This window comes from Streptomyces sp. NPDC055099, assembly GCF_053607685.1.
The window spans coordinates 1-42,666 of sequence record NZ_JBSGUA010000031.1 but is presented as its reverse complement, the minus strand read 5'-3'; the positions used below and the strand labels follow the sequence as shown (position 1 = coordinate 42,666).

35 protein-coding genes and 5 pseudogenes are annotated in these 42,666 nt (G+C 69.0%); 18 read left to right on the top strand and 22 right to left on the bottom strand.

The annotated features are described in order from the left end of the window. Positions 1 to 51: 51 nt before the first annotated feature. Entirely contained in the window at positions 52 to 1,356 is a 1,305-nt protein-coding gene (locus tag ACWFRU_RS39715; protein ID WP_453693288.1) for an N-6 DNA methylase, read from the bottom strand. A gap of 905 nt (positions 1,357 to 2,261) precedes the next feature. Here ACWFRU_RS39715 and ACWFRU_RS39710 point away from each other — a divergent pair. Beyond that, positions 2,262 to 3,331 (top strand): IS630 family transposase gene (locus ACWFRU_RS39710; protein ID WP_453693286.1). Its coding sequence is split into 2 segments (ribosomal slippage): positions 2,262 to 2,745 and positions 2,745 to 3,331, totalling 1,071 coding nucleotides; the frame shifts between segments, so codons are not numbered across the junction. 22 nt (positions 3,332 to 3,353) lie between these two features. Here ACWFRU_RS39710 and ACWFRU_RS39705 read toward each other — a convergent pair. From ACWFRU_RS39705 to ACWFRU_RS39670, 8 genes and pseudogenes are all read right to left on the bottom strand, one after another. Next, positions 3,354 to 3,566 (bottom strand): annotated as a pseudogene (locus tag ACWFRU_RS39705) (transposase family protein); the annotation flags it as partial. A 130-nt stretch (positions 3,567 to 3,696) separates the two neighbouring features. After that, complete coding sequence (locus ACWFRU_RS39700; protein WP_453693284.1) at positions 3,697 to 4,839, bottom strand: Gfo/Idh/MocA family protein; 1,143 nt, start codon at positions 4,837 to 4,839, stop codon at positions 3,697 to 3,699. Positions 4,840 to 4,994: 155 nt separating this feature from the next. After that, the gene (locus ACWFRU_RS39695; protein WP_453693282.1) at positions 4,995 to 5,717 is read right to left on the bottom strand and encodes an alpha/beta fold hydrolase; all 723 of its coding nucleotides are present in this window, start codon (positions 5,715 to 5,717) and stop codon (positions 4,995 to 4,997) included. A gap of 51 nt (positions 5,718 to 5,768) precedes the next feature. Then, complete coding sequence (locus tag ACWFRU_RS39690; RefSeq protein ID WP_453693280.1) at positions 5,769 to 6,674, bottom strand: NADP-dependent oxidoreductase; 906 nt, start codon at positions 6,672 to 6,674, stop codon at positions 5,769 to 5,771. Between the two features lie 52 nt (positions 6,675 to 6,726). Further along, positions 6,727 to 7,809 carry an MBL fold metallo-hydrolase gene (locus ACWFRU_RS39685; RefSeq protein WP_453693278.1) on the bottom strand — a complete coding sequence of 361 codons (1,083 nt, stop codon included), beginning with the start codon at positions 7,807 to 7,809 and terminating at the stop codon, positions 6,727 to 6,729. Positions 7,810 to 7,856: 47 nt separating this feature from the next. After that, positions 7,857 to 8,972, bottom strand: a complete 1,116-nt coding sequence (locus ACWFRU_RS39680) for an NAD(P)-dependent alcohol dehydrogenase (RefSeq protein ID WP_453693276.1) — start codon at positions 8,970 to 8,972, stop codon at positions 7,857 to 7,859. 194 nt (positions 8,973 to 9,166) lie between these two features. Beyond that, the gene (locus ACWFRU_RS39675; RefSeq protein WP_453693274.1) at positions 9,167 to 10,258 is read right to left on the bottom strand and encodes a Gfo/Idh/MocA family protein; all 1,092 of its coding nucleotides are present in this window, start codon (positions 10,256 to 10,258) and stop codon (positions 9,167 to 9,169) included. A gap of 74 nt (positions 10,259 to 10,332) precedes the next feature. After that, positions 10,333 to 11,304 (bottom strand): aldo/keto reductase, encoded by a 972-nt coding sequence (locus ACWFRU_RS39670; RefSeq protein ID WP_453693272.1) that lies wholly within the window; start codon positions 11,302 to 11,304, stop codon positions 10,333 to 10,335. A 110-nt stretch (positions 11,305 to 11,414) separates the two neighbouring features. Here ACWFRU_RS39670 and ACWFRU_RS39665 point away from each other — a divergent pair, with 110 nt between their 5' ends. Beyond that, positions 11,415 to 12,071, top strand: a complete 657-nt coding sequence (locus ACWFRU_RS39665) for a MarR family winged helix-turn-helix transcriptional regulator (protein ID WP_453693270.1) — start codon at positions 11,415 to 11,417, stop codon at positions 12,069 to 12,071. 466 nt (positions 12,072 to 12,537) lie between these two features. Next, positions 12,538 to 13,227, top strand: coding sequence for a hypothetical protein (locus tag ACWFRU_RS39660; protein ID WP_453693268.1), 690 nt, complete (start codon positions 12,538 to 12,540; stop codon positions 13,225 to 13,227). Positions 13,228 to 13,315: 88 nt separating this feature from the next. On the opposite strand, the gene ACWFRU_RS39655 is transcribed toward ACWFRU_RS39660, so the two are convergent. Further along, the gene (locus ACWFRU_RS39655) at positions 13,316 to 16,039 is read right to left on the bottom strand and encodes a BREX system ATP-binding domain-containing protein (protein ID WP_453693266.1); all 2,724 of its coding nucleotides are present in this window, start codon (positions 16,037 to 16,039) and stop codon (positions 13,316 to 13,318) included. Between the two features lie 255 nt (positions 16,040 to 16,294). Next, on the bottom strand, positions 16,295 to 16,456 hold the full coding sequence (locus ACWFRU_RS39650; protein ID WP_453693264.1) for a hypothetical protein: 162 nt from the start codon (positions 16,454 to 16,456) through the stop codon (positions 16,295 to 16,297). Positions 16,457 to 16,748: 292 nt separating this feature from the next. Between ACWFRU_RS39650 and ACWFRU_RS39645 the strand changes: the two genes are divergently transcribed. The 3 genes from ACWFRU_RS39645 (at position 16,749) to ACWFRU_RS39635 (ending at position 20,796) form a co-directional block, all read left to right on the top strand. Then, complete coding sequence (locus ACWFRU_RS39645; protein WP_453693262.1) at positions 16,749 to 17,633, top strand: alpha/beta fold hydrolase; 885 nt, start codon at positions 16,749 to 16,751, stop codon at positions 17,631 to 17,633. 233 nt (positions 17,634 to 17,866) lie between these two features. Further along, complete coding sequence (locus ACWFRU_RS39640) at positions 17,867 to 18,100, top strand: hypothetical protein (RefSeq protein ID WP_453693260.1); 234 nt, start codon at positions 17,867 to 17,869, stop codon at positions 18,098 to 18,100. Then, complete coding sequence (locus ACWFRU_RS39635) at positions 18,097 to 20,796, top strand: AAA family ATPase (protein ID WP_453693258.1); 2,700 nt, start codon at positions 18,097 to 18,099, stop codon at positions 20,794 to 20,796. The genes ACWFRU_RS39640 and ACWFRU_RS39635 overlap by 4 nt, the downstream gene beginning before the upstream one ends. A 289-nt stretch (positions 20,797 to 21,085) precedes the next feature. Here ACWFRU_RS39635 and ACWFRU_RS39630 read toward each other — a convergent pair whose 3' ends face one another. Together ACWFRU_RS39630 and ACWFRU_RS39625 are read right to left on the bottom strand one after the other, a co-directional pair. Beyond that, positions 21,086 to 21,208 carry a hypothetical protein gene (locus tag ACWFRU_RS39630; protein WP_453693256.1) on the bottom strand — a complete coding sequence of 41 codons (123 nt, stop codon included), beginning with the start codon at positions 21,206 to 21,208 and terminating at the stop codon, positions 21,086 to 21,088. After that, entirely contained in the window at positions 21,205 to 21,966 is a 762-nt protein-coding gene (locus ACWFRU_RS39625) for a MerR family transcriptional regulator (RefSeq protein WP_453693254.1), read from the bottom strand. Before ACWFRU_RS39625 ends, ACWFRU_RS39630 begins: the two co-directional genes overlap by 4 nt. A gap of 664 nt (positions 21,967 to 22,630) precedes the next feature. On the opposite strand from ACWFRU_RS39625, the gene ACWFRU_RS39620 reads away from it, so the two are divergent. Beyond that, entirely contained in the window at positions 22,631 to 23,677 is a 1,047-nt protein-coding gene (locus ACWFRU_RS39620) for an alpha/beta fold hydrolase (protein WP_453693252.1), read from the top strand. After that, positions 23,623 to 23,745, top strand: a complete 123-nt coding sequence (locus ACWFRU_RS39615; protein WP_453693250.1) for an alpha/beta hydrolase — start codon at positions 23,623 to 23,625, stop codon at positions 23,743 to 23,745. The genes ACWFRU_RS39620 and ACWFRU_RS39615 overlap by 55 nt, the downstream gene beginning before the upstream one ends. Before the next feature lie 707 nt (positions 23,746 to 24,452). On the opposite strand, the gene ACWFRU_RS39610 is transcribed toward ACWFRU_RS39615, so the two are convergent. Together ACWFRU_RS39610 and ACWFRU_RS39605 are read right to left on the bottom strand one after the other, a co-directional pair. Further along, complete coding sequence (locus ACWFRU_RS39610) at positions 24,453 to 25,115, bottom strand: response regulator transcription factor (protein WP_453693248.1); 663 nt, start codon at positions 25,113 to 25,115, stop codon at positions 24,453 to 24,455. A 91-nt stretch (positions 25,116 to 25,206) separates the two neighbouring features. After that, complete coding sequence (locus ACWFRU_RS39605; protein WP_453693246.1) at positions 25,207 to 26,925, bottom strand: histidine kinase; 1,719 nt, start codon at positions 26,923 to 26,925, stop codon at positions 25,207 to 25,209. Positions 26,926 to 27,152: 227 nt separating this feature from the next. Between ACWFRU_RS39605 and ACWFRU_RS39600 the strand changes: the two genes are divergently transcribed. Further along, positions 27,153 to 27,749: a hypothetical protein gene (locus ACWFRU_RS39600; protein ID WP_453693292.1), complete on the top strand. Its 597-nt coding sequence runs from the start codon at positions 27,153 to 27,155 to the stop codon at positions 27,747 to 27,749. Positions 27,750 to 27,944: 195 nt separating this feature from the next. On the opposite strand, the gene ACWFRU_RS39595 is transcribed toward ACWFRU_RS39600, so the two are convergent. Then, entirely contained in the window at positions 27,945 to 28,577 is a 633-nt protein-coding gene (locus ACWFRU_RS39595) for a TetR/AcrR family transcriptional regulator (RefSeq protein ID WP_453693244.1), read from the bottom strand. Positions 28,578 to 28,746: 169 nt separating this feature from the next. On the opposite strand from ACWFRU_RS39595, the gene ACWFRU_RS39590 reads away from it, so the two are divergent. The 4 genes and pseudogenes from ACWFRU_RS39590 to ACWFRU_RS39575 form a co-directional block, all read left to right on the top strand. Next, the gene (locus tag ACWFRU_RS39590) at positions 28,747 to 29,412 is read left to right on the top strand and encodes a hemerythrin domain-containing protein (RefSeq protein ID WP_453693243.1); all 666 of its coding nucleotides are present in this window, start codon (positions 28,747 to 28,749) and stop codon (positions 29,410 to 29,412) included. Then, positions 29,409 to 30,413 carry a hypothetical protein gene (locus ACWFRU_RS39585; RefSeq protein WP_453693241.1) on the top strand — a complete coding sequence of 335 codons (1,005 nt, stop codon included), beginning with the start codon at positions 29,409 to 29,411 and terminating at the stop codon, positions 30,411 to 30,413. Before ACWFRU_RS39590 ends, ACWFRU_RS39585 begins: the two co-directional genes overlap by 4 nt. A 67-nt stretch (positions 30,414 to 30,480) precedes the next feature. Then, positions 30,481 to 31,027 (top strand): annotated as a pseudogene (locus tag ACWFRU_RS39580) (integrase core domain-containing protein); the annotation flags it as partial. Between the two features lie 766 nt (positions 31,028 to 31,793). Further along, positions 31,794 to 32,073 (top strand): annotated as a pseudogene (locus ACWFRU_RS39575) (helix-turn-helix domain-containing protein); the annotation flags it as partial. A gap of 55 nt (positions 32,074 to 32,128) precedes the next feature. On the opposite strand, the gene ACWFRU_RS39570 reads toward ACWFRU_RS39575, so the two are convergent. Next, positions 32,129 to 32,491, bottom strand: a complete 363-nt coding sequence (locus ACWFRU_RS39570; protein WP_453693239.1) for a hypothetical protein — start codon at positions 32,489 to 32,491, stop codon at positions 32,129 to 32,131. A gap of 765 nt (positions 32,492 to 33,256) precedes the next feature. Between ACWFRU_RS39570 and ACWFRU_RS39565 the strand changes: the two genes are divergently transcribed. After that, positions 33,257 to 35,593 (top strand): ATP-binding protein, encoded by a 2,337-nt coding sequence (locus ACWFRU_RS39565; RefSeq protein ID WP_453693237.1) that lies wholly within the window; start codon positions 33,257 to 33,259, stop codon positions 35,591 to 35,593. Between the two features lie 176 nt (positions 35,594 to 35,769). Here ACWFRU_RS39565 and ACWFRU_RS39560 read toward each other — a convergent pair whose 3' ends face one another. After that, positions 35,770 to 36,120, bottom strand: coding sequence for a MerR family transcriptional regulator (locus tag ACWFRU_RS39560; protein WP_453693235.1), 351 nt, complete (start codon positions 36,118 to 36,120; stop codon positions 35,770 to 35,772). A 1,016-nt stretch (positions 36,121 to 37,136) separates the two neighbouring features. Beyond that, a pseudogene (locus ACWFRU_RS39555) lies at positions 37,137 to 37,238 on the bottom strand (PAQR family membrane homeostasis protein TrhA); the annotation flags it as partial. A gap of 220 nt (positions 37,239 to 37,458) precedes the next feature. On the opposite strand from ACWFRU_RS39555, the gene ACWFRU_RS39550 reads away from it, so the two are divergent. The 4 genes from ACWFRU_RS39550 to ACWFRU_RS39535 all read left to right on the top strand — a co-directional run bounded on the left by ACWFRU_RS39550 (position 37,459) and on the right by ACWFRU_RS39535 (position 41,252). Then, positions 37,459 to 38,640 (top strand): sensor histidine kinase, encoded by a 1,182-nt coding sequence (locus ACWFRU_RS39550; protein WP_453693233.1) that lies wholly within the window; start codon positions 37,459 to 37,461, stop codon positions 38,638 to 38,640. Further along, a complete protein-coding gene (locus ACWFRU_RS39545; RefSeq protein WP_453693290.1) occupies positions 38,627 to 39,298 on the top strand; it encodes a response regulator in 672 nt (223 codons plus the stop codon). The genes ACWFRU_RS39550 and ACWFRU_RS39545 overlap by 14 nt, the downstream gene beginning before the upstream one ends. Before the next feature lie 221 nt (positions 39,299 to 39,519). Then, a complete protein-coding gene (locus ACWFRU_RS39540; protein WP_453693231.1) occupies positions 39,520 to 40,806 on the top strand; it encodes a serine hydrolase domain-containing protein in 1,287 nt (428 codons plus the stop codon). Next, positions 40,803 to 41,252 carry a DUF2399 domain-containing protein gene (locus ACWFRU_RS39535; protein WP_453693229.1) on the top strand — a complete coding sequence of 150 codons (450 nt, stop codon included), beginning with the start codon at positions 40,803 to 40,805 and terminating at the stop codon, positions 41,250 to 41,252. Before ACWFRU_RS39540 ends, ACWFRU_RS39535 begins: the two co-directional genes overlap by 4 nt. A 716-nt stretch (positions 41,253 to 41,968) precedes the next feature. Here the strand turns inward: ACWFRU_RS39535 and ACWFRU_RS39530 are convergent. The 3 genes and pseudogenes from ACWFRU_RS39530 to ACWFRU_RS39520 form a co-directional block, all read right to left on the bottom strand. Beyond that, positions 41,969 to 42,133, bottom strand: coding sequence for a hypothetical protein (locus ACWFRU_RS39530; RefSeq protein ID WP_453693227.1), 165 nt, complete (start codon positions 42,131 to 42,133; stop codon positions 41,969 to 41,971). A 161-nt stretch (positions 42,134 to 42,294) separates the two neighbouring features. Beyond that, positions 42,295 to 42,492, bottom strand: a complete 198-nt coding sequence (locus ACWFRU_RS39525) for a hypothetical protein (protein WP_453693225.1) — start codon at positions 42,490 to 42,492, stop codon at positions 42,295 to 42,297. A 54-nt stretch (positions 42,493 to 42,546) separates the two neighbouring features. Then, positions 42,547 to 42,666 (bottom strand): annotated as a pseudogene (locus ACWFRU_RS39520) (IS5 family transposase); the annotation flags it as partial.

Here is a 42,666-nt window from a genome sequence, read left to right as displayed (position 1 = left end):
GCTATGAGAAACGTGCCTACATCTACCTCGGCACCATCACCCTCGCGGCCCTCACCATCTGGCTCCGAACATGATCCGAGAAACAGTGCCTAGCCGACTCGCGAGTTCTTGCACGGATTCGGCGCGGAATCCTTCGTTGCCACCTTCGGATTGCTTGCGGGCCACGAGGTCGATGATGCCGGTGAGGAAAGTGCCGGTTCCCATCGACGGGTCGATGATGGACACACCGGGGTCAGCGAAGCCATCCGGGCAGTCCAGAGTGGTCGCGAGTACCTCGTCGACCAGGCGGATCATCTCCGTGACCAACGGGGCCGGGGTGTAGTAGGTTCCGGAATCCTTGCGCAGGTCGGCGTCGTACTCCTGCAGGAAGTGCTCATAGAGATGGATGTGGAATCCGGGTTCGCCGGCGAGGGCACTCCTCCAGTCGATGGCGTCAATGACGCGCACGAGCATGTCCAGACTGTCGCGGAATTCCCCCTCGACCTGGTCGGTCAGGATCTGCAAGGCCCGGCCCATGACAGAGTGCTCAGCCCCAAGGCGTCGGCCTACCTCGTGCAGGCTCATGCCGATCAATGCCTTGTCCTCGTCACCGGCGGTATCCGAGCTGGCGAGCAGGAGGGCGAAGGTGACCGACTGTGCGTAGCGGTCAGCGAAGGCGGCTCGCTTGTCCCGGTTATCCGTGGTCGGGAAGAGGTCAACCTCAAGCGTGGCGGCCAGGTCGGTGAACGGGCGTTGATGGCGTGGAAGGCTTGCTTCGGCATCGAGACGATCGTGAACAGCATCACGCAGCAGCGCGCACAACGGGGCGACTTGGGCGACCACCTCCCGCATCAATGTCAGTCGGTGGGGCTGCCAGCCGAAGAATGCGACAAGCATCGCCTCGAAGGCGGCCTCACTGGCGACCGGCAGCCGCAGGCCGGGGCCAACGGTGCGTAGATCACCCTCGAAGTGGATGGTGTCGCCGTACTGCCTACCGGAGCGGTACATGATCCAGGTCTGACCGTTCGTGTAGATCAGGTTGGGCAGGTTCGCCATGCCTTCCCATTGGCGGCGGTCGCGCTTGTTCAAGCCGCCGGGGTGGATCACGCTCTTGTCAGGGCTTTTCAGCTCGACGTAGCCGACGATGTTGCGCGGTGACGTTCCAATTCGCACCGCCAGGTCAGGGCGTATCCGGTGCGCGGCGATGGCAACCTCGGCATGCAGGACCGCTTGCAGCCCCAGCACCCCTGCTGCATCTACGAGAAGGGTTTCGACTGCTCGACGGATCGCGGCTTCTTTCTGCCCGTGCAGCAACGCCTGTTTGCATGTCGCACCGAATTCGCTCACGATGCGCCGAAACCGCTCCTTGCGCTGCATCCCGCCCCCCGAGGTCAGCACACCCCCACGCTTGTTCTACTCACGGTAATCGCAGCATCACGCCTCGTCGAGAGTGTGGTCCGAACCTGCCTAGTCTGGACGGAGGCCTGTCCAGTGTCAGCTTCTCCTGGTCGCTCCCTCTAAAGTGGGCAAAGAGCCTGGTAGAAGCCAATCTGAACAGGGGGGTAGTAGTTGCTAGGGGCTGCGCCGAGGGTGCCCCGGAGCCACTCCAGGGATCCGGTTTCGAGAACGGCGTCCGAGAGATCGCTGGCGGTTTTCATGGTGAGGCGTCTGCAGCCGTTGTTGATCCGTCTTTGCGCGTTCTCGTAACCCAGCTCTGTACTCGGTGCCCTGGATCATGCATCCCGGTTTGTTGACATCCGGGGCGCAAATTGCCTCTGGTAACCCCTTGGCTTCGTACTCGGTGACGAACTCTTGGAGGGCGTCGGCCAGTGCCTCGTGCATGCCCGAGACTTGGTCCGCTGTAATGGCCTCGGGGTCGGCGCTCACTGCGTACCTTTGCGAGTCGTGCCCGACCGTGCGCCAGGAGTGCTCCGCGACCGACTCCGGGTCGCGTGCACGCCAGCCTTCCATCAGCCGTTGCGCTTGGTCTACGTGAGTGTCCCGCCTCGTACAGGAACCGCACCACTCCGGCAGGTCGACTGGCACCGTCGGACTTCTCTTATGTCTCGGCGAGGCGGAGTGCGTACTGAATGTTCACCGACTCCTACCCGTTGAGAGCTCTTGACTGCCCAACGTCACAAGGAGCCGGTCGCGTAAGGAACGGCCCGCGGCTCCGGGTCGGGGAAGGGCGGGGCGCATCCGGAGAAATCGCTAGAGATCTTTAACCGTGCGGGTTACGGAGGGGCGTGACGGCCTGATGTGGGCCGCGCTATGCCGGAGGGATGAGGTATCCCGATGGTGGTGGGCTGACGGCCGAGGAACGGGCCCGGCGCGAGCAAGTCCGGCTCGCAGCGGCTGACTTGATCGAGGCCGGGGCCAGTGACGGAGAGGTGGCCCGGCGGTTCAGGGTGACTCGGATGTCGGCGAACCGCTGGCGTCGAGCCCTGGCTTCGGGCGGTCGGCAGGCCCTGGTCTCCAAAGGTCCCGGCGGTGCCCGCCGCAAGCTTGATGTGGGTCAACTGCGTGCTCTGGAGGCCGCGTTGGAAGCCGGTCCGGCTGCGTACGGCTGGAGCGACCAATGCTGGACGCTGGCGAGGATCGCCGAGATCGTGCGCCGCCGGTTCGGCGCCGAGTACACCCTGGCCGGGCTCGACCTGCTGCTGCACCGCATCGGCTGGAGCGTGCAGATCCCGGCCCGCAAAGCCACCGAGCGGAACGAGCCGAAGGTCGCCGCATGGAAGGTAGAGCAGTGGCCCGTCATAAAAAGAGGGCGGCGGACTTGGGCGCCTGGGTCCGCTTCGAAGACGAGGCAGGTCAGGGCCTGAGGCCGCCCAAGGGCCGCACTTGGGGCCGCCGCGGCCAGACCCCCGTCGTGCGGGTCACCGCCGCAGGCACCAAACGTGTCTCGATGGCCGCGCTGATCTGCACCAAGGCCGGCCGCAGGCCACGGCTGATCTACCGTATCCATCTCGACCGCGGTCCTGCGAAGGGCCGGCGTAAGGGCTTCACCGAGACCGACTACGCCCGCCTGCTGGACGCCGCACACCAGCAGCTCGGCGGCCCCGTCGCTCTGGTCTGGGACAACTTGAACACGCACGTCAGCCGCACCATGCACGAGCTGATCGCCGCCCGGTTATGGCTGACCGTGTACCAGCTGCCGCCGTACGCACCCGAGCTCAACCCGGTCGAGGGCGTGTGGTCGCAGCTGAAGAGGTCACTGGCCAACCTCACCAAACACAACCTCGACCAGCTCACCGGGCTGGTGAAGACCCGGCTCAAACGGATGCAGTACCGCCCCAATCTCATCGAGGGCCTCATGGCCAAGACCGGACTCGACCTCCAACCGCCGTAACCCCAGCCGTTAAAGATCTCTAGCGGTACACGGTCGCGATCCCGATGCCGAACCCGGCGGCGTGCCGGGCGTAGGTGTCACCGCACCGCAGGTGGGCAAGGGCGAGCAGGGCCTGCGGTGCTGCGGGAAGTCGCCTCCAGCGGGTCCCGATCTCCCGTCGCCTCACTGCCAGTTGCCCGGTCAGGAACCGCAGGATGCGGTTGGACAGATCAATCGAGGACGGGTAGACAAGCACGCGAAGCTCCTGGCAGACACGGGTGATCTTGGTCGAGAACCCGTCTACCAGGAGCTTCGTCATTGTGCAGGCTTGTCCAACCCTCGGTCAGCGCCGCCAGCTTGGAAGAGGCCCAGTGCCTCTCCCGGTTTCAAAGAGGGGAGTTCGTTCGGGCAGGGCGAGACAGACGCTGCCGATGACCTGTTTCAGCGGCGCGTGTGATCGCCTCGAGTGCCCGGTGGCGATCGAGTGCGACCGCGAAATCCGGCGCATCGGCGGTTCCGTCGCGGAGGTCGGCGGCGAACTGGGCGTAGAGGCGGGCGACCCCCGCTGCGGGTGCGTCGAGTTGCAGGTCAGGAGCCGCATAAGCGGGGGGGACCTGTAGTACTTGGACAGGCTCGCTGCCGCGGCGCAGCGTGATGGTGAAATCGGTGAAGTGAAGGTAGCCCGACGCCGACTCCACACGCACACTGCCTTCGGTGCCCTGGATCTCCCATACCGTCGCCGAGCCGGCCGACTGCCCGGCACTGTAGTGCAGCGAAGTGACGATCCCGCCTTCGAGAACGCCGGCGACTACGATCTCGTCCGGAGCGTCCTTCGGCAGCGACGCGCCATCGGATAGGCGGACGCCGTCACCGCGCTGATTGGCGACGACGGCGGACAGACTCTCGAACGTGCCGAGCACGCGCGCCAGCGGTTCGAGCCCGTGGCCGAGCATGATGCTCAGAAGCGTGGCGCCATGCTTTGCGTGGGCCATGTACTCGACCGGCGGGTCGTATCGGCCGCCCCACATGTCGTCGGCCAGATGCGCTCGGATGCTCGTGCTGAGCGGCTTGCCGATCACGCCTTGCGCGATGAGGTCGCGAAGGAAGAGGATCGGCGGGTGCAGGCCGCCCTGCAACCCGACAACCGTGCGCAGCCGCCGCTCGCGGGCAAACCCCTCCAGCGCTTCGGCCTCGGACAGGTTTCTCGCGAGCGGCCATTCGCAATAAACCATCTTGCCCGCGGCCAGCGCGTCGGACACAATCTGCTCGTGCTCCGGCACCTTGACCGCGACCACCACCAGGTCGACCTCCGGTCGCCCGACCAGAGCCTTATGTGTGTCGAAGGCGAGATCGGCGCCCAGCCGGCGAGCGGTCGCGTTCGCGCTCTCCATACGAGTCGTGCTGACGGCGCGGATCTGGAACGCGTCGAGCGCCTGCAGCGCCGGGACATGAGCGATTCCGCCCCAACCCCGATCGGAACTAGCCCCGACAATACCGACGCCGATCTGGGTATGTGCTGAATTCGTCATAAGGATGCTCCTGCCATGTGCAGCCCGGAAACGCTCTCAGGGCTGTGTCACGATGATTCGTTTCCGGACACATGCGTGGGCACTCGGGTTCACCATGGCGAGCGAGCAACTATTGGCGTTCGCCATGGTGAGCCCGAGTGACCCAAGCGCAGGTTTTACACGTGAGCCCAGTGGGCCTCGAGTTCGCGCGCGACATCGGCCGCACGCTCGATCATCGGCCAGTGCGAGCTGCGCAGCTTGAAGACGGCACGTGCGCGTGTGGCATTACCGAGCTCGTCGGCGAAGCGGTGAGGGAGAAACGGATCGTCCAGGCCCCAGATCACTAGCGCTGGTGCGGTCACCTTGCTCAGACCTGGCTTCCACTCCGCCCCGACCTCGATCGCCGAACGGTAAAGGGCGAGAATGCTTGCCCTCATAGTGGCATCGATATGCCGGACCGCTTCGTCTGCCGCGTCGCGCGGCATCTGCGCCTCGTTGAGGCTTGCCGCGAACGCCTCGAGGTCGAGGTCCGCCATCCATTTCTCACCCTCGCCCGGAGTTTGCCAGATCTTGGCAAGATAGTGCCACGGATACTCCGGATCGATTGGTCCGCTGATGCCTGTCCATGTCCGCACCAGATCTGGCCGGACAGACGCGAGACGGCCCGTGAGCAGAGACCCCCAATCATGACCGACCAGGTCGACGGGTTCGCCGATTTCTTCGATCTTCTCAATAAGCCAATCGAGATACTCTTCCTTCGTCGACGTGAATCCCGCTGGTAGGGGGACGCCAAACCCGGGTAGGTCGATCGTCACAATATCTTCGCGTTGAAGATAGGGACGGACGGTGTCCCAAAGCCGGTGGGTATCAGGTACACCATGGACGAGGACTGCAGGCATTTCGGATTCTCCAATTGATTGTTGTCGTGGTTGAACGGCCGGTCGGCCGAGTCAGGGAAGGAGGATGACTTTGCCGTGGGTGTGGCCCGTGGCGACGAGGCGATGAGCGTCCGCGGCCTCGTCGAGTGGGAAGCTCCGGCCGATGCGTGCGGTCCATGCGCCGGCGGCGATCAGATTCAGGGCTTCCTGGACAGGGCCGCGGTCGCGGTTCCCGCTGCCCCCGGGGCTGAATGCGACGCCGTGTTGTGCGGCATCGCGGTCGGCGAGCGTCACGATCCGGCCGGGGCCGCCGAGAAGATCGATGAGGGCGGGAAGGAGCCCCTTGCCGGCGGTGTCGAGCGCGGCGTCGACCCCGCCCGGAGCGGCGGCACGGATGCGATCGACCAGGCCCGGGCCGTGTGCGACAGGGGTCGCTCCGAGACTCCTGACGAAGTCGGCGTTGGCAGTCCCGGCGACGCCGATCACCGTCACACCGCGCTGTCGCGCGAACTGCACGGCGGCGCCGCCCAGAGCACCGCTCGCGCCGGTGACCACGAGCGTTTCACCCGGGCGAATGTTCAGAAGCCCGAGAGCCCTCGCCGCGTTGTCGGCGCCGATGACAGTAGCCGCGGCCTCCTCGAAGGAAACGCCGTCGGGGATCGTCGCGAAGTTGCTGCTGACCGTGTACTCGGCGTAGGAGCCCTGGGTGGCGGAGTCCGGCCACCCGGCGACGCGGTCGCCGGCCACGCCCTCGTCGACGCCCGGGCCGACCGCCTCGACGACGCCGGCGAACTCGAATCCGATGATGGCGGGAGCACGCAGGCCGAACGCTCCGGCGCGGGCCTGGATCTCCGCCGGGTTCACCCCCGCGGCGTGAACCCGAACCAGTACTTGACCCGGACCCGGCACCGGTCGCGGAGCCTCCGCAACCCGCAACACGGAGGGTTCGCCGAACGAGGTGATGACGACGGCTTTCATGATGATCCTTCTCGTATACAAGGGTCGTTTGCTCGCACCGTTCAGAGCGGTCTCAGGTCTGGAAGACCGGAGGATTCTCGCCCCGCAGGCGGTAGTCGGGCCGGGGCCGTTCGAGTCGGATCGATTCCAGCACGGTGTACGCGTGGTACTTGGTCTGGGTGGTGGCTCCTGCCAGCCGTTCCCACCAGAGCCGGCCGTCGCTCGTCTCCTTCTCGAGGACGTGGCGGGTGGTGTAGTTCGCCATGGAGCTGATCCAGTTCTCGGTACCGACGAAGATCCTTTCCCAGCCGGTGCCGGTCACGATGTCGGCGAGCGCGTCCGAGCGACTGAACCGCTCGACCGCCGCAGTCGCCCCCTCGAGCACGTCGGTGAAGTACTCCACGCACAGCTTCACCTGCTCGTAGGTGCCGTAATGCATGTGGTGCCCGCCGACGAAGTAGTCGAAGTCGTATTCGAGGATCTGGGACTGGGCTTCGTACCAGCCGGAGATGTTCTGCGAGGCGTCGCAGTGCATGAACGTGACGCTTCCCGGACTGACGATGTCGACGGCTGTGAGTACCTTCTGCTGGGGTGCGTAGATGAAGATGTTGCCGGGGCAGTGGTTCTCTCCCTTGTAGGAGAGGTGCAGGCTCACGCCGCCCACTTCGAGGACGAGTTCGTCGTCGAACGTCCTCGTCGGCAGGGGGCGCTTCGGGTCGGGGAAGCGCTCCAGGAGTTCCTTGGTGATGCGGTGGGCGACGATCTCGACGTCGGGACCGAACACGGAGGCCGCGCCGATGTGATCGGCGTGCCAGTGGCTGTAGATGACGTGGGTCACCGGTCGGTCGGTGACGTCCTCGATCGCTGCCAGCATGTTCTCGCCCAGCGTCGGGGGTGCGTCGATCGCGACCACGCCCTCCTCGGTCACCACGAATGCGGCGTCGTAGCCGGCACTGGTGACCCAGTAGAAGCCGCCGCGCAGTTCTTCCACGTGGTAGCCGTACTTCTGGAAGTGCTCGCTCTGGAAATACGGGGGGTAATAGCCCTCGGGGTCCAACGGGTCGTCCGCCCCCGCGCGGGCGAATCCATAGTGGTCGATCCCGTAGAAGCTCGGGGTTTCTTCGACGTTGATGGGTATCTGACTGCTCTGGCACACCGGCGGGACGCCTTTCTGTGTTCTTGGGAAGCTGTCGAACGGGTGGTCTATCCCGGTGACGTGAACCGAAGGACTGCCTTGGTGACGCGGCCTGAGCCCGCATCCTCGAACGCGGTGTTGATATCGGCGAAGTCGTAGAAGGACAGCAGTCGGTCGATGGGGAACCGGCCCGCTCGATAGAGCTGGGCAAGGTCGTTGATCAGGAGCGACGAGACGGCGTCGCCCTGGATGATGCCCTGAAGCGACTGGCCGAGCGTGAGCCGGCCGGCGTCGAGCACGGCGCCCGCTCCTTCGTGGAACGCCACGAAGCCGAATCGGCCCATTGGTGCCAGGGCGCCGACCCCGGCGTCGAGGTTCTCCGCGCGGCCGCTCGTGTCGAGGACGTACTCCAGACCGCGTTCGTCGACGGCGCGGAGCGCGCCGGTCAGATCCTCGACCCGGCTGGGGTCCACGAGGTGCGTCGCTCCGAGATCTCGGGCCAGATCGAGGCGGCCGGCGTCGACGTCGACGGCGACGATGGTGGTGGCGCCCGCGACATGTGCCGCCATGACCGCCGCCAGGCCCACCGCTCCCACGCCGAAGACCGCGAAGGACGCTCCCGCCGGCACGGCGAGGGCCTTGAGCACGGCCCCCGCGCCCGTCTGCAGCCCGCACCCCAGCGGAGCCATGACGTCGAGGGGCAGATCGCGGGGGACCTTGATCGTGTTCCGTTGGTGCGTCAGGGCGTGGGTGGCGAACGAGGACTGGCCGAAGAAGTGACCGTGCGGCTCAGCACCGTGGGCGACGTGGAGACCGTTCGAGCCGTCCAGGCGGGCACCTGCGAAGTTGGCCGCCCAGACGTTGTCGCAGTAGGCCGCGTGCGAGGACATGCAGGGCTTGCAGCGGCCGCACGAGTGGTAGGAGAGGACGACGTGGTCACCGGGCTCGACGGTGGTGACAGCGGCCCCCACGCGTTCGACGACTCCTGCCCCCTCGTGCCCCAGCACCACCGGCAGCGGCGTCGCCATTCGCTGTGCCCGCACGTGAGCGTCGGTCGCGCATATTCCGGTCGCGACCATGCGAACGAGTACCTCGTCGGGCCGCGGGTCCTCGATCTCGATGTCGCGGAATTCGAATGGCCCGTCCTGCGCTTCGAGAACAGCGGCGCGCGCGGAGGTGGTCATACGCCGTGAGCCTGCCGCGAAGCGCCGCGAGGGCCATGGTGACGAGGGACTGAAATCATCAACGACTCCCTGATCGGGGGGTGGGCCTAAGGAGCCCTTCAGCGAGTCCGAACCTATGTCGGCCGCCCGTGCCCGCGGATCGGTCGCCGTATCCGTCACGGCAGTAAGGCACGGTGCCGCGAGGTGCGGTGGCGTCACTGCCGGACGCGGGTCCGCGCGGCTTGTTCGACTCGGGCGATGAGACGGCTGTTGTGGACGGCGTGCTGGAATCCCGGGGTGTGGTGGGTGCCGTTCGTGATGTCGCGGGCCAGGCTGGCGTAGACCTCGCCGACGTTGATGGAAGCGCCCGTCCAGATGTCGGCGGCGGTGGGTCCCGCGCCGGTGGCGACCGGGCGGTCGGGCGCGGTGAAGTCGACGCTCGACGAGAGGGTGAGGTCGCCGACCTGAACGCCCGCGGGGTGGTCGCCCGTCAGCTTCAGCCAGCCCTCCGATCCGCGTACGTCCAGACTGAAGTGGGCGTCGGGGGCGGGCACGCCCGCCAGGATCTGCACCCCGACCGGCGCCCCCGAGGAGGTCTTGGCGATGGCGTCGAGGTGATCCGGGACCTCGCGGACGGATATCGCGCCGGTGTCGACCAACTTCACTTGAGGCCACAGGAGTTCGGTGCGGGCGTCGATCTCGGTGATGTTGCCGAGAACGGCTTCGACCACATCCAGGACGTGGCCCGCGGCGATGGTGAGGAAACCGGCTCCGGACGCTGCCTTGTCGAAGTACTCGTACGCGCTCACCGACTCCGGGCCGTTGCCGAAGGTCGTCGCGGCGACTCGCGCCGAGAGCAGCCGCCCGAGCCGACCCTCAGCGATGATCTCCGCCGCGCGGCGTACCGAGGGGTTGAGCCGGCCCTGCAGGCCGATCGCGGTGTGCAGTGAGCCGGCCGCCTCAGCCATCTCTTCCGTCTGCGCGACGGTCGCCCCCAGCGGCGACTCCGCGTACACGGCCTTGCTCGCCGCGAGGGCCGCCAGGACGAGCTCGCGGTGAGCCGGGACCTTCACCGCGACGGTGACGAGGTCGATCGAAGGGTCACCGATGAGCGCGTAGGGGTCCGCGAACCAACGCTCGGCGCCGAACGCCTCGGCAGCGCCGCGCGCGCTCTCCTCGTGCCGCGTCGCCACACCGGCCAGGTGGAAGTCGGGCTGTGCCGCCAGCGCGGGTATGTGCGATGCGCCCGCCCAGCTCGCCTTCGTGTCCGCGCCGATGATGCCGACCCGAATGAGATTGCTTGACATGATGTGGTGTTCCGTTTCTTTCGCTGAAGCAAGACGTGGTGTGTGCGGGGCGACTCGGCGCGTTCGCGCTTCTCTCACTGGTCGACGGCGGCCATGTCGGGCTCGGCGTGGCGTTCGCCGGACGCCGGTGTGAGGTTGTTCAGGCGGGCGATCTGGCCCGGGGTGAGTCGGATGCCGTCGGCGGCGCTGTTCTCCTTGAGGCGGTCGAGGCGTTTCGTCCCCGGAATGGGCGCGATGCCGTCTCCTTGCGCGAGCAGCCAGGCAAGAGCGACCTGCGCGGGCGTGGCCCCGGCCTCGTCGGCGACCTCGCGTACCTGGTCGACGATGCGCAGGTTGCGCGCGAGGTTGTCGCCGGTGAACCGGGGATTGGAGCGACGCCAGTCGGCGGCGTCCAAGCCGTCCAGGGTGCGGATGTCACCGGTGAGAAAGCCGTGTCCCAGCGGTGCATAGGGAACCAGTCCGATGCCGAGCTCACGCAGCGTGGGCAACACCTCGGCCTCCGGGTCCCGCGTCCACAGCGAGTACTCGCTCTGGACAGCGGCCACGGGATGGACCGCATGGGCCCGGCGGACGGTCGCCGCTGCCGCTTCCGACAGTCCGATGTGGAGGACCTTGCCCGCCTCCACCAGCTCGCTCAGCGCCCCCACCGTCTTCTCGATGGGAGTGTTGGGGTCGACCCGGTGCTGGTAGTAGAGGTCGATGCGGTCGGTTCCGAGTCGCCGCAGTGAGCCTTCGACAGCCGTGCGGATGTTGGCGGGAGTGCTGTCCGGACCCGGCCGGCCGGTGTGGGAGACGAGGCCGAACTTGGTGGCGAGGACGACTTCGTCCCGACGGCCCTTGATCGCGCGACCCAGCAGTTCCTCGTTGACGTAGGGGCCGTACACCTCGGCGGTGTCCAGATGGGTGACACCGAGGTCGACGGCGCGACGAATGGTGCGGATCGACTCGGTTTCGTCCCGGCCTGCGCCGGTGTAGTACGCCGACATCCCCATGACACCCAGGCCGATGCGCGGGACATCGAGCCTGCCGAGCGACGTGGACTGCATCTGTTGTCCATTCCGTGTGGGGCGGGCCTCAGCACCGCAGAGCGAACTTGACGCGTCAAGTTCTACTCCTTCGAACTTGACGCGTCAATAAGTGGGTCTAGGATGTCCTCATGGCGAGGACGGCAGATGACACGCACGGCCGACTCCGTCGGCGACCACGGAACGGGCCGACATCCGAGGCGACGGCTCGTGCCGACGAAGGCTCCGACGCGGGGGAGTCCACCGGTCCGGTTGCCGAGACGCGATGGCTGAACGGCGACGAGCTGGCGGCGTGGCTGGCCAACTCCGCGATCATGATCAGCCTGCCGGCCGCGCTGGATGCGCGCATGCAGCGCGAGGCTCAGCTGACCTTCTTCGAGTACATGGTGCTCTCGGTCCTTTCCGAGCAGCCGGATCGCACCATGCAGATGAGCGCCCTGGCCGCGCGAACGGCGGCGTCACTGTCGAGGCTGTCCCATGTCGTCGGTCGGCTCGAGAAGCGCGAACTGCTCGCACGGAAGCGGATCCCCGGTTCCGGAAGGCGCACCACCGCGACGCTGACCGAGGCCGGTTACGACGTAGTGGTGGCAGCGGCGCCGGGACACGTCGCCGCAGTCCGCGAGTACCTGATCGATGACCTAGGTCCTCAGGAGCTGGCGGCACTGCGCCGCATCGGTGCCGCGGTGGACACGGCGATCAAGCGCGGGCAACCCGACGCGGGCTCCGCGGCTTCCCTCCCGGGGGACGGCGCGGTGGACGGCCAGTCACCCACGATTCATCCGGCTTGACAGCCTCCGGCCGACGCCTTGAATGACGCTCATTTGACGGTCGTCCTGATGGGGTGTCAGGCGTGTTGGGATGCTGGTCAGGTCGCCTGCAGCGGTGGGGGAATGATTGGCTCTTCAGTGAAAAAGCCCCCGGTGTTGGTGGGTGGGTTGCATGCGCTGGAGCTCCGCGGCCCTCTGCAAGCCGCCGCTCGGCGGGGACCGTCGGTGGTAGTGGCGCGCCCGAACGCTGGCCACTGTCCGGGGCCGGGCACACCTACAGCCTCCTCGACCGCGAAGGCGAGCAGGTCGCCCGCGACCTGCTCCGCCCGGCCGTCCTCACGCTGCGCTGTGACGGCGGCAATTACCACCCCATGCCCGGTGACGGATGGACGGTCGATACGTACGAGGTTGTCCTCAACGTGGATCGAGTTCTGCTGCCCGCCTTCACAAAAGCGGTCACCGACGCGACTGGCAGCGACTCGAATCCGTGCTCACCAGGCTCCAGCGCGAAGATGTTCAGCCTCTCGTGGTCGAAGGCGACATAGCGCCCCTGCCAGCCGTCCCACCGGACTGGAGGAACCAGACGGCCGAGCCCGATCCAGCCGTCGTTCGGCGTCTCCGCATCGGTCCGCCAACCACGGAGTTCAACGTCGTACTGCAGGACTTCTCGGACTTTGAGATACGCGGCCACGGATTTCCCTACGCCTACGACACTCGCAGGGGGCGTCTGATCACCGAATTCCTCCTCGGCGACCGGCCGCAGGTGGCCACGTTGTGCCATGTCATCCTCATCAACAAGGACGGCGTCCTCTCGCCCAGGATCAAACTGTGGAAGAAGGACAAGACCAAGGCTGCGAGGACAGCGGCCATGGAGGCGATTCCCGGCACCGAGGCCCCTCAGATCGTCAAGGCGCTCGTTGACACCAGTGATGTCCACGAGAACTTCTGGAAGGTCATCAGCTTCCTCCAGGGCTGCGTCGGGCTGGACCTTCCCGGAAGCAGCCTGCGGCTGGTTGTTGGCGACGAAGCCGAGTTGGCTCGGCTCCTGGCCGACCAGGACCGCACGACGCTCCTCGAAGCCGTCAGGACCGCTGACGGCGGTGCCCTCACGGAAGAGGACATCCGGCTGATCAGCAACCGCAAGTGCAGGCGTCGCCCCAAGACGGCGCGCTCTTGATCCTGTTTACGGGCTCCAAGGGCGCAGCTCGTCGGCCTTCCGGGCGGCATTCGCTGTACCGCGACAGGGCACGCACGCTGCCAGCCCGTCAGGGAAGCCGCAGGTCCCGCAGCTGTCGCCGGGAGGTGATGCTCAGCTTGCGGAAGATGCTGCGGAGGTGGGCCTCAATGGTGCGCGGGCTCAAGAACAGCTGTGCGCCGACCTCCCGGGAGGTCGCCCCGGTAGCTACCAGCCGGGCGATCGTCAGCTCCTGTGCGGTGAGCGCGTCGGAGGGCTGGGCGGACCGGCTGCGTGGGTGCTCGCCGGTGGCGCGCAGCTCGCGGGCGGCGCGTGCGGCGAACGCTTGCGCACCCATGTCCGACAGCATCTGGTGGGCGGTGCGGAGCTGCTGGCGGGCGCCTTGGCGGCGGCCCTCGCGGCGTAGCCACTCGCCATAGACGAGATGAGTCCGGGCCAGCTGGGTGGCCACTCGGCAGTTTCGTAGCTGCTCGATCGCCTCGAGGTAGTACTCCTCGGCGGCCGGGCCGGTGCTGACCAATGCCCATGAGCGCGCTGCCAGCCCTAGCCCCCAGGGGGTGCCGCTGGCCAGCGCCCGTGAGCTGAGCTGGTCCAGCGCAGCGGTCGCACGCTCCGGCCGGTCGCTACGGCATGCCGCTTCAATGAGCTCGGAGTGGGCCAGGTTGCTGTGGGTCAGCTCGTCGGACTCGAAAGCCCGCGTCGCAGCGACCAGAGCCGCTGGGTAGTCGCCCAGGCCGTTGTGCAGCACCGCCATGGCGTACTGCGCCAGGAAGTCCTCAGTTCGGCCCCCACGTCCAGCCGCTTCCCGGACCATGGTCGCGTGGACCTCGGTGGTCTCGTCCGAGCGGCCGCGCCAGGCAGCCAGGATGAGCTGGCCGTGGAGCACGGGCACAGTTCTGGTCGCGGCCGCGATCGTGGTCTGCTCGTCGGCCCGGGAGAAGTCACCAGAGAGCACCAGCATGACGGACTGGACGAGCAGTGCTGCCGGAAGCGTGGCCAGCGCGCCTGCTTCCCTGACCAGCCGGACATGACGAGCGGCCAGCGCGTGCACCATCTGGTCGTCGAAGACCGACATCGCGGTCCGGCCGGCCAGCCACAGCCAGCGGCGGTCGTCGCCGTCGTTCACGGCATGATCGTCCCGCTCGTGAGGATTGAAGGCGTCCAACGCCCGCCGCAGGCCGGGCACTCCTGCCGCGTAGCCCTGCGTGAACGTCGTCACCAGCCCGTCGAGCAACAGATCCACCGGCCTCGGCGGCTCCGGTGGTGCGGGCGCGGCCCGGGCTGCGTCGGCCACCGCACGCACGCCGCCGGGTCCGCGGTCGCCAGTAACGATTGCCGCATCGAGCGCGTCGAGGTAGGTCTCCCGGGACAGCGCCGGGTCCAGCGGGGCGAGGCTCTTGGCGGCGTCCAGCAGCATCCGCGGCCCCTCGCCGCCCCTTGCCCCGTGGAACGCGATCCGAGCATGCAGCAGCTCTAGGCGGGCCTGCGCCACGGCGTCCAACGGCCCGGCCGCGGCGACCGTCAGCAGCTCCAGGGCCTCGGACGCACCGGCCTCGTGCTTGGCGTGTGCAGCTTCCAGGGCCCGTTCCGCCCGGACGGCCGGCCTAGGGGTCAGCTCGGCCGCACGCTTTAGAAACGCCGCTGCGGCGGCCAACCCGCCGCGGGCGCGGGCCCGTCCGGCCGAACGCTCCAGCTCCGCGGCGGCGTCCTCATCAGTGCCCACCACCGCCTGCGCGCGGTGCCAGGCACGCCGGTCCGGATCGACCTGCTGGTCGGTGACGGCGGCCAGCGCGCCGTGCGCCCGGCGCCGGTCGGTCGGTGTGGCCGCCCGGTAGACCGCCGAACGCACCAGCGGGTGCCGGAACCGCACACGGAAGTCGAACTCCAGCAGCCCGGCGGCCTCCGCGGGCGCAGCCGCCTCGCGGGCGATCCCCAGCTCCGCGGCCGCGCGCCACAGCAACGCCGCGTCCCCGGTCGGTTCGGCCGCGGCAACCACCAGCAGCATCCGCGCGTCGGCAGGCAGGCTGTTCGCGCGACGCCGAAAGCCGTCCTCGATCCGGCGCGGAACGCTCACCACGTCCGGCAGCTCGAACCCGCCCGCGAACTGCACCGCCGGAGCACCCCGGGGTAGCTCCAACAACGCCAGCGGGTTGCCGCGCGCCTCGGCTACGATCCGGTCGCGCACCACATCGTCCAGCGGTGCGCGGGCCGCGGCGGCCAGCAGCGTCTGGGCATCGGACGCCCCCAGCCCCGCCAGGTGCAGTTCCGGCAACCCGCTGAACGCCTCGACGTCGGTCACACCGGGATCGCGCAGCGCAAACACCATCACCACCCGCTCGGCCCCCACCCGCCGGGCCACGAAAGCCAGAACCTGCGCAGACGCCTGATCGAGCCACTGCGCATCATCGACCACACACAGCAACGGCCCGTTCTCGGCCAACAGGCTCAACACCGCCAGCCCCACCAGGAACCGGTCCGGCGCAGCACCCTCGCGCAGCCCGAACGCCACCCCGAGCGCGGTCTGCTGCGGCTCGGGCAGCTCGACCGCCCGCGCCAGGAACGGGGCGCACAGCTGGTGCAGGCCCGCGAACGCGAACTCTGCCTCGGCCTCCACCCCGGCCGCGTCGTGAACCCCGAATCCCATCGCCACGGCGGTCTCCCGCATGTGCTGCAAGAGGGCGGACTTGCCGATGCCGGCCTCCCCGCGCACCACCAACACCCCGCTGTCGCCGCCCTGCGCCCGAGCCAGCAGCTCCTCGAGCGCCGCCTGCTCGGCGCGCCGTCCCACGAGCATCGCCTGGTCCTCCCCTGGCGCCGACACGGCGCTTATCCGGTAATTGTCACCGACGCGAAGCGCGCGGGCAGCACCGGGTCGTCAAGATGCCAGCCTCCCCCGCGCCAGGGTCGGTGACGGGATAAGGGATTTCCACCGACGCGGACCAGGCGCCTTCCCCGCGACGCTGAGAGCCGACAGCAGAGCGACCGGGAAGGGAGCGGCCACCGTGATCAGCACCGAGGTGTTCTTCCCCGCCGACGAGGAGTCCTTCCGCTACGGCAGCAGCGCGAACGGGTCGCCGTCCACGCCCTGGCCCACCGGGAGCTGCACGGCGGTGGGGCGGGCTGTCGGAGGCCGATCGCCGGCCGGCGCCGGCTCACGCGCCCCTGACCACGCCGAGGACATGTGGGCCGACGACACGTCGGTCGACGACACGACACCTGGAGGGAACAGCCGTGGCCTGGAGGCCCCGCCAACTCGCCGATCTAGCCGACGTGCCAGCCGGGAGGCTGATCGTGGACAGGACCGGGACCGGAGCACAGGGCGAGCACAACGACGTCGGGATCGTGCTGTTCGCGGACCGCGCGCCGCCGGTCTCGCCGTCTACGCCGACCCGGCCGACCCGGAGTCCACGGCCGGCAACGCCACCATCGCCGAAGCGACAACGATCGCGGTACGGCGGCTCGTCGGTCAATAGCAGGCACACTACCCTCGGAAAGAAAAGATCATGGGGCACGTAACCATCGGGAACGAGAACAGCACGCCGATCGAGCTCTACTACGAGGACCAAGGCGCGGGTCAGCCCGTCGTCCTCATCCACGGCTACCCGCTCAACGGCCACAGCTGGGAGCGCCAGACGCGCGAGCTGCTCTCCAACGGCTACCGCGTCATCACCTACGACCGCCGCGGCTTCGGCCGCTCGTCGAAGGTCGGCACCGGCTACGACTACGACACCTTCGCCGCCGACCTGAATGCCCTGCTGGAGACCCTGGACCTGCGCGATGTCGTCCTCGTCGGGTTTTCGATGGGCACCGGCGAGCTCGCCCGCTACATCGCTCGATACGGCCACCAGCGGGTCGTGAAGCTCGCCTTCCTGGCCTCCCTGGAGCCCTTCCTCGTCGCTCGGGGCGACAACCCGGAGGGCGTGCCCCAGGACGTCTTCGACGGCATCGAGGCCGCGGCCAAGAGTGACCGCTACGCCTGGTACGAGCAGTTCTTCTCCAACTTCTACAACCTCGACGAGAACCTGGGCAACCGCATCGGCCAGGAGGCGGTCACAGCCAGCTGGAACGTCGCCATCTCCAGCGCCCCCGTGGCCGCCCATGCCGTCGTCTCCTCGTGGATCGAGGACTTCCGCGCCGACGTCGAGGCTGTCCGGGCCAGCGGCACGCAGGCCCTGATCCTGCACGGCACCGCAGATCGGATCCTCCCCATCGAAGTCACGGCCCACCGCTTCCGCCGGGCCCTGCCCGACGCGCAGTACGTGGAGATCGACGGCGCCCCGCACGGGCTGCTGTGGACTCACGCCGACGAGGTCAACGCCGCCCTGCTCGCCTTCCTGGGAGATCCACTCCCCAAGGGCGTCCGCCCCGGTTCGCAGGAGTCGCCATGACCACGGCCACCGGCGCCTCGCCCCGCGGCGCCGAGCTCGACGTGCGCCCGCGGCGAGCGCCTCGTCCATACGCTGCCCGTGCCGTGGCAGCGGTTCGGCGTGCTCGATGCGCAAGCTCGTCATCGGCGATCGACGAACGGGACCCGACCCTACCCACGGTGGTGGGGCCATCGGTCAAGGTACTCGGGCCCGTGGTCTGCGGTCCTAGAAGCACCTGCGGCAGGCCGCTGAGCATGCTCACACCATTCACGGTCAGGTCGGCACCCCCGAACGGGACCCGGCTCGGTGGGGTGGCACTGCCACAGCAGGGGCCCGAGGATGCGCTCATCAGGATCCGAGCGGGGCTCACCGGCATCGCGCTCGTGCACGGGGTCGGCGTCCTCGTCGGGGACGATCCCGCCGGCCTCGGACGGTACGGCACGGACTTCTGGGGCCGGAAGATGGTCACGGCTGAGGGGACGCGATGAGGGCAACCGGTGCTCCGGCTCCGCTCGTCGGACGACAGGCAGAGATCGCTGCCGTGACCGAGGTGCTCGACCGAGCCCGCCGTGGCACCGGTGGCGCCCTGGTGCTCTGGGGTGAGCCGGGCATCGGCAAGACCGCACTTCTCGACCACGTCACCGCGGCGTCTCCCGATTTCGCCCCGCTGGCGGTACAGCCCGCACGGTGCGAGTCAGGGACCCCCTTCGCCGGTCTGGACACGTTGCTCCGGCCGGTCGAGCACCTGATCGCGACTCTTCCGGTGTCCCAGGCGTCAGCGTTGCGAGGCGTGCTCGCGGGCGAGGCCAGCGCAGCGGGCCGGTCGCTCACCGCCGTGGCGGTGCTGTCCCTGTTGTCGGCGCTGGCAGTCGACCGCCCGCTCCTGATCGTCGTGGACGACGCACACCGGCTCGACGCGGAGACCGAGTTCGTGCTCGGATTCGTCGCCCGGCGGGTGGGGACCGATCCGGTGGTGGTCCTGGTCGCCGGCCACGACGCGCCTGCCGGCGGATCGTGGGAGGGGGTCGATCCGCTCGCGGTGAGGCCTCTCGCTGACGACCACGCCGCCCAACTGGTCGGCGCCGCCCACCCCGGCCTCGACGGCCCCGAGGTCACCCGCGCGGTGAGAGCAGGCGGGGGCAACCCGCTGGCACTGCACGAGCTGCCTGTACCAGTCGACGATCTTGCCGCCGGCACGGTGCCCGTGGGGCCCCGGCTGCGTAAGGCCTTCGCCGAGCGCCTGCAGACCTTGCCGCCCCCGGCACGCGAGTTCGTCGTGCTCATGGCCGCGGCTCGTGCCGACGGTGATCAGCTCACGCTCGCACGGTCAGCACGTTCCCGCGCCGCCGAGGAGCCGGTCTGGGAGGAGACGATCCGGTCGGGTCTGCTCGCCGGGACGCCCGACCGGCCTGCGCTACGGCACCCGGTGGTCCGGGCCGCTGTCTACGCGAGCGCCTCCCCGTCTGAGCGCAGGAACGCCCACCGGACCCTGGCCGCCGCGCTTCCCCCGGGCAGTCGCGGGCATGTCTGGCACCGGGCCGCGACCGTTCACGACGTCGACGAGGAGCTCGCCGGGCTGCTCGAGCAGACGGTGCCCTCGGGCGTCGGCGCGGTACCGATCCTGCGGCGGGCCGCCGAGCTGTCCGCCGACCCGGCCGCTGCGACCCGCAGGCTCGCCGGCGCGGCCGTGGCCGCCTGGCACGGCGGCGACGCCACGATGGCGCGTCGGTTGCTGGCCGATGCCCGGAGCCTGACCGACGAGGTTCTGGCCACCCGCGCCAGCCGCGGCCTGCGCGGGGTACTCGAACTCGCCGAGGGGTCCCTGGAACGAGCCCACCGATCGATCAGTCGCGACATCGCCGCGTTCGACGATCCGCGCATGAGAGTGGAGCTCGGCGCCGCTGCCCTGCACGCGGGATGGTCCGCGGCCCGCGACGACCTCGTCGGTGAGTCCCTCACTCGTCTCGCGGGGCTGACGGCCCCTGGGCTGCCCGAGGTCCTCCCGATCGTCCGGACGTGGTGGGGGCCAGCGACGGACCCGGCACGGGCAGCGTCGTCGGCAGCACTCGGTGACGTCATGGCGCACATCTCCCGGGTGGAGTCGCAGCTGCTCCCGGCGTCGCCGCTCGGACTGGTGTGGGGCCTCGACGAGCCACTCGCCGATGCCGTGCACGCCCTTGTCCGCAGGCACCGCCGTCACGCCGATGGCACCTCGCTTGCTGCGGCGCTGGCTCGGATCGCGCGACTCGACATCGCCGCGGGCCGGTGGGGCGCTGCGGAGGACGCCGCGGCCGAGGGGCTCGCGTCGGCCGAGCGAATCGGTGCCGAGCACATCGCTGCGGAGTGCCGGAACTGCCTCGGGTGGCTCGCCGCCGCCCGCGGTGACGGCCGCAGCGTCGACCATCTGACCGTTCGAACCCTGCAGCTGGCCAGGCCGCGCCGCGACCGTGCGGTCAGCGCCTCGGCCTACTGGAACCGTGGAATGGCCGCTCTGGCGGCCGGTCGCGCCGATGCTGCACTCGACCTGCTCGCCCGCTTGGACGAGCACGGGCACGAGGCAGCACATCCGATCGTCGCTTTGCTGGCAAGCCTGGACACGATCGAGGCCGCCGTGCACGCGCGGCGGCCGGAGGTCGGCCAGCGCCGCGCCGAGGCGCTCGACGCCTGGGTACGGCGCACCGGCGCGCACTGGGCGAGATTCGCAGCGCACCTGGCACGCGCACTGCTGGACGAACCCGCCGCCGAACGGTCCTACCGGGCGGCGCTGGACGTGCCCGGTGCGTCCCGGCGCCCGTTCGACCACGCACGGGCCCGTCTGCTCTACGGCGAGTGGTTGCGGCGACAGCGGCGGCGCCGAGACGCCCGCCAGCAGCTCGACGCCGCTGCCGAGACGTTCCACGCACTGGGAGCGCGCCCGATGCTCGAGCGGGCCCGGCGTGAGCAGCGTCTGATCACGGCGCCCGCACGCCGTGCCACTGCCGCCGGCACGGGCATGGCCACGCTGACGGCACAGGAACACCGGGTGGCCCAGCTTGCCGCCGACGATCTGACCAACCGCGAGATCGGGGCCCGTCTGCGGATCAGCGACCGCACCGTCGGGCATCACCTATCCAACGTGTTCGCCAAGCTGGGGCTCTGCTCACGGCGCGACTTGGCGGCCACTGGCATCGTCGGACGGAGATGATTCCGGCTCGGTCGCGACGCCTGACGAGCTCGTGCACGGGTAGGCGGTGAGACGTCGCGAGCTTCGGTGTGATCTGGGTTCACGTCTGCCCTGTCGGCTTCAGGTCCACGGTCTGCTGGTGAGACAGCAGGCCGGCGACGGCTTGGATGGCGTCGCTCATGTGCTCGCGGCGGCCGAGGGCCGATGTCTCACCGCCTACCGTGCACGAACTCGTCAGATGGCTACCGGCGCCCCAGGTGTGCTGCCACTGGAAGGGCCTGCAGCGGCAAGACCGCGTCGGGGACGTCGCTCACCACAGCACCTCGTCCATGCCGCGGTCGTTGACCGAGGCGCCGCGGTCGTCAACCGCGCGCGACTGCCGCCCGAACGTCGGCAGCCCTTCCAGCTCGCACCGCAAGGTACCGAGCGTCACGGGCTTGCACGCCTCAACGAGGGCCTTGAGTGCGCGGGTGATGCGCTGTTCGAAGCACGCATCGTCTCACCCGTCCCGCCCCTCTCAGCCTCCTCTTTCTGGAGGAGGCCGTGCAGGAGGCGCACGACGTCGAGCTGGGCCTCGTTGTAGAACGCCGCCACGGACTGGGTGACGACGGACCGGGTGAGCTTCCCGCTGCGGCGGGACGCGGCGTCCAGGTCCGTGAGGGCGGTCCGGTCCGCGCGCTGGGCCCGGACCGCGGTCGCCAGGTGCTCGAACTCCTCGTCCATCTTGTCCCGGGGGCGCGTGTACTGGTCCCGGATGAGGGACATCGCCGTCGGCGTGAGGACGCTCGAGGACGCCACCAGGAGGTCCTGCTGGGCCTGGGGCAGCGTGGCGGCGGCGGCCCCGAAGCCCGCGGGCAGGCCGAGCGAGGCCCCGTCCTCCAGGATCGCGGCCAGTTGGCGGCGCATGTGCTGCTGGCGCTCGATGTTCGCCGCGAGTTCGGCGTCCAGGGCGCGCAGGATCTCCTTGGACCGCGCGTCGGCGGCGGCCACCGTGGGGATGTCGGAGAGCGGCACGCCGAGATCGGTCAGCCGGCGGATGCCCATCAGCCGGACCAGGTGCCGTACGTCGTACCGCTTGTAGCCGCTCGGTGCGCGCTCCGGCTCCTCCAGCAGACCCAGCTTGTGGTAGTGCCGGACTGTCTTGAGCGTCGTGCCCGCGAGTTCCGCCAGCTGGCGCGTGCTCCATGTCACGAGAGTCCCTTTCCAAGGGTCCGTCGTCCGTCGCCTTCCGGGGTTGCGTCGCCGGGCGGCGCGCGCCGCCCGGCCGACCCGTCCGCCGGGAGGGCCCTGTCTCCCCCTGCCCCTGGCCGCCGGATCGTTCCCCGGCCACTACGGATCATCTCGCGGGGCGGGCTTGACTGTGCCCTTGGGGCAGTGAGTGCGATGGGCGCGGCCAACCCACCACCAGCGCATGGGAAAGATGCGGATATGACGCGAGGACGCGGTATCCGGCGGAGCGCGGCCCTGGCGGTCGCCCTCGGCTTCGGCCTGAGCGGGTCGCTCGTCGCGGGACCGGCGGGCGCGGAGGAGAAGGAGGGACCCAGCGTTCGGTGGGGCACCTGCCCCGAGGACGTGGCGGCCGAGGCGGCGCCGGTCGTGTTGGAGTGCGGCACCGTGCCCGTACCGAAGGACTACGCCGACCCCGACGGCGGCCGGATCGAGCTGATGATTTCCCGGCTGGCCAGTACGGACCCCGACAAGCGGCGCGGCACGCTCATGCTCAACCCGGGCGGTCCGGGCGGCTCCGGTCTCTCCCAGCCGGCTTTCCTGGCGAACCGGGGCATCCCTTCCGAGGTGCTGGACACCTTTGATGTGATCGGCATGGGCCCCTCGCGGCATCGGGCGCTCGGCACCGGTGGCCTGCGGATTCACTCCGGAGGGTCCGTACTTCGCCAACATCCCGCCGTACGCGGTCGACGACGCGGCGGTGACCGCGCGGGCGAAGGTGGTGAAGAAGGTGGCCGAGCAGTGCGCGGAGCGCGACAAGGACGGGGTGCTGCCCCACCTGACCACGGCCAACACCGCACGCGACCTGGACCCCATTCGGGCGGCTCTCGGGGAGGAGAGGACCAGCTTCCTGGGCTACTCCTACGGCACGGCGCTGGGGGCCGCCTACGCGTCGATGTTCCCCGAGCGCTCCGACCGCATCGTGCTCGACAGCAACATCGGCGACACCCACCTCGACCGTGACGGCATGCGCCGCTTCGCGCTCGGGGTGGAGCAGACGTTCCCCGACTTCGCCCGGTGGGCGGCCGCGCGCCACGACAGTTACGGTCTCGGCCGCACCCCCGCCGAGGTCCGCCGGACCTACTTCACCCTCGCCGAGCGGCTCGACGAGAAGCCGGTCGACGGGTTCGACGGTGGCATGCTCCGCCAGATCACCTTCAGCTTCTTGTTCAAGGAGGTGCAGTACAGCAAGCTGGCCCAGCTCTGGCAGACAATGAAGAGCGGCGGCGACGCGAAGGACCTGCGGACTCTGGTCGCCCGGAGCGGCCCGGCGGACCAAGGGGACGGCACGGCGGACACCCCACCGTCCCTGGACAACCAGCTCTCCGTCTTCCTCGCCGTGACCTGCAACGACGTCAAGTGGCCGACGAGCGTGGACACCTACCGCAATGGCGTGGCGGAGGACCGTGCGCGCTACCCGATGTTCGGCGCCGCTGCCGCCGACATCCTCCCGTGCGCGTTTTGGCCGTACGCCCGGGCGGAGAAGCCGGTGGCGATCGACGACGACGGGCCGCGCAACATCCTGCTCGTCCAGAACCTGCGCGACGTGCCGACCCCGCATGTCGGGGGGGAAAAAAGCTGCTGCGGCAGAAGTTCGCGGACCGGTCCCGGCTGGTCAGCGTGGACGACAGCGGTCACGGGGTCTATGTGGACGGCGACACCCTCTGCGCGCTGAACACCACCACGCGCTACCTCGTCGACGGGAAGATGCCGAAGGCGGACGCCCTCTGCCCGGCTGGCTGAAACTCGTGACGATCCGGCCCCGGGGGTAACGGATCGCCCTCACTCCTCGGGGGCCGGAGCCTTGGCGCTGGTGGATCTCCGTACCGAATTTGCTGTGATCGGTCGGATTCGGCTCGGTCAAAGGCTCCCTTTTGCGGCCCCGCTGACCGAGTCGACCGCGCACCGCCACCAGTCCAACTCCCTTCGGGACCTCAGCTCGTCGAGGACAACGGCGGAGCCGGGCTCAGACCCGTTCCTGGCTCCGGAGGGTGAAGCGTCGGTAGACAGTTGGCCGGCCGGACCGAACACAGTTGGCAGCTGCCGCCAGGTGCAGCCCGTGGTAGCCACTAAGGTGATCGCTACGAGAGCGTCGCGGTCACCAGCTCCGCACCGTCCCTACCTTGCGGACTCTCAACCTGCGTTGTGCGAAGCGAGCCCAGTGGAGTACTCGTCCGGGAACAGGCAGCACCGCCGGCTCGATCGCGGCGGTAACCGGCAGGCGAACGGCTGCCACTGCCCGCAGCAATACGACGGTAACGGAATAAGGGCTCTGCGCCGGTACTGCGTCCGTCGCGGTCGACGTGCTGGACCGGAACCGGTCGGCAATGGCGTACCGCATTGACGATGGTGAGCGGGACCTCGGCATCCGGGTAGTCCGGTTCACGGGCTCATCTCTGAGGGTGAGTTCGGGGACCCGTTCCACGTACGGTTTGCCGGGGCGCTGAGGTTCACTCTGCGCACGGCTCCAGGCCCGCGTCGCGGGCCAGGAGCGCCGCTTGGACCCGGTTGTCGCAGTCGAGCTTGGTGAGGACGCGGCTGACGTAGGTCTTCACCGTCGCCTCGCTCATATGCAGGCGGGCGCCGGCGTCCGCGTTGGACAGTCCTTCGCCGAGCAGGGCCAGCACCTCGCGTTCGCGAGCGGTCAGCCCGGCCAGGCGGCGGCGCGCCTCCTCGCCACGCACGGTGGCGGTGGGGGAGGCGAGGGTGTCCACCACGTGGCGGGTGGCGGCCGGGGACAGGTATGCGTTGCCGACCGCCGCCGCACGGACTGCGTGGATCAGCTCCTGCGGGGCGGTGTCCTTCAGCAGGAAGCCCGCACTGCCGTGGCCGAGCGCCCGCAGGACGTTGTCACGTTCCCCGAATGTCGTCAGGATCAGCACCCGTACCCCCGGCGCGGCACGGCCCAGTTCGGCCAGCGCGGTCAGCCCGTCCATCACGGGCATCTGGATGTCCAGCAGGGCCACGTCGACCGCGGTGCTCCGGGCGGTGTCCACCGCCTCCCGGCCGTCCCGTGCCTCTGCGACGACCTCGATGTCCCCGGCGGAGGTGAGGATCATTCTGATGCCTGCTCTGATGAGCGGCTCGTCGTCGGCGATGAGAACCCGAATCATGCGGTCTCCTGCGCGGGATCGGTGTGACAGGCGGACAACAGGCCGGCTCATCATGCCCGATCCGGCCGGGAGCGCGGTCACAGACCTCGGGTCAGGGGCTCCACGTGTAGGACACTTTGGAGGCGAGCTTCCCGCCGCGGAAGCAGAACCGGTAGACGATGTCCTTCTCGTCGTCCACGAAGTGTTTGCAGGCCGCGTCATCGGGCAGCGCAGGCCCCTGCTTCTCCACGCCGTCGGTGAGCAACGAGCCGCCTTCCGGCAACTTCCCGCGCAGGTCCGCCTCGGCCTCGCCGACTCGAGCCGACTCGTACACGCTCGCCGGTATGGCCCCCTTCTCCAACTCGTCGATCCCTTTCGACACCCCCCACACCAGAAGGGCGCCGACGCCCACGACGAGGACCACGGCGGTGGCAGCGCATCCCAGGGCGGCGTTCTTCTTGCTGCTCATGATGGCGGTGAACTCCTTGTGCGGTACGGAGCGTTCGAGGACGCCACCACCATTTCCCGCCGATGCCCCGCCGATCTGCCCTCGGAAGTCGTCGTCCGCAGCCACCGAAGTCGCGCCGCCCGGAGGGGACTGCCGCTCGCCACCGGCGTACGGCAGCACACCGGCGAGGCGGAACCCCCCGTCGGGGGTGAGGCCGGTGTGCACCATGCCGCCGACCAGACGGGCCCGCTCCCGCAGGCCCGTCAGCCCCTGTTGACCGCTGATCGCGGGGAGTGCAGCCGGAACCCCGGCCGGTACTGGGCCGTTCGCCACCTCGACTACGAGGCTGTCCGGTTCGTAACGCAGCGCGACCGTGATCGGGGCGCCCGGCGCGTGCTTGTGCGCATTGGTCAGTCCCTCCTGAGCGATGCGGTACGCCGCCCGGTCGACAGCGGGGGTGAGGGTCCGCTGGGCGCCGGAGCGGTGCAGTTCCACTGTCGCGCCCGCCGCCCGCGACGACGCGACCAGCCCTTCGACAGAAACCGCGGCACGGTCCGAGGAGGGCCCGGCTCCCTGCGGACCGGGCCCGGACATCTCCGCGTCATTGCGCAGGATGCCCACGGCTTCGCGCAGCTCCCGCATCGCCGATCTGGATGCCTCCCGGAGGACGCCCACACCTTCCCGCTGGCGGTCGTTGAGCCCCGGGTCCACCTCCAGTGCCCCGGTGTGCACGGCGATCAGGGCAAGTTGGTGGCCAAGGCTGTCGTGCATGTCCTGGGCTATGTGCTGCCGCTCCAGCAGCCGGGCCTGGCGCGCCACCATCGCCCGTTCGCGCACCAGTTGGGCGTTGTGCCGCCGTAGGGCGTCCAGCAGGGCGTGCCGCTGGGCACGGTACCGGGCGGCGAAACCGGGCACCACCGCCAGCACCAGGAACGGACCCCCGGTAAGTGCGACGGTCACCAGCACCGACAGTCCGAGGTCTTCATCTGGTGCGGTGGCCACGCCGGCGACAAGGTGGAGCACGAGACCGGCCGTGAACGCGGCCAGTGCCCGCGCCGGGCGCTCGATGCGGCTGCCGGCGGACCAGCCGGCGCAGAGCAGCAGGACGAACGCACCGGGAAAGGTGCCAGCCAGGGCTGACGCGACCAGCAGTACCGACGCGGGCAGGGCACGACGCGCCAGGGACAGTACGGCGACGACCAGGGCCAGTGCCCCGCCCTGTACCAGGGAGCCGGTCTCCGCCGTACGAAGGATGCCTGCGATCCCGGAGAGCACTGGCGTGAGCACGGCCTCGCCGACGATCCGCCTCCGGGGCCAGGGGGAGGCGGCGGCGAGACGGAAGCGGAACGACGGTCCGGTACGGGGAGTTTCTGCAGCATCCACGTGCAGACGATAGAGGGCTGCCCTCTGACGCCCGCATCCTTCCTTCGGTGCGGTCGCGCGCGACGAAGGGGGGGTCGGGGGGCCACGGTTCCTGGGATTCCTGCCCTCTTTGGTCGTTACGGGTGACGACTTATGGAGACTGCCGCAGGGCGGGCGGTCCGGTGACGATGGCTCCGCCGGACGCACTCAGCGGCGGCACAGGGAACGACGGCTTCGGGAGCGGAACAGTGGACAGTGCGGGACAGTGGACCGGCAGACGTTTCACCGTTCGGCAGGAGAACCGTCTCAAGGCCAGCCGTTACACCGTGAGCGAGTTGATGCCGGACGGCTCGGAGGGCGAGGTCCTGGCCTGCGCCGAGGTGAAGCGATTTTCGCTCAAGGAGAAGATCATTTTCCACGCCGGCCTTTCCGGGACCCGCGTGCTGTTCACCATCGAGGAGCGCGGCCTTCGCGGCGCCGGTGATGGCTACGACGTGTGGGACGCGGAGGGCGGCCTTGTCGGCAGTTTCGAGGAGAAGGACATCGCCTCCCTGGTGCGTTCGACCTGGGTGCTGGACCAGCCCGGATTCTCGTCCGCCGTCGGCCGGGAGCGTAACCGGTTCGTGGCCGTGCTCCGCCGCGTCTGGGACTTCCTGCCGCTGGACCTGGTGCCGTTCCTGTGGCCGTACCACTTCGACTTCGAGACGGGGGGCAAGCAGGTGCTGAAGGTGGACAGGAAGTGGGGTCTGCGGGACCGTTACGTGGTCGACATCCTCATCCCCGGGCCGGACCCCCGCCTGGCCGTCGCCCAGGCCGTGGCCCTGGACACGTTCCAGGACCGTTGACCCGAAGAGACTGGCGCCGGCGCGGGGCAGGTGGGCCATGTCGCCGGTGGGAAGGCTCCAGGCCCATGGCCGGATACCTCCGGACCGGCCTCGAACAGCCACGGGCCGCGACCTTTCGGGCCTCGGCGCCGTTGCGGCCCCAGGCGCTCCCGTTGGGGCCGTAGCCTGTGCGGCAGCTCGACGGGTCCCCCGCGCCTATGCCGGGCCGGGGTCTTCGAGCATGCTCACCGCCTGGCGGGCGAGCAGACGTTCCGCGTCGTCGTAGCTCCAGCCGCAGTCGACGACAAGCGATCGCCAAGCCGACAGTCCGAAGCAGAGCCACAGGCGGTCCGCCACACCGTCCACGTCGAGATGAGGAGCCACCACACCGAGGGCGACCAGGTGCTGCGCGATGTCGCGCAGCGCTTGGCGGTACTGCGCGACGACGTACTCCCACACCTGCCGCGCTTTGTCATCGCTGGCCATCGAGGAGTGGAGCAGGTTTATGGATGCGGCAAAGCGTTCGGTGTTGCTGCGGATTCCGTGCGCCAGGCAGGTCATCGCGGAGGCGAGGTCCTTGCTTCGGAGTACCTCGTCATGCAGCCCGGTGGTCTTCGAATCCGCCACGTCAACGGCCAGAAGAGCGTGCAGCAGCTGAGTCTTGGTGCCCACGCTCGCATACAGCGTCTTGGTCGCGACACCGGCCGAGCGAGCGATCTGCCCCATCGTCACCTGCGCATAGCCATGCGTGATGAAAAGGTCGCGCGCGGTCTCCAGGATGTCCTGTCGGGTCTGAGCCGCGCTTTGCTCACGTCGTGCTGACCGATAGCTCCGAGTCTGTTCGGGCATGTCGGCAGCCTATCGGACGCCAGAGTGGATAACTTCATTGCAGAGCATGTAACTTGAAATGGAGACCTCACGGGCAACTGAAGTCTCTTCCCCTCGTCCCGCCGGAGCGGTTCAGGGTCTTGGGGCCTGCCCGGAAGACCGTGCACTCCTACGCGAAGGTTCCGCACACATGACCATGCATGCCGAGTCCGACGCGCAAGCCATCGTGGAAACGCGGCTCGCCCATGAGACACACAGACTGGCTACCGGACTGCTCGTCGACGCCGTCGGCCGATCCTCCGTGCCGCGTCAAGTACTCGGGCAGCTAAGGGACTTCATCGTGGCGAACCTGCGTCACCACCATGAGGCCGAAGACGCATGGCTGTGGCCGCTCATCCTGGCAGCGGCGCCGGACACGAAGGGCGCACTGGACGAACTCAGCGAAGAACACGAGCACCTGGACAGGGCACTCGACCGCCTCGCCTCCGTCGATCTGACCGGTACGGAAGGCCCCGGCGGCGAGAGCCTGAGCGGCGACAGCCGGCACGCACTGCGCGAGGCGGCCGTCGCGGTGCGCGACAGCGTGCGTGACCACCTGGCCCACGAGGAACCACTGTTGCTCCCCGCCCTGCGGCGCATCACACCCGCGCAGTGGGAGGAGTTCGCCCAGAGAGTCATCGCCAGCACACCCCCGGTGGCCGGGCATCTGATGATCGGATTCCTCGATGAAGCCGGCACGCCGGCCGAGGTGGAGTCGATGCTCGTGAACATGCCGCCCCCGGTGAAGTCGTTGCTGCCCGCCCTGCGCAGCCAGGCCGCCGCCGACCTGCGAGTCCTGCGAGGCGACGGCTCGTGAGCTCCACTCGGCTCCCGTGGCCGGACACGGCTTACGAGGCATTCAAGGGCGACCTGACCGTCGCTGCCGCCTACCTCACCCCGGCCGGAGGCGCGGTGGTCACCAGCGTCTCACCGGTGGGGCTCGCGGACCGGGCGGCCAACGAGGTCAGCTTCACCACCTCGCTGGGCTTCCCGAAGAAACTGGAACGCATCCTGCGCAACCCACGCGTGAGTCTCGCCTATCACACGCGCGAGCACGGGTTCGCCACCCACAGCCACTACGTCCTCGCCCAGGGCCGAGCAGAGGTGGACCTTCAGCCCTCGGCGCAGCGACTGGCGGGGCTGATGGACGCCTCCGAGCCGTTCCTCGGGCGGACCAGGCGCGGAGGTGTATGGGACTGGCTGCTTCGCGAGTACCACCAGAACCGGGTCTTCGTCGATGTTCACCCGGACCGCATCGCCGTCTGGCCCGATCTCTCGGCGAGTGGACGTGTAACCGTGACGGGCGCCTCCTGGCCGGGGCATCCCGCCGAACAGGAACCGCCGAGGAACGGCACGACCCCGCGGACACCCGTCGCAAAGCTCGCCCGGCAGATCGCCGCCCTTCCTCATCGCCTGCTGGCTTACCAGGGTGCTGACGGCCACCCCGTCATCCTCCCGGTGACGGTCACCGGACACGACGAGACCGGCCTGCGCCTCGCCGCATCGTCCGAACTGCTGCCACCGGGCGGCCGCCGAGCGGGATTCCTCGCCCACAGCTTCCAACCGCAGTGCGTCGGTTTGAGCATGCGCACCGTCACCGGCTGGTTGACCGTCGAGGACGGACGGGCCCTCTACGCACCCCACACATCGAGGGGCATGACAGCGCCGCAGAACAGGATGGTCACGACCGTGGCCAACGGCCTGCTGGCCAAACGGGGCCTGCGCCGCGCGCAGCGCGACGGCACAACTGCGCGCCTGCGCGACCTCGCCGCCCGGGACCGGGCGCAAGGATCCGAGAGGCGATCCGACGGCATGTGAAGACGCCCCGGCCCAGAGCGCTCGAACCGCGGCGATGAGCGTCCTGTCGCGCACGGGCGGGAGGAACAACATCCCGACGACGCCCGGCTGGCGGACCGTCGGCAGGGCGGCCGGTGACCGCAACCGGCAAGCCACCACCACCCAGCGCAAGAGCCGCAGTCCGGTGATCGGCTACAGCTACATTCACTCGGCCGTCGACGACCACTCCCGGCTGGCCTACAGAGAGGCCCTGCCCGACGAGCGTCAGCACACCGCGATCGCCTTCTGGCAAAGGGCGAACGCGTACTTCACCGAACACGGCGTCATCGTCGAGCGTGTCCTCACCGACAACCGCGCCTGCTACAAGACGAAGCTCGTCACCCGAGCCCTTGCTGCGGCGGCATCGCACACAAGAAGATCCGGCTTCACCGGCCGCAGACCCATGGCAAGGTCGAACGCTTCAACCGCACCCTGCTCGACGAGTGGGCCTGCCTGCGGCCCTACACCTCGAACAACGAGCGGACAGCGGCCTGGCAGACTTCCTCCACACCTACAACCACCACCGCTGCCACACCGCACTCGGCGGCAAGCCACCAATCAGCCGTGTGAACAACGCTTCGGGTCAATACATCTAGATAGCGTCCGTTGCACGGTCTGCGCCCCCATACCCGTCCGGGGGAGCGGCGACGCCTGGCACACCCGTCGACCGGAGGGTCTTGAGCAGGTCGACGCTCGCGTTGTAAGGGGAGACACCCCACGGCATGTTCGAGTCCAAGATGATCAAAGTAGGTGGCTCTGGCTCCGCCCCCGGGCGGCATGCAATAGGCGGGCGAGCCTCTGAGGCCCGGAGCGGCCTCATCAGCGATTTTCGATCACGTTGCCTCTGCGACCACGGGACTCATGCACGCACTGGGCGCACCGACGTGACTCCACCGGCGTGAGACTTCGTACCGATGGAGGCACTGCCCCCCCACGGGGGCCACGACGGACCGAGTTCCGGTGCCGACCGACGCAGGGCCGTGACGCTCATTTGACGCTTTGGGCGCCCGGGGGCTCTCATACGAGACTCAAGAGCATGTCTGACCTGCTGCTTTCCTGCATGGCTCCGGGCCGATATCTTCCCGATGACCTCGCACATTGAATGTGTGGCGATTCTCGAACCGGCCGAGAAGCGTGTCTGACCTGCAGTTTCTCCGAAATCTCGTGGATTTCGGCTGGATCGGTCGACCTGTTTTCTGAAGTGCACCGCGTGAAGCGCCTCGCAAGCCGTGAGTGACCCGTAGAGGGTGCCTGACTTGTGAGTTCGAGAGATGTTCTTTTCGGGTGGTGTGGTCGTTACTCCGCTTGAACTCGCCTTGTCGTAGGTGCTGAGAGCTGTCGATCCGTGGGTATGCCTCTTCCGTGCGATACGCGCAGGGGGGCGGGTTCACTGCCCAGGAACAGCGGCGCCGGGCCTGGCAGGAAGGTGGCTCGGCGGCGTTGGAGTCAAAGGGGCCAGTCGCCGCCGAGGCTTGGCAAGCGGCAGTTCGACCAGTTGGAGCGGGAGTTGGAGAAGGGGCCGTTGGCGCACGGCGGGGAGGACCAGCGGTGGACACTGGCGCGGATCAAGACGGTGATCGGCAGCCGGTTTCATATCTCGTACACGGTCCAGGGTGTCCGGAAGCTCCTGCGGCGCAACGGCCCCACCTGAATGTCGAGCAACTACGGTAGGCCGTCCGCCGTCCGCGCGTGGTGCGTTACGACAGTCGGACCTCGGCGTAGCCATCGGTGACCAGGCCGCGTCTGACCGAGTCGGCATGATCGCGGATGGCCTGGTAGTCCTCCCGGGTCTGGGTGGTGGTGCCGTTGAGCAGGGCGCGGGTCAGCTCGAATGCCGGGGCCTGCACCCTGGCGTGCACCGCGACAGATTCCCCCGCGGTCATCCGGGCGCCGCCGACGATCTCACCGCGGCGCTGCTCAGCCTTGGCCAGCGCCTGCTGTGCCTTCTCCACCTCGGCCCGACAGCGGTCCGCCTCAGCGGCGAAGTAGTCCATCGTGGCGGCCGCGGCCGCTGCGGCATCCTCGGCGGTGACAATCGGGGCGGACTTCTCGGAGGGCATGATCCGGACCTATCAACGAGGGGGAGGAACAACCGACATTATCCCTCTGTCCGGCGGCTGTTGGGCCAAGCGGGACAACTCCAGACCCAGCCCCTGCCGATTAGCGTCAACCGCTGTCCCGATGTGCCCGAAGGCCGGACGGCGAGTTGGTCGATTTCGACGAGGAGAGGGACATCGAGGCGGCCCTGATCCTCAGGTGGCACGACGAGGAAGGACTCGGACCGAGCCCGATCTGCCGTCGCCTCAACGACACCGAGATTCCCTCCAAGCGCGCCAGGCGATGGCACCCCACCGGGTGTCGCCCGTCCTGGGTTCGGCCGCGCGGGAGGCCAACCGGCAGCGTTCCGAACGCGACAGGGCCCGGACGGAAGAAGAGAACCGCCGCACCAGGGCCTCGAAGATCCTCGACAGCATCCGGTAGTCCAGCGCCCTCACGGTCTGCACCCAGCGGGACGTATCCGGTGGCGGATAACGACCTCCACCCCCAGCGAGGCCGCCGACCACCCCAACAGCTTCACCAGTACGGATCCGGATCGGCCGGCCCGGCGGGATTCGTCTGGCGCCCGCCCCAAACTAGGCACAGCGCCCCCCCGCAAGGCAGGTGATGACCGGGCTTGCGCGCGGAAGGCCGTCTCCTGAGCTGTCATGAACCGCTGCTTTCCGCATCCGGACGCTTTCTCACTCCCGGTCACGGAGGACGGCCGGGGCGCGCAGGATGGCCTCGTCCCGTCGGTGGCGCCGGGGCAGGTCGAGGGGGCATGTGTCGTGACGGCGGAGGAGCGCGGCGGGAAGAAGGACGAGCGGCGGGTGGGGAATCTGCCGGTGCGCGCGGTTCGGCTGATCGGTCGTCAGCGTGAGCGGGGGGATGTACGGCGGCTGTTGCGCACCGAACGCTTGGTGACGCTGACGGGCGTCGCCGGTGTGGGCAAGACCCGGCTGGCGGTGGAGGCCGCGGCCGATTTGCAGCCGTCCTTCCGGGACGGGGCATGGTGGGTGGAACTGTCTCCGCTGAGCAGGGGCTCGGTGCTGGCCCTGGCGATCGCCGAAGCGCTGCCGCTGGCCGACCAGTCCGGGCGGCCGATGATCGACGTGCTGGCCGACTATGTGGCGGGGCGGGAGCTGCTCCTGGTGCTGGACACCTGTGAGCACCTGACCGACGCCTGTGCGCTGGCGGCGCGGGTGCTGCTGGACGCCGCGCCGGGGCTGCGCATTCTGACCACCAGCCGCCGCCCGCTGGGCGCGTGGGACGAGCGTGTTCTTGCGGTGGAGCCCATGCCGGTCCCCGAGTACGACGACCCCGGGGCGGCCGGCAGCGACGCCGTGGTGCTGCTGGCCGAGCGAGCCGCCGCCGTGGTGCCCGGGTTCGCGGTCACCGAGGCAAACCAGCCCGACGTGGTGCGACTGTGCCGGCGCCTTGAGGGACTGCCCCTCGCGATCGAGCTGGCCGCCGCACGGCTGCGCGAGCTGCCGCCGGCCGAACTGGCCGACCGCCTGGACGACCGCCTGACCGTGCTGGAGGGAACGGAAGCGGCGGCCTGCGTCGCCCTTCCGCCCTGGCACCGGGCGCTGCGCACGGCGATCGGCTGGAGCAACCAACTGTGCACGCCGCAGCAGCGGTTGCTGTGGGCGCGGACATCGGTGTTCGCCGGAACCTTCGACACCGCGGCCGTACGCCGGGTGTGCGCCGACAACCTGCTCCCCGCCGCGGGAATCCCGTCCCTCCTCACCGCGCTCGCCGACGCCTCGATCCTGTCCTGGGTGCCCACCGGTGACGGTGACCGCTACCGAATGCTCGACACCATCCGCGAGTACGGCGCCTTCTGGCTGACGGCCGCCGGTGAACGCGACGCCTGCCGCCGCCGCCACGTCGCCCACTACACGGCGCTGCTGCGCCACTTCGCCGACCGATTCCTCACCTCCCAGCAGGTGGCGCTGTACTGGGCCCTGGTGCCCGAACGAGAGAACCTGCGCGCCGCCCTCGGCTACGCCCTCGACGGCGACCGTGCCGACGCGGTGGCCCTGACAGCGGTGATGTGGTCGTACTGGACCTGTGCCGGGCAGCCCCGTGAAGCGGGCCACTGGATGGACCTGGCGCTGGAGCGCGCGCCCGAGCCGTCCGCTGACCGGTGCGCGACCCTGGTGTGGAGCTGCACCTATGCGACCTACCGGGGCGAACACGCGGCGGCACGACGGTTCGCGGACGAGGCACAGGAGGTCGCCGATCGGCTCGGCGACCGGCGCCTTGCCGGACATGCCGCCATGAGCCGTGGGATCGCGCTGGCCTACGGCGGCGAACTCGGCACGGGCCTTGACCTGTTGTGTCGGGCGACCGAGGTGCTCCTGGAGGTCGGCGATGCCGCCGGCCTGTGCTGGGTCGCATTCCGCCGCGGCCTCACCCACACCATCGGCGGCGATCTCGACGCCGGCCTCGCCGACTTCGCCGAGGCGCTCGATCTGCTCGGCGAAGGCAGCGAGGAGAGCTACCTCACGGCGTTCACTCTCGTCTCCATGGGCATCGCCCACGTGCTCTCCGGGGACACCGCCGCTGCCGGCAAGGCTGGGCTCCGGGCCCTGGAACTCCAACTGACCCGCGACGACCTGCTCGGCCAGGGGGCTTCACTCAGCCTGCTGGCCTGGGTCGCCGCGCAGGACGCCCGGTATCCCCGCTCGGCCTGCCTGTTCGGCGCGGCCGACGCGGCATGGACACTGGCGGGCGCGGTGCCCTTCGTCGGCAACCCCAAACTCGGGGCCCCGCACACCCAGTTCGACGCCACCGCCCGGCAGGCCCTCGGCGACCAGCACTACGTGCTGCTGCACCGCCAGGGCGCGAAACTGCCCCGACCGGCCGCAGTGAAGTTCGCCGTGAGCAACCGCGACACGGCGATCCAGGCAGCGCGCGACGCGCTCACACACCGCGAACGGGAAGTCGCCGCGCTGGTCACGGAGGGCCTGTCGAACACGGGGATCGCCAAGCGGCTGGCCATCGCCAAGCACGCCGCCGAGACCCACATAGAACACATCCTGGCCAAGCTGGGCCTCACCGCCCGCTCCGAGATCGCCGCCCTGATGCGCGACGAGCCGGGGGCGCAGCAAGCCCCGTAGGCGCGGCTCAGCGCTATCGCAAGCTGTTTGAGGCCCACAATGCAAAACGCCCTGTCAGCTTGTCCTACTCGGTGACGGCGAAGGCCGACGTGGCGTCACCAACGCCTCGGGGTAACCTCGGGGTAATTTGTAACTGCTGCAGTAGGCAAAGGGGAGCAGCGACGAAGTCGAGGCTCTCATCCGTCCCAACTGGCGGCCGTGGTGTTCTGCGGCGTGGCGGTGCGGCGGCGATGTTGGGCGTTGATGCGCTGGGCTTCTTCGAGCTGGTCTTCGAGGATGACGATGCGGCAGGCGGCCTCGATGGGGGTGCCCTGGTCGACGAGTTCCCTGGCGCGGGCGGCGATGCGTAGTTGGTAGCGGGAGTAGCGGCGGTGGCCGCCCTCGGAGCGCAGTGGGGTGATCAGGCGGGTCTCGCCGATGGCGCGCAGGAAGCCCTGGGTGGTGCCGAGCATCTCGGCGGCCCGGCCCATGGTGTAGGCGGGGTAGTCGTCGTCATCGAGACGGTTGAACGAGTCGTCTGCTGTCATCTGCACCTCTCTGGTAACACGCGTGGAGGGGCCCGGGTGCCGTGTGGCACCCGGGCCCCGAAGGAACTGCTACACCATCTGCCGGCCCTGATACTGCACCGGCCTTCTGTTTCCGCCGACCCGACCTGGAAGTTGTCGGGACTGCGGGGATCGCGGTTGCTTGACCGGAGACCACCTCACTATCGATGTCCTGCGGTACCCGGGCTCAAGACGTCCGCCCGGGCGATCCTGATGGCGCTCGGCTCCTCCGTTCTTCCCTCTTGATCAACTACTTGTCGAACAGAAACTGCGTATTACTGGCACTACTGGTGATGCGAACTGCTGGTGACCTGAGTAAGCGTCACTCTCCGGCAGCCAGCCCCGTCGCCCCTCCTGCATCTGCTCTGGCTTAGAACCCCACTGCCGAACTTCCCGGTGCGCGCGCCCGCAGCCGACGCCTTCACCAGGGTGCTGCTCACTTGATTTCACTGCTGGGTACTGCGAACTGCTCATGGCGGCCCCTGATCACTGCGGGCCACCCGGTCCGGTCGTCAGTCCCGTCGCCGTCCTGCAACCGCTCTGGCTCCGAAACTCCACCACCGCACCGTCCTGCGAATACGGGTACTTCTGCCCGGCAGTTCGTCTCTGCCGGGCCTTGCTCGATCTCGGCTACGAGAGAAACCATAACCACACCACCACCCAATGTCTACTCTGACCAACTGAGATTTTCGCGTGTTCGGCGGTGAGGCATTCAACCTCGTGCAGCGGGGGTCGGACGGTGCAACCCCTGTCCGACGCATCTCGAAGCGGCCCACACCGACGTCGCCGTCCTTCAGACGTCTCGGGGTGTCTCCGGGCCGGATGGAGCGCATTCTCTATGGACCCGGCGCACCATGAGGGCTCCTCATAGGCGTCCTTGTCAGGCAGCGCCGCCCCGCGACGGGCGAGGATGACCACCCCACCGACGACTCGAGGGCTGCTGCGCTAGTTGGCTCCGGCCGCCCCCTGGCCCCCGTCGCAGGTACAGGCCGAGCCGGTCAGTAGGCGGCCAGGGAGATGGCGGTGTAGTGCGCGCAGAAGGCTGCCACGGTCAGCGCGTGGAAGACCTCGTGGAAGCCGAACCAGCGGGGTGAGGGGTCTTAGCGAGTGCGGAGGAACACTGTCCGCGCTTTCGCCGGTCCGCCCTCTCGCACCCAAGAGGGGCATGATCGCGGGTCGGCACCAGCCGGGTCCTCGGTCGCGCCACACGACTCCGCCGGTGACACGGAGGACTGGGATGGTGCCGTGTCGCGGTGCGAGTGGCTCTTTGGAGTGACGAAGGGCGGCGTGCGAGGTCCTAGTGTCGGAGGGATGAGAGTGATGGACGGCAGGTGGCCCCGGTGGGGCGCTGAAGCCGGGTTGGTCGTGCTGACGTTTCTGCCGCCGCTGCTGTCGCAGCCGTACGTGGACACCGCCGGGGCGGCATGGGTGTCGCTCACGGTGTACGAGGCGGTGGGAGTGGTGGTCCTGCTGCTGAGGCGGCGGTTGCCGGTCACTGCCTTCGTCGTGGGTTTCGGGGCCCTGCTGGCGGCGCTGGTGGGCAGTGCGGGTGCGGGGGCCAAGCTGTCGCCGCTGGTCTTCCTGCCGCTGGCGGTGCTGCTCTACAACCTGGGCAACCACGGCACGAGCTGGCGACGGACCGTGTCGGCGGTCCTCGGCGTCACCGTGCTGAGCGTGGCCGGTCTGTGGCTGAACCGGATGACGACCGACGCCGGCGACTTCCAGGGCGGTCTGGACGTCCTCGCCGCACTGGCCCCGATGCCGCTGGCGTGGGCAATGGGGTTCGCCGCGCGGACCCGGCAGGAACTGCTGGCCGCGGCCGAGCGGCGGGCGGCCGACGCACGCCGGGCGCAGGTCCTGGAGGCGGCGCAGGCCACACAGCGCGAGCGGACACGGATCGCCGGTGAGATGCACGATGTGGTCGCGCACTCGCTGACTCTGCTCGTCGTGCACGCGGAGACCCTGCGGGCCCGCGGCGGCGAGTTGCCCGGCTGGGCCCGTGCCCAGGTCGACGGTCTTGCGACGGCGGGCCGGCAGAGCAGCGGCGAGCTGCGTGACCTGCTGCGGATGCTGCGCGATCCCGCGGACGCGATCCCGCTCCAGCCGGTGCCGGACCTCGGCGAGCTGGACGCGTTGCTGGACAGTCACCGTGCCGCGGGAGGGACGGTCGAGCTGACGACGGGCGGCGCGCTGGAGTCCGTGCCGGGGCCGGTGCAGCTGGCGGCGTACCGCGTCGTGCAGGAGGCACTGGTCAACGCACGTCGGCACGCGCCCGGGGCACCGGTCCGGGTGAGTGTCGACGGCGTCGCGGGAGAGTTGCGGTGCGAGGTCGTGAACGGCCGCGCGGCGCGGCGCGCAACGGCCGGCGCGGGTGTCGGACTCGGTCTGGTCAGCATGGAGGAGCGGGTGGGGGCGCTGGGCGGCGAACTCACCGCGCGCCCGACCGGTGACGGCGGCTTCCGCGTCGTGGCCACGATGCCGTGGGAGCCTGCCGGTGTCTGAGCAGGTCAGTGTGCTCGTCGTGGACGACGAGCCGATCATCCGCGCCGGGCTGAGCGCGATCCTGGACAGCCAGGCGGACTTCACCGTGGCGGGCACCGCGAACGACGGTGAGGAAGCCGTCGAGGCGTGCGCGCGGCTGCGGCCCGACGTGCTGCTGATGGACATCCGCATGCCGCGCCGCGACGGACTGTGGGCGCTGGCCGAGCTGGGCCGCCGGGGACTGACCGGGCCAGGACGCAGCCGGGTGCTGATGCTGACCACGTTCGACCTGGACGCATACGTCGACGACGCGCTGGCCGCCGGGGCGTCCGGTTTCCTGCTGAAGAACAGTTCGTACGAGGAGCTGACCGGGGCCGTGCGTGCCGCGGCGGCTGGGCACAGTGCGCTGAGCCCCGCGGTGACCCAGCGCATCATCGAGGGGCACCTCAGCGGCCGGCGCCGGCCCGGCGATCAGGAGCTGGCCCGGCTGCGGGACCTCACCGAGCGGGAGGTCGACGTGCTGCGTCTGATCCGGGACGGGCTGAGCAACGCCGAGATCGCCGAACGGCTCGTGGTGAGCCTGCACACGGTGAAGACGCACGTCAGCCGTGTGCTGACGAAGACCGGCTGCCAGAGCAGGGCGCAGGCGGCGGTGCTGGCCAGGAACACCCTGTCCTGACCCGCCCCTTTCTGGTGGGCGGGCGGGGGTGCCGGGCTCCGCGAGGTCATTCCTTGGAGTGACCTCGTGCCCGCGGGAAGCCCGCCATCGAGCGATGTGCCGGGAGCGCGCCGCTGACTGAATGGCTGTTGTGCGCGGGACCCGCCGGAAGGCCGCTCGACGGATGGATGCCAGGTCCCTCGACGCACAGAGCAACTGTCATGCGCCGAAGGGAACCTGTCATGTCCATACACACGCCGTGCCGCCGCCCCCGGATCCGCCGGGGGGTGCTGACCGTGGCGCTGGCGACCTGCATGGGCGCGGCGCTCGTGAGCTGTTCGGATGCGGAGCCGGACGGGGTCGGGCGGAGCGCGGTGAGCCCGGCGGCCGACACCCGGCTGGCCGGCCTCGCGCAGAAGGCGGCCGACACCGGCTCCTTGGGCGTCATCGTCCGGGTCGACTCCGGCGACGGGAAGCCCGTCGAGATCGCGAAGCAGGCCGCCTGGACGAACGACGATCACCGCATCGCCGTCGGCGACCAGTTCCGGGTCGGCTCCAACACCAAGACGGTCACCGCGACCCTCGTCCTGCAACAGGTCGCCGAGAAGAAGATCAGCCTCGACGACACGGTGGAGAAGTGGCTGCCCGGTCTGGTCGAGGGCGGCGGGGACATCACCGTACGGATGCTGCTCAACCACACCAGCGGGTTCGGCGACTTCCTGCTGACGCCGGAGTTCCTGCCCTCGCTCACCGGCCAGGAGCAGCGCACCTGGACGCCGGAGCAACTCCTCGCCGTCACACCTCAGCAGGAGTCCGCGCCCGGTGAGACGTACTCCTACAGCAACGCGGGCTACGAGGCGCTCGGACTCATTCTGGAGAAGGCCACCGGGAGCGACCTGGCCGAGCTGATCCAGGAGAAGATCACCGGGCCGCTCGGCATGAAGGACTCGTTCTTGGTGACGAACGCCGACTGGGACACCGACGAGACCACCGGGAAGCAACACGTGACCGGCTACGAGCCGGATGCCGAGCACCTGAAGGCCATCCTCGCCGGGACCGTGGACCTGCCCGAGGGTGTCGGGTTCGCCGGTCCCGAACGCCCCGAGGACAACGTCGACACCTCCGCCATCGACCCGAGCTGGTCCTGGGCGGCCGGCGGCATGGTCTCGACCGCACAGGACTGGCAGCGTTTCCTGACCGCGCTGATCTCCGGCGAGCTGCTGCCCGAGGGGCAGCTGAAGCAGATGCGCACCACGGTCGACGCTCCCGAGGAGGGTGGAGGCTACGGACTGGGCCTGATGCGGGTCGACACCTCCTGCGGCACCGTCTGGGGGCACACCGGCGGCCTGCCCGGCTACTCCAGCGAGTTCTACACCGACGCGAGCGGTCGGCGCAGCGTCGCCGTCCTGACGAGCACGAACTTCGGCATCAAGGAGAAGAAGGCCGCCACCGCGAACAAGACGCTTGTCGAAGCGGCCACCTGCCAGATGCTCGGCGAGCCGCAGCCCTCGGGCAGCCCCGCCGAATGACGCAGGCGGAGGCAGGACGCCCCTCCCCCCCCGTCGTCCACGCCGTCGAGAACCCCAGCATCCTGGCTCTGGCCGTACACCGCTTCGGCCCGGACTGCCCTCCGCTCGTGTGCACATCCGGCCGGCCCAACAGCGCGGCCATCCATCTCCTCCGCCTGCTCGCAGACCACGGCGCCTTCCTCCGCTACCACGGCGATTTCGACGGCGAAGGCATCCGCATCGCCGCCTATCTCCTGGACAAGACGCCGGCCCGCCCTTGGCGCATGTCGGCGACGGACTACCGGGCCGCAGTCGCCCGCACACCGCACGGACCTGAGCCGGGCCGCCTTACCGAAGCTCCCTGGGACCCCGAGCTGACCCGTGCCATGGCCGAACACGGCACCGCCGTGGTCGAGGAACTGGTGGCCGACGTCCTATCGGCGGACCTGATCGAAGAGGCTGGTTGAGTGGGCTGATCCGGCCGGCCGTAACGCTCATTTGACGCTCTGGGCGTCCTCACGCTCCTCGACGACCTGAGAAAGCTGCTCTGAACTGGTCTTTTCCACATGCTACTCAGGCCGACACCTTTGCGATGACCTCGCATGTTGAGTGCGTCGCCATCCTGGAACCTGCATCAAAGGGCCTTTGAACTGCATATTCATGGATCTCGTAGATCTGCTTGACCTGTTTCCGGGGCCCGGTCAGGAGCATCGCGTGGAGCGCGTGGCGTCGTGACATCTGAATGCAAAGACCACCGGATGTGCCGGTCGCGTCTGGCGGCGTTCGCTCGGCCAGCGGGTTGTTCTGCAAGGTGGCCGGTGCCTGGCAGGGCTTTCACGATGTCGGGCTACGGGAGCGCCCGTCTCCGTGGATCGCTCACATGGTTTGTTGCGGTGGCGGCACGATGAGGTCCAGGACGTCGGCAGCAATCAGAAGTGGCGTGCGGAGCGCGCCTTCATGGTCCTGCCCGAGCTGGGTCGTTGAAGCGCGTAGGTCAACAGGCGCATCGCATTCGTGCCCGGTACCGAAGCGATGCCGCGCAGGACGGCAAGCAGTGCGTTCCTGTGGTGGACAGACAGCTCGCGCTCGTAGTCCTCGTGCGCGGCGTCGCCCCGCATCGGGACGCCGTGCCGCTCGCACTCTTACGTCACCACGACGCCCTCGTGCTCTTGGACCTTGAGATCTACGGGGTGGCGAACGGCAGGCGGTGTTGTGCGATGTCCGCAAACACATGGCGGGTGAGTTCGGTCGGCAGCTGACTGGTCCAGACCTTGATGACCTGTCCGTCCCTCAGCGTGTAGACCACGCCCTCCACGCCGACGCTGAGGCGACTCGACCGGGTGTCCACGGGCGGCGAAGCATTTGCTGTGGGTCGCAGGCCGGGGGCGCTTCGCCGTCCGAGAGGATCTCCACCCGCGCATGAGATCAGCAGCGGTATCGTCCCGGCCCCAGGCGCCTTCGAGCGGCGCCGCGTCCCGGCACGCAGGCGGGCTGCTGCAACACGCTTTACTACACACCGCCAGGGCTGCTTTGTTCACTCGACGCGGCCCGGATCTCGGGAAGGCTTTCAGTGACGGCTTGCGCATAGTCGGCGAGAAGGCGCGTCAAACCGTCATGCTGAGCTGACAGTTGGTCGTACTCGTCGATCTCTGCTGGCGTCCAGGCCGTATCAGTGTCTTCCAGCTCCGACAGACGCAGCTTGGCCATGGCTGTGCTGACGACAGCCCGGGACGCAGTAAGAGGTCGTTTCATCCTGTTGTTTCATCCCGAGATGCGGCTTTGATGTGCTGGTGAGGGGTCGCGCCAGGAGACGGTGTTCTCGCCGGTGAGGCGGCGGGCCATGAGGTCGGTCATGGCGAGATGGATCATGGCTTCGGAGCG

Bases quoted from the DNA above. Each gene is read 5' to 3' on its own strand.
- ACWFRU_RS39715 (WP_453693288.1), bottom strand. From the start codon at position 1,356: ATGCAGCGCAAGGAGCGGTTTCGGCGCATCGTGAGCGAATTCGGTGCG.
- ACWFRU_RS39700 (WP_453693284.1), bottom strand. From the start codon at position 4,839: ATGACGAATTCAGCACATACCCAGATCGGCGTCGGTATTGTCGGGGCT.
- ACWFRU_RS39695 (WP_453693282.1), bottom strand. From the start codon at position 5,717: ATGCCTGCAGTCCTCGTCCATGGTGTACCTGATACCCACCGGCTTTGG.
- ACWFRU_RS39690 (WP_453693280.1), bottom strand. From the start codon at position 6,674: ATGAAAGCCGTCGTCATCACCTCGTTCGGCGAACCCTCCGTGTTGCGG.
- ACWFRU_RS39680 (WP_453693276.1), bottom strand. From the start codon at position 8,972: ATGACCACCTCCGCGCGCGCCGCTGTTCTCGAAGCGCAGGACGGGCCA.
- ACWFRU_RS39675 (WP_453693274.1), bottom strand. From the start codon at position 10,258: ATGTCAAGCAATCTCATTCGGGTCGGCATCATCGGCGCGGACACGAAG.
- ACWFRU_RS39670 (WP_453693272.1), bottom strand. From the start codon at position 11,304: ATGCAGTCCACGTCGCTCGGCAGGCTCGATGTCCCGCGCATCGGCCTG.
- ACWFRU_RS39665 (WP_453693270.1), top strand. From the start codon at position 11,415: ATGGCGAGGACGGCAGATGACACGCACGGCCGACTCCGTCGGCGACCA.
- ACWFRU_RS39655 (WP_453693266.1), bottom strand. From the start codon at position 16,039: ATGCTCGTGGGACGGCGCGCCGAGCAGGCGGCGCTCGAGGAGCTGCTG.
- ACWFRU_RS39645 (WP_453693262.1), top strand. From the start codon at position 16,749: ATGGGGCACGTAACCATCGGGAACGAGAACAGCACGCCGATCGAGCTC.
- ACWFRU_RS39640 (WP_453693260.1), top strand. From the start codon at position 17,867: ATGCTCACACCATTCACGGTCAGGTCGGCACCCCCGAACGGGACCCGG.
- ACWFRU_RS39635 (WP_453693258.1), top strand. From the start codon at position 18,097: ATGAGGGCAACCGGTGCTCCGGCTCCGCTCGTCGGACGACAGGCAGAG.
- ACWFRU_RS39610 (WP_453693248.1), bottom strand. From the start codon at position 25,115: ATGATTCGGGTTCTCATCGCCGACGACGAGCCGCTCATCAGAGCAGGC.
- ACWFRU_RS39595 (WP_453693244.1), bottom strand. From the start codon at position 28,577: ATGCCCGAACAGACTCGGAGCTATCGGTCAGCACGACGTGAGCAAAGC.
- ACWFRU_RS39590 (WP_453693243.1), top strand. From the start codon at position 28,747: ATGACCATGCATGCCGAGTCCGACGCGCAAGCCATCGTGGAAACGCGG.
- ACWFRU_RS39570 (WP_453693239.1), bottom strand. From the start codon at position 32,491: ATGCCCTCCGAGAAGTCCGCCCCGATTGTCACCGCCGAGGATGCCGCA.
- ACWFRU_RS39560 (WP_453693235.1), bottom strand. From the start codon at position 36,120: ATGACAGCAGACGACTCGTTCAACCGTCTCGATGACGACGACTACCCC.
- ACWFRU_RS39550 (WP_453693233.1), top strand. From the start codon at position 37,459: ATGGACGGCAGGTGGCCCCGGTGGGGCGCTGAAGCCGGGTTGGTCGTG.
- ACWFRU_RS39540 (WP_453693231.1), top strand. From the start codon at position 39,520: ATGTCCATACACACGCCGTGCCGCCGCCCCCGGATCCGCCGGGGGGTG.
- ACWFRU_RS39535 (WP_453693229.1), top strand. From the start codon at position 40,803: ATGACGCAGGCGGAGGCAGGACGCCCCTCCCCCCCCGTCGTCCACGCC.
- ACWFRU_RS39525 (WP_453693225.1), bottom strand. From the start codon at position 42,492: ATGGCCAAGCTGCGTCTGTCGGAGCTGGAAGACACTGATACGGCCTGG.